48 protein-coding genes and 1 other RNA gene (1 of these 49 running past the window's edge) are annotated in these 57183 nt (G+C 69.6%); 24 read left to right on the top strand and 25 right to left on the bottom strand.

Annotation, left to right across the window (positions count from 1 at the left end):
• Positions 1–10: 10 nt before the first annotated feature.
• From xoxF5 to A37E_RS0108830, 7 genes are all read left to right on the top strand, one after another.
• On the top strand, positions 11–1816 hold the full coding sequence (gene xoxF5 / locus A37E_RS0108860; RefSeq protein ID WP_029556271.1) for a lanthanide-dependent methanol dehydrogenase XoxF5: 1806 nt from the start codon (positions 11–13) through the stop codon (positions 1814–1816).
• 368 nt (positions 1817–2184) lie between these two features.
• Positions 2185–2610, top strand: a complete 426-nt coding sequence (locus tag A37E_RS0108855) for a c-type cytochrome, methanol metabolism-related (RefSeq protein ID WP_051460704.1) — start codon at positions 2185–2187, stop codon at positions 2608–2610.
• Complete coding sequence (locus A37E_RS0108850) at positions 2582–3475, top strand: substrate-binding domain-containing protein (RefSeq protein WP_051678893.1); 894 nt, start codon at positions 2582–2584, stop codon at positions 3473–3475. The genes A37E_RS0108855 and A37E_RS0108850 overlap by 29 nt, the downstream gene beginning before the upstream one ends.
• A 74-nt stretch (positions 3476–3549) precedes the next feature.
• Entirely contained in the window at positions 3550–4086 is a 537-nt protein-coding gene (locus tag A37E_RS0108845) for a PQQ-dependent catabolism-associated CXXCW motif protein (RefSeq protein WP_029556268.1), read from the top strand.
• 86 nt (positions 4087–4172) lie between these two features.
• Positions 4173–5021, top strand: a complete 849-nt coding sequence (locus A37E_RS0108840; RefSeq protein WP_051678892.1) for a quinoprotein dehydrogenase-associated SoxYZ-like carrier — start codon at positions 4173–4175, stop codon at positions 5019–5021.
• Between the two features lie 100 nt (positions 5022–5121).
• Entirely contained in the window at positions 5122–5826 is a 705-nt protein-coding gene (locus tag A37E_RS0108835) for a molecular chaperone DjiA (RefSeq protein WP_029556266.1), read from the top strand.
• Complete coding sequence (locus A37E_RS0108830) at positions 5826–6614, top strand: N-acetylmuramoyl-L-alanine amidase (protein WP_029556265.1); 789 nt, start codon at positions 5826–5828, stop codon at positions 6612–6614. Before A37E_RS0108835 ends, A37E_RS0108830 begins: the two co-directional genes overlap by 1 nt.
• Before the next feature lie 63 nt (positions 6615–6677).
• Here the strand turns inward: A37E_RS0108830 and A37E_RS0108825 are convergent, their stop codons facing one another.
• The 11 genes from A37E_RS0108825 to A37E_RS0108775 all read right to left on the bottom strand — a co-directional run bounded on the left by A37E_RS0108825 (position 6678) and on the right by A37E_RS0108775 (position 16806).
• The gene (locus tag A37E_RS0108825) at positions 6678–7664 is read right to left on the bottom strand and encodes a KpsF/GutQ family sugar-phosphate isomerase (RefSeq protein WP_029556264.1); all 987 of its coding nucleotides are present in this window, start codon (positions 7662–7664) and stop codon (positions 6678–6680) included.
• A gap of 145 nt (positions 7665–7809) precedes the next feature.
• Positions 7810–8424: a chloramphenicol acetyltransferase gene (locus A37E_RS0108820; RefSeq protein ID WP_029556263.1), complete on the bottom strand. Its 615-nt coding sequence runs from the start codon at positions 8422–8424 to the stop codon at positions 7810–7812.
• Positions 8421–9128 (bottom strand): DUF1045 domain-containing protein, encoded by a 708-nt coding sequence (locus tag A37E_RS0108815; protein ID WP_029556262.1) that lies wholly within the window; start codon positions 9126–9128, stop codon positions 8421–8423. The genes A37E_RS0108820 and A37E_RS0108815 overlap by 4 nt, the downstream gene beginning before the upstream one ends.
• Before the next feature lie 33 nt (positions 9129–9161).
• Complete coding sequence (locus A37E_RS0108810; protein ID WP_029556261.1) at positions 9162–9800, bottom strand: MBL fold metallo-hydrolase; 639 nt, start codon at positions 9798–9800, stop codon at positions 9162–9164.
• Between the two features lie 31 nt (positions 9801–9831).
• Positions 9832–10662, bottom strand: coding sequence for an alpha/beta hydrolase (locus tag A37E_RS0108805; RefSeq protein WP_029556260.1), 831 nt, complete (start codon positions 10660–10662; stop codon positions 9832–9834).
• Positions 10663–10698: 36 nt separating this feature from the next.
• The gene (locus A37E_RS0108800) at positions 10699–12042 is read right to left on the bottom strand and encodes a DUF3422 domain-containing protein (RefSeq protein WP_029556259.1); all 1344 of its coding nucleotides are present in this window, start codon (positions 12040–12042) and stop codon (positions 10699–10701) included.
• A 130-nt stretch (positions 12043–12172) separates the two neighbouring features.
• Positions 12173–12430 (bottom strand): hypothetical protein, encoded by a 258-nt coding sequence (locus tag A37E_RS0108795; protein WP_029556258.1) that lies wholly within the window; start codon positions 12428–12430, stop codon positions 12173–12175.
• A 110-nt stretch (positions 12431–12540) separates the two neighbouring features.
• Entirely contained in the window at positions 12541–12852 is a 312-nt protein-coding gene (locus tag A37E_RS27170; protein ID WP_038192807.1) for a hypothetical protein, read from the bottom strand.
• The gene (locus A37E_RS0108785) at positions 12852–13352 is read right to left on the bottom strand and encodes a Spy/CpxP family protein refolding chaperone (RefSeq protein WP_051678891.1); all 501 of its coding nucleotides are present in this window, start codon (positions 13350–13352) and stop codon (positions 12852–12854) included. The genes A37E_RS27170 and A37E_RS0108785 overlap by 1 nt, the downstream gene beginning before the upstream one ends.
• 191 nt (positions 13353–13543) lie before the next feature.
• Positions 13544–16090, bottom strand: a complete 2547-nt coding sequence (locus A37E_RS0108780) for an FtsX-like permease family protein (protein WP_029556255.1) — start codon at positions 16088–16090, stop codon at positions 13544–13546.
• Positions 16087–16806, bottom strand: coding sequence for an ABC transporter ATP-binding protein (locus A37E_RS0108775; RefSeq protein WP_029556254.1), 720 nt, complete (start codon positions 16804–16806; stop codon positions 16087–16089). Before A37E_RS0108775 ends, A37E_RS0108780 begins: the two co-directional genes overlap by 4 nt.
• On the opposite strand from A37E_RS0108775, the gene A37E_RS0108770 reads away from it, so the two are divergent.
• Together A37E_RS0108770 and A37E_RS0108765 are read left to right on the top strand one after the other, a co-directional pair.
• Positions 16805–17530, top strand: a complete 726-nt coding sequence (locus tag A37E_RS0108770) for an arylesterase (RefSeq protein WP_081837521.1) — start codon at positions 16805–16807, stop codon at positions 17528–17530. The two genes, A37E_RS0108775 and A37E_RS0108770, sit on opposite strands and share 2 nt — an antisense overlap.
• Before the next feature lie 163 nt (positions 17531–17693).
• Positions 17694–17996, top strand: coding sequence for a hypothetical protein (locus A37E_RS0108765; RefSeq protein WP_029556252.1), 303 nt, complete (start codon positions 17694–17696; stop codon positions 17994–17996).
• Between the two features lie 124 nt (positions 17997–18120).
• On the opposite strand, the gene A37E_RS0108760 is transcribed toward A37E_RS0108765, so the two are convergent.
• The gene (locus A37E_RS0108760) at positions 18121–20112 is read right to left on the bottom strand and encodes a c-type cytochrome (RefSeq protein WP_029556251.1); all 1992 of its coding nucleotides are present in this window, start codon (positions 20110–20112) and stop codon (positions 18121–18123) included.
• 135 nt (positions 20113–20247) lie between these two features.
• On the opposite strand from A37E_RS0108760, the gene ligA reads away from it, so the two are divergent.
• Together ligA and rnpB are read left to right on the top strand one after the other, a co-directional pair.
• Complete coding sequence (gene ligA, locus A37E_RS0108755; RefSeq protein ID WP_029556250.1) at positions 20248–22386, top strand: NAD-dependent DNA ligase LigA; 2139 nt, start codon at positions 20248–20250, stop codon at positions 22384–22386.
• A 60-nt stretch (positions 22387–22446) separates the two neighbouring features.
• An RNA gene (gene rnpB / locus A37E_RS26230) (RNase P RNA component class A) lies at positions 22447–22815 on the top strand.
• A 45-nt stretch (positions 22816–22860) separates the two neighbouring features.
• On the opposite strand, the gene gyrB is transcribed toward rnpB, so the two are convergent.
• The 3 genes from gyrB to A37E_RS0108740 all read right to left on the bottom strand — a co-directional run bounded on the left by gyrB (position 22861) and on the right by A37E_RS0108740 (position 26467).
• Entirely contained in the window at positions 22861–25287 is a 2427-nt protein-coding gene (gene gyrB, locus A37E_RS0108750; protein ID WP_029556249.1) for a DNA topoisomerase (ATP-hydrolyzing) subunit B, read from the bottom strand.
• Between the two features lie 133 nt (positions 25288–25420).
• Positions 25421–26137: a 7-cyano-7-deazaguanine synthase QueC gene (gene queC, locus A37E_RS0108745; RefSeq protein WP_029556248.1), complete on the bottom strand. Its 717-nt coding sequence runs from the start codon at positions 26135–26137 to the stop codon at positions 25421–25423.
• Between the two features lie 30 nt (positions 26138–26167).
• Positions 26168–26467: a BolA family protein gene (locus A37E_RS0108740; protein WP_029556247.1), complete on the bottom strand. Its 300-nt coding sequence runs from the start codon at positions 26465–26467 to the stop codon at positions 26168–26170.
• 241 nt (positions 26468–26708) lie between these two features.
• Between A37E_RS0108740 and A37E_RS0108735 the strand changes: the two genes are divergently transcribed.
• From A37E_RS0108735 to A37E_RS0108720, 4 genes are all read left to right on the top strand, one after another.
• A complete protein-coding gene (locus tag A37E_RS0108735; RefSeq protein ID WP_024276620.1) occupies positions 26709–27320 on the top strand; it encodes a J domain-containing protein in 612 nt (203 codons plus the stop codon).
• A gap of 103 nt (positions 27321–27423) precedes the next feature.
• Entirely contained in the window at positions 27424–28407 is a 984-nt protein-coding gene (gene cobS, locus A37E_RS0108730; protein WP_029556246.1) for a cobaltochelatase subunit CobS, read from the top strand.
• 105 nt (positions 28408–28512) lie between these two features.
• Positions 28513–30411 (top strand): cobaltochelatase subunit CobT, encoded by a 1899-nt coding sequence (gene cobT / locus A37E_RS0108725; RefSeq protein WP_029556245.1) that lies wholly within the window; start codon positions 28513–28515, stop codon positions 30409–30411.
• The gene (locus A37E_RS0108720; protein WP_051678890.1) at positions 30408–31421 is read left to right on the top strand and encodes an esterase-like activity of phytase family protein; all 1014 of its coding nucleotides are present in this window, start codon (positions 30408–30410) and stop codon (positions 31419–31421) included. Before cobT ends, A37E_RS0108720 begins: the two co-directional genes overlap by 4 nt.
• 21 nt (positions 31422–31442) lie before the next feature.
• Here A37E_RS0108720 and lysA read toward each other — a convergent pair whose 3' ends face one another.
• From lysA to argH, 3 genes are all read right to left on the bottom strand, one after another.
• On the bottom strand, positions 31443–32711 hold the full coding sequence (gene lysA, locus A37E_RS0108715; protein ID WP_029556243.1) for a diaminopimelate decarboxylase: 1269 nt from the start codon (positions 32709–32711) through the stop codon (positions 31443–31445).
• Between the two features lie 125 nt (positions 32712–32836).
• Entirely contained in the window at positions 32837–33151 is a 315-nt protein-coding gene (locus A37E_RS0108710; protein ID WP_155982181.1) for a lipoprotein, read from the bottom strand.
• Positions 33152–33249: 98 nt separating this feature from the next.
• Positions 33250–34647 carry an argininosuccinate lyase gene (gene argH, locus A37E_RS0108705; RefSeq protein WP_029556241.1) on the bottom strand — a complete coding sequence of 466 codons (1398 nt, stop codon included), beginning with the start codon at positions 34645–34647 and terminating at the stop codon, positions 33250–33252.
• A gap of 16 nt (positions 34648–34663) precedes the next feature.
• Between argH and A37E_RS0108700 the strand changes: the two genes are divergently transcribed.
• From A37E_RS0108700 to A37E_RS0108675, 5 genes are all read left to right on the top strand, one after another.
• A complete protein-coding gene (locus tag A37E_RS0108700; protein WP_081837520.1) occupies positions 34664–35494 on the top strand; it encodes a TlpA disulfide reductase family protein in 831 nt (276 codons plus the stop codon).
• Positions 35495–35771: 277 nt separating this feature from the next.
• Positions 35772–36974, top strand: coding sequence for a UDP-N-acetylglucosamine 2-epimerase (non-hydrolyzing) (wecB, locus tag A37E_RS0108695; protein WP_029556239.1), 1203 nt, complete (start codon positions 35772–35774; stop codon positions 36972–36974).
• Position 36975: 1 nt separating this feature from the next.
• Positions 36976–39324 (top strand): cellulose biosynthesis cyclic di-GMP-binding regulatory protein BcsB, encoded by a 2349-nt coding sequence (locus A37E_RS27615; protein ID WP_051678888.1) that lies wholly within the window; start codon positions 36976–36978, stop codon positions 39322–39324.
• A gap of 19 nt (positions 39325–39343) precedes the next feature.
• The gene (locus A37E_RS0108685; RefSeq protein ID WP_029556237.1) at positions 39344–41464 is read left to right on the top strand and encodes a glycosyl transferase family protein; all 2121 of its coding nucleotides are present in this window, start codon (positions 39344–39346) and stop codon (positions 41462–41464) included.
• 91 nt (positions 41465–41555) lie between these two features.
• Positions 41556–42449 carry a hypothetical protein gene (locus A37E_RS0108675; protein WP_245279294.1) on the top strand — a complete coding sequence of 298 codons (894 nt, stop codon included), beginning with the start codon at positions 41556–41558 and terminating at the stop codon, positions 42447–42449.
• A gap of 131 nt (positions 42450–42580) precedes the next feature.
• On the opposite strand, the gene purH is transcribed toward A37E_RS0108675, so the two are convergent.
• Positions 42581–44170, bottom strand: coding sequence for a bifunctional phosphoribosylaminoimidazolecarboxamide formyltransferase/IMP cyclohydrolase (gene purH / locus A37E_RS0108670; protein ID WP_029556235.1), 1590 nt, complete (start codon positions 44168–44170; stop codon positions 42581–42583).
• Positions 44171–44490: 320 nt separating this feature from the next.
• Here purH and mutS point away from each other — a divergent pair, with 320 nt between their 5' ends.
• Positions 44491–47145 (top strand): DNA mismatch repair protein MutS, encoded by a 2655-nt coding sequence (gene mutS / locus A37E_RS0108665; protein WP_245279434.1) that lies wholly within the window; start codon positions 44491–44493, stop codon positions 47143–47145.
• Positions 47146–47187: 42 nt separating this feature from the next.
• Here mutS and A37E_RS0108660 read toward each other — a convergent pair whose 3' ends face one another.
• Entirely contained in the window at positions 47188–48558 is a 1371-nt protein-coding gene (locus tag A37E_RS0108660) for a hypothetical protein (protein WP_029556233.1), read from the bottom strand.
• A gap of 52 nt (positions 48559–48610) precedes the next feature.
• On the bottom strand, positions 48611–49906 hold the full coding sequence (locus A37E_RS0108655; RefSeq protein WP_029556232.1) for an adenylosuccinate synthase: 1296 nt from the start codon (positions 49904–49906) through the stop codon (positions 48611–48613).
• 244 nt (positions 49907–50150) lie between these two features.
• On the opposite strand from A37E_RS0108655, the gene rsmB reads away from it, so the two are divergent.
• Both rsmB and A37E_RS0108645 read left to right on the top strand, forming a co-directional pair.
• Positions 50151–51521 (top strand): 16S rRNA (cytosine(967)-C(5))-methyltransferase RsmB, encoded by a 1371-nt coding sequence (gene rsmB, locus A37E_RS0108650; RefSeq protein ID WP_029556231.1) that lies wholly within the window; start codon positions 50151–50153, stop codon positions 51519–51521.
• A 48-nt stretch (positions 51522–51569) separates the two neighbouring features.
• Positions 51570–53408, top strand: coding sequence for a heparinase II/III family protein (locus A37E_RS0108645; RefSeq protein ID WP_081837518.1), 1839 nt, complete (start codon positions 51570–51572; stop codon positions 53406–53408).
• A gap of 24 nt (positions 53409–53432) precedes the next feature.
• On the opposite strand, the gene htpX is transcribed toward A37E_RS0108645, so the two are convergent.
• Both htpX and A37E_RS0108635 read right to left on the bottom strand, forming a co-directional pair.
• Positions 53433–54344 carry a zinc metalloprotease HtpX gene (gene htpX, locus A37E_RS0108640; RefSeq protein ID WP_029556229.1) on the bottom strand — a complete coding sequence of 304 codons (912 nt, stop codon included), beginning with the start codon at positions 54342–54344 and terminating at the stop codon, positions 53433–53435.
• Between the two features lie 119 nt (positions 54345–54463).
• Positions 54464–54670, bottom strand: a complete 207-nt coding sequence (locus tag A37E_RS0108635; protein WP_024276641.1) for a hypothetical protein — start codon at positions 54668–54670, stop codon at positions 54464–54466.
• A gap of 545 nt (positions 54671–55215) precedes the next feature.
• Here A37E_RS0108635 and fae point away from each other — a divergent pair.
• Positions 55216–55722, top strand: a complete 507-nt coding sequence (gene fae, locus A37E_RS0108630) for a formaldehyde-activating enzyme (RefSeq protein WP_024276642.1) — start codon at positions 55216–55218, stop codon at positions 55720–55722.
• 164 nt (positions 55723–55886) lie between these two features.
• Here the strand turns inward: fae and A37E_RS0108625 are convergent, their stop codons facing one another.
• On the bottom strand, positions 55887–56867 hold the full coding sequence (locus tag A37E_RS0108625; protein ID WP_029556228.1) for a YncE family protein: 981 nt from the start codon (positions 56865–56867) through the stop codon (positions 55887–55889).
• Positions 56867–57183 carry the 3' portion of an SRPBCC family protein gene (locus A37E_RS0108620; protein WP_024276644.1) on the bottom strand. The gene runs 220 nt beyond the window's last position, so the window shows 317 of its 537 coding nt (coding positions 221–537); its start codon lies beyond the right edge, outside the window; its stop codon occupies positions 56867–56869. Before A37E_RS0108620 ends, A37E_RS0108625 begins: the two co-directional genes overlap by 1 nt.

Below are 57183 nucleotides of genomic sequence, written 5' to 3'. Positions count from 1 at the left end.
GGAAGCCCGGATGAGACGTCTTTTGGTTTTGACCGCCACGGCGGCGGCAACCGTATTTTTCGGCGCGCCCGCCAGCGCGAATGACAGTGTTCTCAAGCTTACCCAGGACCCCAACCAGTGGGTTCTCCAGACCGGCGACTACGCCAACACCCGCCATTCCAAGCTCAAGCAGATCACGACCGACAACGTGAACAAGCTCCAGGTCTCCTGGACCTTCTCCACGGGCGTGCTGCGCGGCCATGAGGGCTCTCCGCTGGTCGTGGGCGACATCATGTATGTCCACACGCCCTTCCCGAACATCGTCTATGCCCTCGACCTCAACAACGAAGGCAAGATCATCTGGAAGTACGAGCCGAAGCAGGACCCCACCGTCATTCCGGTGATGTGCTGCGATACGGTGAATCGCGGTCTCGCCTATGCCGACGGCAAGGTGTTCCTGCATCAGGCCGACACCAAGGTCGTGGCGCTCGACGCCAAGACCGGCAAGGTGGCCTGGTCGGTGGTGAACGGCGATCCCAAGAAGGGTGAGACCAACACCGCCACCGTGATGCCGGTTAAGGACAAGGTCCTCGTGGGCATCTCCGGCGGCGAGTTCGGCGTGCAGTGCCACGTCACCGCCTACGACATCAACACCGGAAAGCAGGCGTGGCGCGCCTATTCCGTCGGCCCGGACAGCCAGATCCTGTTCGACGAGAAGACCACTGCGCTCGGCAAGCCCGTGGGCAAGGATTCGTCCCTCGCCACCTGGCAGGGCGACCAGTGGAAGACCGGCGGCGGCTGCACCTGGGGCTGGTATTCGTACGACCCGCAGCTCAACCTGATCTATTACGGCTCGGGCAACCCCTCGACCTGGAACCCGAAGCAGCGCCCGGGCGACAACAAGTGGTCCATGACCATCTTCGCCCGTGACGCCGACACCGGTGTCGCCAAGTGGGTCTATCAGATGACGCCCCACGACCAGTGGGACTATGACGGCATCAACGAGATGATCCTCGCCGACCAGCAGATCGGCGGACAGACCCGCCCGACGCTGGTGCACTTCGACCGCAACGGCTTCGGCTACACGCTGGACCGCAAGACCGGCGAGCTGCTCGTGGCCGAGAAGTTCGACCCGGCGGTGAACTGGGCTTCGAAGGTGGACATGGACAAGAACAGCCCGACCTATGGTCGTCCGCTGGTCGTGGCCAAGTATTCCACCGAGCAGAACGGCGAAGATGTGAACTCCACCGGCATCTGCCCGGCGGCGCTCGGCACCAAGGACCAGCAGCCTGCGTCCTACTCGCCTGACACCGGCCTGTTCTACGTGCCCACCAACCATGTGTGCATGGACTACGAGCCGTTCCGCGTCAGCTACACCCCCGGCCAGCCCTATGTGGGTGCCACGCTCTCCATGTTCCCGGCTCCCGGCAGCCATGGCGGCATGGGCAACTTCATCGCGTGGGACGCCAAGCAGGGCAAGATCGTGTGGTCCAACCCGGAGCAGTTCTCCGTGTGGTCCGGCGCTCTCTCCACCGCCGGCGGCGTGGTGTTCTACGGCACCCTCGAAGGCTACCTGAAGGCGGTCGACGCCAAGACGGGCAAGGAACTTTACAAGTTCAAGACCCCGTCCGGCATCATCGGCAACGTCATGACCTACACCCACAAGGGCAAGCAGTACGTGGCTGTGCTCTCGGGTGTCGGTGGCTGGGCCGGCATCGGCCTCGCGGCCGGACTGACCGACCCGAACGCCGGCCTCGGCGCGGTGGGTGGCTATGCGGCCCTCAGCAACTACACCGCCCTCGGCGGTCAGCTGACGGTCTTCGCCATCCCGCAATGATCGGGCGGCGTTAAGGCCAGGCGCATCTCGCATGCGCAGTCGGGCCGGCTTGGGGAGACCCCCGCCGGCCCGATCCTTTTCACAGCAGGCAATGCCCCGCCGGCCAGAGCCGGAACGGGTACCTGCGCCCGGCGCTCGCGCCCGCCGATGCGGGATTTTCGCGGCCCGGCCCCTTGCGAAACCGGAGACGGATGCGCCCCAGCCCCCCAGGGCCCGTCTTCGCCCTTCGTCAGTCGTTTTGGAGAGATCGTGTGGTTTCCTCGCTCACCCTGACCCGCGCCGGCGCATTCTTCCTCGCCGCCTTCTCGCTCGCCCTCGGCAGCACCGCCTCGCGCGCCGAGACCACCAAGCCGGCGGACCCCAAGCCGGTGAAGGAGGAAGGCGGCCGCTATTACGATGTCGACGGCGCGCCCACCTACAACATCAAGCCCGATGGCCAGGTGGACTGGCTGACCTATTCCGGCTACCGCCGCTACCACGCCGAGTGCCACGTCTGCCACGGCCCGGACGGCATGGGCTCCACCTACGCCCCGGCCCTCGCCGACTCGCTGAAGACGATGAACTTCGACCAGTTCAGCGAAGTGGTCGTCGGCGGCCGCCAGAACCTGAGCAACGGCAACGACCGGGTGATGCCGTCGTTTGGCCTGAACAAGAACGTGATGTGCTACCTCGACGACCTCTACGTCTATCTGCGCGCACGCTCCACCGACGCTCTGGGCCGCGTCCGCCCCGCCAAGCGGGACGACAAGTCGAAGGAGATTGCCGATGCCGAGAAGGCCTGCCTCGGCGAGTAGGGAACGGTTCGCGCCCCTGCTGGCGTCGCTCGCGACGGCAGCCCTCGCCGCCATCCTGCTGCTCAGCCCTTCGGGGGCCGGTGGGCAGCAGATTCCCGACCAGGTCTCGGCGGATGCCCTCCGGGTGTGCGCCGATCCCGCCAACATGCCCTTCTCGAATTCCGCCGGTGAGGGATTCGAGAACAAGATCGCGGCCATCGTCGCCGACGAGCTCAAGCTGCCCCTGCGCTATTATCTGATGCCGCAGGGCCCCGGTTTCGTGCGCAACTCGCTGGGCCGTCGCCTGTGCGACGTCATCATCGGCTATGTGGCCGGTGCCGACCTCGTCCTGCACACCAACCCCTATTACGAATCGGTGTTCGTGCTGGTGGTGAAGGCCGGCGGTCCGCTCGACGGCGTGACCCAGTTGTCCGATCCGAAGCTCAAGACGGCGAAGCTCGGCGTCATCGCCGCGACCCCGCCGGCCGACCACCTTCTTGAACTGGGGCTCATAGGCAATGCCCGCACCTATTCGCTCCTCGTGGACCGGCGCTATGCCTCCCCGGCCGAGGAGATGCTTGCGAGCCTCAATGCCGGCGAGATCGACGGCGGCCTGCTCTGGGGGCCCTCGGCCGGCTATTTCGCGGCGCGGTCAGCGACGCCGCTCAAGGTGATCCCGCTGGTGAAGGAGGCGCCGCGCCCGGCGCTGGCCTACCGAATCACCATGGGTGTCCGCCCCACCGACCACATCTGGAAACAGACGCTCAACACCGTGCTGCGCAAGCGCGCCGACGACATCGAGAAGGTGCTCGTCGCCTATCACGTCCCGCTTCTGGACGAGGACGGCCAGCCCATCGCGCCGCACGCCGGGACGCCGGGCCAGTGAGCCGGACGATGCAGGGAGCGGGCCGGAGCAGCCACCTTGCGATCGCTGTGCTGGGCGGGCTCTGCCTGCTGGTGATGCCGGCCCTTGCTCAGCCCGTCGCCGCACCTTCGGCGCCTTCCGCCCCGACTGCGGCTCCACCGGCAGAGCCCGAGGGCTACCGGCTGGATGCCTATCGTGCGCCGGTGCCGGCGACACTCCATGGCGCCCGCGTGCTCGATGCTGCCGCTGCGGCCGAGCTGTGGCGCAAGGGCGGAGCCGCCTTCGTGGACGTGCTGCCGCGCCCGCCCAAGCCGGCGGGCCTGCCGGCGGGAACGCTGTGGCGGGACCAGCCCCACTCCACCATTCCGGGTGCCATGTGGCTGCCCAATGTGGGTTTCGGCGCGCTCAATGCGGAGACCGAAAGCTATTTCCGCGCCGGCCTTTCCGCCGTCACCCGCGGCGATGTGAATGCGCCGCTTGTGATTTTCTGCCAGCGTGATTGCTGGATGTCGTGGAACGCCGCCAAGCGCGCCCTCGCCTATGGCTACACGGACGTATCCTGGTTTCCCACCGGCGTGGACGGCTGGGGCGAAGCCGGGCTTCCGCTGGAAGCGGCGCAGCCGCGCCCCTAGGCGGAACCCGACCCGTGCGTCGCCGGCAGACGCGGCGCGGACAATAAGGCCGACACGGCCATGACCGACTCTTGGGAGGCAATGCCATGAAGCGCTTATCCCTGCGCTGTTCCGCCGGCACCACGGGAGCCGTGCTCGCAGCTCTGATCTCCGCAATGCCGTTGGCCGGGATGCTGGCCAGCCCCGCCGCCGCCGAGTCCGCGCAGGCCGACCCTGACAGGCCGGAAGCCACATGGTCGTCCATTCGCGGCGACATCTTCCCTTCGGCCAAGATCACCGACGCCGGCAATGCGGTGCGGATCGACGCACCTGGCCGGGCGGAGGATGCTGCCCTCGTGCCCCTCACCCTCGCGCTCGAACTGCCCAAGGACGATCCGCGCACGCTGAAGGCTGTGACGCTCATCATCGACGAGAACCCGTCGCCTGTGGCCGGCAGATTCGCCTTCGGCGACGGCATCCGCACTTTCTCGCTCTCCGTACGGGTGCGGGTGAATTCCTACAGCTGGGTGCGCGCCGTGGCCGAGACCAGCGACGGTGCCCTTATCATGACGAAGGCCTATGTGAAGGCAGCGGGCGGCTGCTCCGCGCCGGCCACCAAGGACACGGCGGAGAGCATCGCCAAGCTCGGGGAAATCCGATTCCGCTCCTTCGCCGATTCCGGCCGCCCGGAGGCGCAGGTGCAGATCCGCCATCCCAATTTCTCCGGCCTGCAGATGGACGAGGCGACGCGCGGCTACACGCCGGCCTGGTTCGTGCGCGAGGTTCAGGTGAAGCAGGGCGCCAAGCTCATCTTCGCCATGGAGGGCGGCATCTCCATCAGCGAGGACCCCACCTTCCGCTTCAGCTTCACCCCCTCCGCAGCCCCCGTCTCGGTCCGCGCCGAGGACACGGAGGGCAAGATCTTCGCCCGGACCTTCCCGGGCAACGGGAGCTGAGCCGCAACGTTTCAGGAATCCCGCAGCGCAGGCCCCCTCGCTCGCCTTGCCGGCGCCGCATCCCTGCTCTAGCTCCGCCGGAGCGGATGCGGAGGATCAGGTGGCTTACGGTCTCATCGGCGGGGCAGGTGTGGGATTTGCGCTGGGGGGGCCGCTCGGCGCCCTGCTCGGGGCATTGGCGGGCCATGTGATCGACCGCGTTCTGCTCGCTCCCGCGCCCAAGCCTGCTGCCTTCTCCATCGCCCTCATTGCGCTGTCCGCCAAGATGGCCAAGGCCGACGGCGTGGTGGTGCCGGCGGAGGTGGAGGCCTTCCGCGAGGTGTTCGACATCCCGCCCGAGGATCTCGACGCGGTGGCGCGCCTCTACAATCTCGCCAAACAGGATACCGCCGGCTTCGAGGCCTACGCCCATCAGGTCGCGGACCTGTTCGCCGACGCGCCGGACACGCGGGAAGACCTCATGGACGCGCTGTTCCACGTGGCGAAGGCGGACCATGCCTTGCACGAGAAGGAGCTCGTCTTCCTCGCCGAGGTCGCCCGCATCCTCGGCTTCGAGGGGCTGGCCTATGAGCGCATCGAGGCGCGCCATGTGCGGCGCCCGGGCGATCCCTATGCCGTGCTCGATCTCGACCCCGGCGCCAGCGATGACGAGGTGAAGGCGCACTGGCGCGCGCTGGTCTCGACCCACCATCCCGACCGGCTCGCCGGCCGTGGCCTGCCACCCGCCGCCATCAAGCTCGCCAACGATCGGGTGGCGGCGCTCAATGCCGCCTATTCCACCATCGCCCGACAGAGGGGCCTGTGATGGACGCGCCCGCTTCCCCCGAACTTGTCGCCTCCGATTCGGCGCTGGTGGATACGCTTGTTCCCTCCCCGAACTTCGGCGAGCGCCGCTCAAGCATCGACATGCTGGTCCTGCACTACACTGGCATGGGCAGCGCCGATGCGGCCATCGAGCTGCTGCGGACGCCGGCGGCCGAGGTCTCCTGCCATTATGTCATCCGGGAGGACGGCAGCATCGTGCAGATGGTGGCGGAGGGCGCGCGGGCCTGGCACGCGGGGCTGTCCTCGTGGGAAGGCATCACCGATACCAATTCCCGCTCTATCGGCATCGAGATCGTCAATGGCGGCCACGATTTCGGCCTGCCGCCCTTCCCGGACGTGCAGATCGCGCGGGTGATCGCCCTGTCCCAGGACATCATTGCCCGCCACGCCATCCGCGCAGACCGGGTGCTCGCCCATTCGGACATCGCCCCGGCGCGCAAGCGCGATCCCGGCGAGCGGTTTCCGTGGCAGGCACTGCACGTGGCGGGCGTCGGCCATCTGGTCCCGGAAGCGCACATCACCGGGGGGCGGTTCTTCATGCCGGGCGATGCGGGGGAGCCGGTGGCGGCGCTGAAGGCCATGCTGGCGTGGTATGGCTACGGCATTGCTCTCGATGACGCGTATGACGCCGCGACCGCCGAGGTTGTGGCCGCCTTCCAGCGCCATTTCCGCCCCTCGCAGGTGGATGGGGTGGCGGATGCCTCGACCCTGCTCACCCTGCGCAACCTCATCGCCACCCGGCCGGACAAGGCGATCCCGGTGGCCTGAGCGAGGCGGTATATTGCTTCGCTCAATCGCCGCGCGGGCTTGAACGGGCGCGTGCCCGTTCGGTCAGGCGATGCCGGTGAGCAGCAGATCGTGGATGTGCAGCACGCCCACCGGCGCCCTGTCCTCCACCACCAGCAGCGCGGTGATCTTGCGCGCGTTCAGGATGTTCAGCGCCTCGGAGGCGAGCTGGTCCGGCCGCACCGTGCGGGGCGCCGGGGTCATGATCTCGTCCACCGTGCGGGCGGCGAGGTCGTTGGCCATGTGGCGGCGCAGGTCACCGTCGGTGACGATGCCGGCGAGCGCCCCGTCCTGAGCCACCACGCCGACGCAGCCGAGACCCTTGGCGCTCATCTCCACCAGCGCCGCGCCCATCTTGGTGCCGCTCTGCACCAGCGGCAGGGCCTCTCCCGCGCGCATCACGTCGCGCACGAATTTCAGGCTGGCGCCCAGCTTGCCGCCGGGATGGAGCTGGCGGAAATCGAGCGCGGTGAAGCCGCGGCTCTGCAACAGCGCCACCGCCAGCGCATCGCCCAGCGCCAGCTGCATGAGGGTGGAGGTGGTGGGGGCGAGCCCGTGCGGGCAAGCCTCCTGCGCCACCGGCAGGTTCAGCACCACGCTGGCCGAGGAGGCGAGGGCGCTGGTGGGATTGGACGTGAAGGCGATCAGCGGCACGTCGAAGCGGCGCGAATATTCCACGAGGTCGCGCAGTTCCACCGTCTCGCCGGACCACGACAAAGCGACGATCACGTCGTCGGTGGTGATCATGCCGAGGTCGCCGTGGCTGGCCTCGGCGGGATGGACATAGTGGGCCGGCGTGCCGGTGGAGGCGAGCGTCGCGGCGATCTTGCGCGCCACGTGCCCGCTCTTGCCCATGCCGGTGATGATGACCCGGCCATGGGAATTCTGGATGGTCGCCACCGCCACGTCGAAGGCGGCGCCGAGCGGGCCGGCCATGGCCTTGGCCAGGGCCTCGAGCCCGGCCTTTTCGGCATCGAGGGTCGCCAGCGCCGAGACCACGGACGCGGGATGGATATGGGGGACGGGCGGCATGTCGGAACCGCCGGGACCCTCGGGATCGCCGTCGGCGGGAGTCTTGTTCACCGGAGAACGCATCATCGGCGATGATTAGCACCCTTCCGCGCCGAAGGGGAGCGGTGGGGCGGCGGCGGTATCGGGTTGGCCAAAGGCGCGGCCTTCAGCCCTCGTATTTCTCGAGGAAGGCCTCGATGGGGAGGCTGCGGAAATCCGGCAAGGCGGCGCGGAGCTGCGCGTGGGTCCAGTCCCACCAGCCGAGCGCCTGAAGGCGCGCGGCGATCTCCTCGGGAAACCGCCACTTCACAAGGCGCGCCGGCACGCCGGCGACGATGGCATAAGCGGGCACGTCTTTCGACACCACCGCGCCCGCCGCCACCACGGCCCCGGTGCCGATGCTGCGGCCGGCCAGCACCACCGCGCCGTGGCCGATCCACACGTCATGGCCCATGGTGAGCTGCTGGTCGCGCCGCCACTGGAAGAAATCCGTCTCGTCTTCCTCGCCGGGGAAATAGGCGGAGGCGCGATAGAGGAAATGGGATTGGGAGGCCCGCCACGTCGGGTGGTTACCGGGATTGAGGCGGGTCATGGCGGCGATGGAGCAGAACTTGCCGATGCGCGCATAAGCGATGTCGGAATCGTTCACCACGTAGGAGTAATCGCCCATCTCCACTTCGAGCAGCTTGGTGCGCGGACCGACCTCGGTGTAGCGGCCGAGGGTGGAGGCGCGGACCTGCGCCGTGGGATCGATGAGCGGTGTCTCACCGAGCTGCTTCATTGGGTGGCTCCCAGCGGATACCGCCGCAGGAGCCGGAACTGCGGCGCCCCGGGCTCCTGCACGTAGAGCGCCGTGTCCGTGATCGTCGCCGGCACGTCCGCGCCGCTGGCGGCGAAGGCGGCGGTGAGTGCGTTCAGCGCCTGAACCCGCTCCGGCTCCGGCAGCGGACCGGTCAGCGTCATGTGGAAGCGGAACTCGTCGAGCACGTAAGGGTAGCCATAGGTTTCCAGATAGCCGAGCTGGCGGGCCGAGAGCCGGTCGGGCCTGCGCCGCGCGATCTCCGAGGCCGAGAGCGGGGCGCGCAGGCCATCCAGCTCCAGCACCGCCGAGCGCGCGAGGTCTTCGAGCTTGGGCGATGGAACCGCCGGCACCAGCGCCACGAACGGCCCGATGGCGCGGACCTCCAGCGGCGGCATCTCGAAGGCATGATGGCCGGCGGCGCAGCGGGCCATCAGTTGGACCAGATCGTCCTCAGACGCGCCGTCCGCGAGCCGGAACGGCGCCTTCAGCGTGCCGTGGAAGCCATAGCGTCGGGGCTCGGCGGTCGCCTGATGCCAGGCCGCCGCGTCGAAGCCGGCGATGTCGGGAGCAGCCAGCGCGGCGCCCGTCTCCGCGTCATAGCCGAGCGCCGCCGAGCCGAAGCGCCAGAGGGCGCCATCGGAGGGCGGGGCGAGGTAGACGGCGTAGCGCCGGGCGGCAGTCACGGGCGGTCTCCTGAAGAGTGGGTGCTGGGATGGTCAGCGCAGGAAGGGATTATGCGCCTTCTCGTCGCCGATGCTCGTGACAGGACCATGACCGGGAAGGCAGACCATATTGTCGCCGAGCGGTAGCAGCTTTTCCTTGATGCCCTTGATGAGCAGATCGGGATCGCCATAGGGGAAGTCCGTGCGCCCCACCGAACCCCGGAACAAGGTATCGCCGACGATCGCGAGGCCCACCGGGCGGTGGACGAACACCATGTGTCCCGGCGTATGCCCCGGCACGTGCAGCACCTCCAGCGACACGTCGCCCACGCTCACCGTGTCGCCTTCTTTCAAATAGAGATCCGGCGTCACCGAACGGGCGCCCTCGATGCCGTATTTCTCGGCCATGCGCGGGATGTCATCGATGATGAACTGGTCCGCCGCGCCCGGGCCTTCCACCTTCACGCCGAGGCTTTCCGCCAGTTCCGCCGCTCCGGCGGCGTGATCCACATGCCCGTGGGTGAGCAGGATCTTCTCGATGGTCACGCCGGTCTCGGCGATGGCGGCGCGGATGCGGTCGAGATCGCCACCGGGGTCGATCACCGCGCCCTTCATGGTCTTGGTGCACCACAGGATGGAGCAGTTCTGCTCGAACGGCGTGACCGGCACGACGGCAATCTGGATGGGCTGCATGAAAGGTCCGTTCTGGCGTGTCGTGTTCCGGTCACTGGGAGATGGCGCGGGCCATCTCCACCAGCCGGCGCACCATGTGCGAGGAGGGATCAGCGAGCGTATCCACCACCGTGAAGTGGTTCGCGCCCGGCACGTCGAAGGCCTGCGCGGCCACGCCCTTGGCGCGCCAGCTCGCGGCGAGGTCATGGGCCTGCCGCAGGAATTCCGCGCTCTCGGCCCCGCCGACGAAGGCGTCGAAGCTGCGTCCCGCCGGCACCGGCCAGGAGGCGGGGGAGAGGCGCCGGGCCTCCTCCGCATCGAGGCGCAGCGCCTTGTTCATGGAGGTGGGGACGAGCGGCTCAAGCTCATAGACGCCGGAGATGCCGAGACCGGACGGGATCAGATTGTCCGGCGTATCCACATCGATCTCCCGCCAGGAGGTGGCGGCCAGCGCTGCGGCAAGGTGGCCGCCGGCGGAATGGCCGCACACCACCAGCGGCCGGCCGACGAGGCGGTAGAGGGTAATCGCCGCGGCCCGCGCCTGGGCGAGGATGGTGCCCACCGGCACCAGCGGCGCGAGGTCATAGCCGGCGAACGCCATGGCGACGCCATGGGCGAGGCACCCGGCCGCGGCAAAGGTGAAGTCCCGCGGGTGCAGGGACTGGAAGTAGCCGCCGTGGAGGAACAGCACCACCGGCGCCTGCCGGTCGGTACCCGGCCAGATGATGTCGAGGATCTGCCGCGGGCCGGAGCCGTAGGGTACGCCGAGGTCAGCCGCCACCGCTGCCCCGCGCATGGCGGCCGAGCTGTGCGCCCAGCGCTCGAAGATGGCGGGATGGTCCGGCACGCGGGCACGGTTGTTGTATTCGACCTCGTGGTCCATCAGCCCTCCCCCTAACCTCTTTTGGATCCCCGTCGTTCAATCCCCGTCGCCGTGGGCGCTGCGGATGCGTCGCACCACGGACCACACGCCCAGGAGCGCCAGCGGCACGGCGGCCGCCGTCACCAGCCCCACGTCGATGTGGATGCCGAGCATCCTGGCGTCGACGCCGCTCTCGTGGATGCCATCGGCGAGGTGGTGCACGAGGCTGACGACATAATAGGAAATCGCCGCGACGGACAGGCCCTCGACCGTCCGCTGCAGGCGTAGCTGCAGGCGGGTGCGGTCGTTCATGGAGGTGAGCAGGTCGCGGTTCTGCTGCTCCAGCTCCACGTCCACGCGGGTGCGCAGCAGGTCGGCGGCGTTGGCGAGCTTCTGGGCGATCTTGTCCTGCCGCTCCTCCAGCGTGAAGCAGGTGCGCATGGCCGGCGCCATGCGGCGGTCGAGGAACTGCTGCCAGGTGGGAAAGCCCGGCACCGACATCTCGCGGATGGTGGCGAGGCGCAGCCGCACGATCTCCATGTAGGCGCGGCTGGCGCCGAACCGGAACAGGGAGGCGGTGGCGCCCGCCTCAAGCTCGGCGGCGAGCGCCACCAGTTCGTCCAGCAGGCGGTTGTTGTCGGAAAGGCCCTTGGCCGACATCATCTCGGTCGCCGAGCCGGCGAGCCGCTGCTCGATGCGCGCCACCTCGGGCGCGAGGCGCTGCGCCTCCGGGAGGCCGAGAAGGGCGAGGGTGCGGTAGGTCTCGATCTCCAGCACCCGCTGCACCAGCGCGCCACACGCATCGGCGCCGAGGCCGCGGTCGCGCACCAGGATGCGCACGAAGCCGGAGGGATCGGCCATGAAGTCGGTGGCGATCTCGGCGAAGCCGTCGCTCACGTCCGCGCGGGCGAGGCTGGAGCGGTCGAACACCTTTTCGAGGAAGAAGTCCTCGGCGGTGTCCCGCAGGAGGTGCAGATCCACCGCCACCAGCAGCGGACCGGGCTGCGGCACTTCGCCGAAGGGGCTGGCGAGGGTGGTCGCCGGCGGCTGGAACGGCAGGCCCCCCGCCGCAAGGTCAAGGGAGGGCAGGTCCCAGGTGTAGGTGCAGAATTCCGCGTGGCTTTCCCAGCGCAGCTCGGCGCCGCCGAAGGAGACGTGATGATATTTCGCCCCCGGTGCCGGGGCCGGCAGCCCGCGGGCGTTGCACAGCGCCGCGAGCGCGGCGCGGTCGGACTGGGCACCCGCCGCATCCAGCAGGAAGGCGGCATGGAGCATGCGGCGCGGTGCCGAAACCGGCACGAAGGGGCGCGCATGCAGTTCCCTCAGGATGGCCGCACGCAAGGGGTGGGCGCCGAGCGCCCGCCCTTCGCCGATGACGAGATCCGCCTCGCCTTTGGTCATGATGGCGCTCCCCTGCCGTTTTTTCCGTGCTTGCACGGCGGCGCCGTCCGATCAAGCGTTCGACGGCCGCCCTGTGGTCGCACCGGGCCGGAAGAGGTGGACTTGCACCGAGGTTAGGAGGAGGTCTGCCTCAGCGGCAGACGCGCACGGGGCCCCACGGGCCGGGACGCCACCAGCAATAGCGCGCCGGCCCCCAATAGGGCCGCCAGTAGTTCGGACGACAGCCGCCCCAGGGGCCACGGTGCCAGCCGATGCCGCAGCCGCCGGCGACCGTCTGGACCGTCGCGAGCCGATCGAGCGGCTGGGGCGCCGGGAAGGCGGCGGCGACGCCGGTGCCGAGCCCGAGAAAGCCCGCCGCGGCGGCGGCGATCAGGATCTGTTTGCGCATGATGTCTCTCCTGTTGCCGAGAGCGAAGCGGCGTGCCCGCCGCCGTTTTACGACGCGATGGACAGGGCGGCGGTCCAGCCGCCGCCCTGGGGAAACGCTTCAGCCGCGCTTCAGTTGCAGACGCGGACCGAGCCGTAGGGTCCGGCCCGCCACCAGCAGTGACGCGCGGGCACGACCACTGCCGGACCGGGCGCGACGACGACCGGACGGGGCGCCACGACGACCGCGTGCGGGGCCACATACACCGCGCCATTGCCGCGACAGCCGCCCCACGGGCCGCGATGGAAGCCGACGCCGCAGCCGCCAGCCACGGTCTGGACGGTCGCGACCTCAGGCGCCTGCGGCAGCGGGAAGGCGGCCGCCGGCGCGGCGAGGGCGCCGAGCGCCGGGGCGGCGAGGGCGAGAAGGGTCAGCGCGCGCATCACTCCTCCTCCTCGAAGATCCACAGCTCGGAGGTGTTGGGCTGCTGGCCATTGTCATGCACCCCGAGGAAGGTGGGGATGCGGTTGCGCTGGGCCGGGGTCAGCGAGGCGACGAAGGGCTTGGCCGCCTCGACGAAGTTGGCGAGCGCCTTGCCGCGGGCCTGTTCGGCGGTGGCGACGTTGGCGAGCACGTCCAGCACGGTGGCCGGCGGCGGGGCGGAGAGGCGCTTCTCGCGGCGTTCGATGGCGCCCTTCACCGCGTCGCGGATGGAGGCTTCCACCGGCGGCCAGAGCTTCTCCTGGTCGGGGGTCAGGCGCAGCACGGTCTTGAGCGCGGCGAGGCGGGCGTCGAGCACGGCCGCGGCGTCTTCGGCCGTGTAGGGCGCGGCGTCGGTGGGAGCGGCGGGCGCCGGCTGGGCGGCCGCGATGCCACCCGCGAAGACCGTGCCGAGGGTCACGGCCGTCGCCGAGGCGAGGGCGAACTGACGGAAAGAGCGCATGTTCTTTTGCTCCCTGTGCGGTCCGGCGGAGTGCCGGCCGGTCTGTCCGGGATCGTGCCGGAAGCGGCGCGCATCCGGGGCCGCGCCGATTCGCGAGGCGTCGGCGCGGTGCAGTTTGGTACCATTCCTCCACGAATGCCGGTAAATATTTCGTGGAGCCGGCGAAGAATAACGTACCGTCAAATACTTGGCTAAAGGTGTCGAAGCACCCGCGCAGGGGGCGCCGAAAGTGCCCGAAGGGTACCCAGCAGCCCGACCACCAGCGTCACCGCCAGCGCCGCCACCACCGCGCCGAAGGCGGGAAGGGGGGCGAAGGTGAAGGGGATGTCCATCACCTGCGTCACCACACCCCAGGCCGCCGCCGTGCCCGCCGCAGCCGCGACGATGGCGGTGGCGAGGCCGAGGCCAGCGTATTCGAGGCCATAGGCGAGGGTCAGCCGGCCACGGGTGGCGCCCAGCGTCTTGAGGATCACCGCATCATAGATGCGCCGTTCACGCCCGGCGGCGAGCGCCCCGGCGAGCACCAGGACGGAGGTGATGAGGGTGACGAGGCTGGCTGCGCGGATGCCGAGGGAGAGGTTGTCCAGCATCCGCTGCGCCTCCTCCAGCGTCTCCTTCACCCGCACCGTGGTGATGGCGGGGAAGCGCGCGGCCATGGCTTTCAGCAGCGCGATCTCCCGCGCCGTGTCGCCGCCATCCGGGAAGGCGAGGGTGGCGAGCACCGTATAGGGCGCGCCGGCGAAGGTCGCGGGCGAGAACACCATGACGAAATTGATGCCGAGCCGCTCCCACTTCACCTGTCGCATGTTGGCGATGCGGGCGGTGACGCTGCGGCCCAGCACGCTCACCGTCACCGTGTCGCCGAGCTTGAGGCCGAGGCCGGTGGCCAGTTCGCTGTCGAAGGAAACGAGGGGCTCGGTCTCGTCTCCCGTCCACCATTTTCCGGCCACCACGGTGGAGCCCTCGGGCACGGTGGCGGAGGAGGAGATGCCGCGGTCGCTCTGCAGCACCCAGGCGGCATCGGGGCGGGGCTTCACTTCTTCCGCGGGGATGTCCTTCACATGGGTGATGCGCCCGCGCAGCATGGGCACGGACTTCACCACCGCCCCCGGCGCCTGCTCGGCGAGGAAGGCGCGGAATTCGGCTTCCTCGCTGTTCGGCACGTCGACGAAGAAGAAGCTCGGCGCGTTTTCGCGCACCGGGCCGTTCAGCTCGCGGTTGAGGCTCGCGTCCACCAGCGAGATGCCCACCAGCAGCGACAGGCCCAGCCCCAGCGAGAGCACGACCGAAGGCGTGAGCGCGCCGGGCCGGTGGATGTTGCCGAGGGCGAGGCGCGCCGCCGCGCCGCGCGGCCGGGGCGCCCGCCGGGCAAGGGCCATGAGGCCGGAGGCGACCAGACGCAGCAGCACGAACACGGCGGCAGCCGCGGCGAGGAAGATCGCGGCGGCCCTTTTGTCGTCGGAGGTGAGAAGGGCGAGCACCACCAGCGCCGCCCCGAGGCCCCCGACCATCAGCAGATAGGGCAGGGAAATGCGCCGCCGCATCTCGCCGATGCCGTCCCGGAACAGGGCCGAAACCCGGGCTTCCTGCGCCCGCGCCAGCGGGATCACCGAAAACACGGCGGCAACCACCAGCCCGTAGAGCGCCGCTCGCGCCAGCGCCGCCCAATCGAGCTGCGGATCGAGCGGAAACGGCACGAGCGCGCCGATGGCAGCGGTGGCGGCGAAGGGTAGCGCCGCACCCAGAATCAGGCCGAGCACGATGCCGAAGGCGGAGATGAGGCCGATCTCGGCGCCGTAGGTGAGGAAGACGTCGCGGCGGGTGGCGCCCACCGCCTTCAGGGTGGCGATGACCTCCAGCTTGCCGGCGAGATGGCTCGACACCGCATTGGCGACGCCCACCCCGCCCACCAGCAGCGCAGTGAGGGCCACGAGGGTGAGGAACTGGCTGATGCGCCCCACATTGCGCGCCAGCTGGGGCGTCGCGCCGTCGCGGGTGCGCACCTCGAATCCGGCGCGGCCCATGGGCTCGCGCACCTCCCCCATCACCGCCTTCAGGTTTTCCGGGGCGGGATTGTCCAGCAGCAGGCGATAGCTCCAGCGCACCAGACTGCCGGGCTGGATGAGGCCGGTGGCCGGGAGCGCGGCCTGGGAGACGAGGAGGCGGGCGCCGAGGCCGACGCCTGAGGAGAGCTTGTCCGGCTCGCTGGTGAGCGTGGCGCGAACCTCGAAGGTGGCATCGCCCAGCCGGATGCGGTCCCCGGTCTTCACGCCGAGCCGGCCGAGCAGCACCGGATCGGCGGCGGCGCCGAACACGCCGTTCTTTTCCTTCAATGCGTCCGCAACGGGCATGGGCGGGTCGAGCCCGACCGTGCCGACGAGGGGATAGGTGCCGTCCACCGCCTTCACTTCGGCGAGGGAGGCATCGCCCGCCTCGGTCCGGGCCATGGCGCGCAGCAAGGCGACGGAGCCGAGGGTGCCGTGGCGGTCGAGGCTGGCGCGCTCGTCCGCCGTCATCTCCCGCTGCACGACGCTGAAGCCGGCGTCGCCGCCGAGGATGGCGCGGCCCTCCCGCTCCAGCCCCTGGGTGAGGGCGCCAGCAAAGGAGCCGATGCCGGCGATGGCGGTCACGCCCAGCACGAGGCAGCCGAGGAAGATGCCGAAGCCCCGCCGCGCGCCGCGCAGTTCACGCAGGGCGAGACGCAGCGGCACGGGGAGCCGCGAAGAAGCAAGGCTCATCGGGCGGCCACCTCAAGGCCGGACTTGCTGTCCTCCTCGATCACCCCCGAGCGCAGGCGCAGCACGCGGCTGCACCGGCGGGCGAGCGCCGCATCGTGGGTGACGAGCACCAGCGTCGTGCCGCGGGCGCGGTGGACGGAGAAGATGAGGTCCATCACCTGCCGGCCGGTGGCCTCGTCCAGATTGCCGGTGGGCTCGTCGGCGACGAGGATGGGCGGCTCGGGGGCGAGGGCGCGGGCCAGGGCCACACGCTGCTGCTCGCCGCCGGACAGCTGGCCCGGATAATGCTGCGCCCGTTCGGCGAGGCCCACATTGGCGAGTTCCTGCCGCGCGCGGTCGAAGGCGTCAGCGCGGCCCGCGAGTTCCAGCGGCACCGCCACGTTTTCCAGCGCGGTCATGGTCGGGATGAGGTGGAAGGACTGGAAGACGATGCCCACATGCCGGCCACGGAAGCGCGCCAGAGGATCCTCGCCGAGGCGCGTGATGTCGGTGCCGGCGACGCTCACCTGCCCCGAATCCACCCGCTCCAGCCCGGCCATCACCATGAGCAAGGTCGATTTGCCGGACCCCGACGGCCCGACGAGGCCCACCGCCTCGCCTGCCCCGATCTCGACAGAGATGTCCTTCAGGACATGAACCCGGGCCGCCCCCGTACCGAGGGAAAGGTCCACATGCTTCAGCGCGATGGTGCGAAGCGGAGAGGAAATATCGTCCATGCCAGGGTTTGCCGTGCGTCCGGTGCTGCGTGGGGTCGGGCAGGGAGGAAAGAGAGACCTGCCGGTTGCCCCATGGGACCTGTCATTTAAGGCGGTGACGGGGCTGATCGCCGCTTTCCTCGTCTTCACGTTCGCGTCAGGGGCGGCGGCGGCGCCGCTGCGCATCGTCGCCTTCGGCGACAGCCTGACCGCCGGCTACGGCATTCCGCGCACCGCCGCCTTTCCCGCCCGGCTGGAAGCCGCGCTGAGGGCGAAAGGGCTGGATGTGAAGGTGGAGAATGCCGGCGTCTCCGGCGAGACCGCGAGCCAGGGCCTCGCCCGCCTCGACTGGTCGGTGCCCCAGGGCACGGACGCGGTGATCGTGGAGCTGGGCGCCAACGACATGCTGCGCGGGCTCGACCCGGCGGTGACGCGCAAGGCGCTTACCGAGATCGTCCAGCGGCTGCGCAAGCGCGGCATCACCGTGCTCCTCGCCGGCATGAAGGCGGCGCCCAACATGGGCCGGCCCTACCGCGAGGCGTTCGACAGGATCTTCCCGGACATCGCCGAGGCCGAGGGCGTGCTGCTCTATCCCTTCTTCCTCGAAGGCATCGCCGGCGACCGGGCGCTGAACCTTCCGGACGGGCTCCATCCCACGCCCGAAGGCGTGGACCGCATCGTCGCCGGCATCCTGCCCACGGCGGAGCAACTGGTGGTGCGTGCCCGGGAAACGGCGGCGCGATAACGGGCACCGATCTTTTGCTTATTATTTCATCAATTTGACCCGGGCCGATCAGGCCTTGACCAATCCATAGTCACGATTCTAGATTTCGCCGTTTTTTGGGGGTTGCCCCGCCAGTACCGTTGCGTCCCAGCGTATTTTTCAATGACAGCAGTGAGAATGAACAATGGTCCGGGAATTTGAGTATCAGGGAGAAACGTTCCGCGTCACCGCCCACGGCATCCACGGCCACGAAGAGATTTTCATCGTCCACATCGAGGACGACGGCGTGGAAGGCGGCGAGATCTCCATCGATCGCATGACCGAGGAGAACGACACCACCGCCCCCCTCGAGGACATTCTGGTGATGCTTTGCGACAAGCTCATTCCCCAGAGCGAGATCAAGGTGCAGACCCCCGGCGCTCCGTTCGCCTGGCGGCAGGGCAACGTGGTGTTCGACGTCCACGACGGCCTTCAGAGTCACGACTGACGCCCGCCGGCGCCGCCCCGCTCCGATTTTCCGGCACAAAAGCAAACGGCCGCCCCGGTTTCCGGAGCGGCCGTTTCACATGAAACAGGGTTAACGGCCGCCCTTCGGGAGGGCGGCCGGCACCTCACTTCTTCTTGGCGGGAGCCGCCGCCGCCGGGGCAGCCTCCACCACCGTCTTGCGCGGCGGCAGCAGCTGGAGCGTCTGCACCGCCTGGCCGGCGAACTGGTTGAGCAGTGCGTTCTGCTCCGCCACCGAGGTCTTCACCCCCGTCACGATCCGGCAATAGGAGGCGATGAGGGCGTTGGCGACGTCGGACGGCCGGGCCTTCGGGTTCTGCTGGTAGAGCGTGGTCGCTGCGGAGGCGATGGCCGCGCCCTGCATGGGGGGCTTCACGCCGGTGAGCAGCTTGGCCGCCCCCGCCGAGAGGTCGGTCGGCACCGCCTTGCCGTCATCGGCCGGACAGGCCAGCTTGTCGGCGAGGCTGGCTGGCTCCTTCAGCACGAGGCCGGGACCCACCGGCAGCGCCCAGGCGATGGGCTGGCTGTCCACCGGACCGGAGATGGTGCGGCGCGACACTTCCATGGCGGCCTGAAGGGTGAAGCGGCGCAGCTCGGCGGTCTTCTGCCAGTCGGGCGCGTTGCTCTTGGCCACAACGGGGCAATAGGCGGCGGTGAGCGCATCCACGATCGTGCCCGAGCCGGACGAGCCGGAGGCGGCCTTGTAGGTGTCCACCATCATGGGAATGGAGCGCTGGCCGCCGGCCATCATGGCCGAGAGCGCGGCAACCGCCTTCGCATCCGGCCCATCCGAGCCGGGAGCACCGCCCACGTCGGGGCAGGTGAAGGCGGAGGCCGCCTGCGTGCCGTAGTCCGGCGCCGCGGCGGCGCGCCATGCCGCGACCATGGAGGGGGTCACGTTCGGCGCGGCCGCATTGCCCCACGAGGTGCGCACGTAATTGGCGAGGTCCGCCACCTGCTGGTCGTTGAGCCGGCCGGCGAAGGAGGGCATGGCGCCGTAGGTACCGCCCGCCGGCAGGCCGCCCAGCACCGCCATGATGATGTTGTAGGGCTCGGCCGCGATCACGGCCGGGTTGCCGGCGAGCGCGGGGATGGTGTCGGTGCGGCCGGCGCCCTTGTCCATGTGGCAGACGGCGCAATTGTCGATGTAGAGCTTGGACGCCCGCGCATAGACGTCGGCCGAAAGGGGCGAAGCTTTCTGCACCGCCGGCTTGTCGGCCGGGGGCGGCGCATCGAACAGGTAGGTGACGAGCGCGGCACGGTCCTGCGCGGTCATCTTGCTCACGGAATCATGGATCACCTCGGCCATGGGGCCGAACACCGAGGTCTTGCCCGGCACGGAGCCGGTGGCGAAGAAAGTGGTCAGCGTCTCCGGCGTCCAGGTCTTCTTGAGCGAGGCGGTGTCGATGTCGGGCGCCCAGAAGCCGTCGATGTCGGCGCCGAGGAAGGCGGCCTTGGCCTTGGTCGCGCCCATCAGGTTGCGCGGGGTGTGGCAATCGCCGCAATGGCCCAGCGCGTTGACGAGGTAGGCGCCGCGGTTCCACTCGGCGCTCTTGCCCGCGGTCGGGTGGAAGCGGCCCTGGTCAAAGAACAGCTCGCGCCACGCCAGCATCCCGAGGCGGATGTTGAACGGGAATTCCAGCTGGTTGTCCGGCGGGGTGTTCGGGATCGGCGGGATGGCGCGCGCATAGGCCCACAGAGCCTTCATGTCGTCGTCGGTGATCTCGGTATACGCGTCGAACGGCATGGCCGGGTAGAGATAGGCCCCGTCCTTGCGGATGCCGTTGCGCACCGCGTTCACGAACTGGTCGTAGGTCCACAGGCCGATGCCGGTGGTGCGGTCGGACGTGATGTTGGGCGAGTAGATGGCGCCGAAGGGCGTGTTCAGCGCGAGGCCGCCGGCGAAGGGCTTGGACTTGTCCCCGGTGTGGCAGGGCATGCAGTCCGCCGCCTTGGCGATGTACTCGCCGCGCGCCACGAGGGCCGGATCGGCTGACGGGTCGGGGGCGAACTGCGCCAGAGCCGGCGTCGCGGCGCCGAGAAAAGTGGCGGCGGCAAGCGCCGCAAGCCGGCGCGTGTATCGGGACACCCTGACCATTTCATCCCCCATGAGATTCGCGTCGGCGTACCTTAGACATTTTTCAAGAACGCGACATTGATCGAAAACCAGACGGAGGGGATATAGCTGCTGCCCCCGCCGGCGACGGCGGACGCCTGCCGGGAACCGCCGACAATGACCAAGCCCGCTTTGCCCCTGCGCTCCCTGACCGTGGAGGACCTCTCGCCCTCCGACGCCGCCGCCGAGCACGCGGCCCTCGCCGAGGAGATCAAGGGCCACGACGCGGCCTATTATCGCGAGGACGCGCCGGTCGTCTCCGATGCCGAATACGACGCCCTGCGCCGCCGCTACGAGGCCATCGAGGCGCGCTTTCCCGGCCTCGTGGGCGAGGACAGCCTGTCCGCCAAGGTGGGCGCCGCGCCGTCGGAGAGGTTCGGCAAGGTGGTGCATGGCGTGCCCATGCTCTCGCTGCAGAACGCCTTCTCCGACGATGAGGTCGAGGAGTTCGTGGCGCGGGTGAAGCGCTTCCTCGGGCTCGGGGCGGAGGAGGAGGTGGCCTTCACCTCCGAGCCGAAGATCGACGGCCTCTCCTGCTCGCTGCGCTACGTGGCGGGTCGCCTCGAGGTGGCCGCCACCCGAGGAGACGGCACCGAGGGCGAGGACGTCACCGCCAATGTGCGCACCATCGCCGATATCCCCGACCGGCTCCATGGCCGTGGCGTGCCCGACGTCATCGACGTGCGCGGCGAGATCTACATGGCGAAGGCCGATTTCGAGGCGCTGAACGCGCGGCAGGCGGCGGCGGAAGAGAAGGTGTTCGCGAACCCGCGCAACGCCGCCGCCGGCTCCCTGCGCCAGCTCGACCCCGCCATCACCGCCTCGCGGCCGCTGAAATTCTTCGCCTATGCCTGGGGCGAGGCGACACCGCTTCCGGCCGAGACCCAGCACGGCATGGTGGAGGCCTTCGCCCGCTGGGGCTTCTCCACCAACCCGCTCATGGTGCGCGTGACCAGCGCGGCGGAGCTGATCGCCCACTACCGCTCCATCGAGGCGCAGCGGGCGAGCCTGCCCTATGACATCGACGGCGTGGTCTACAAGGTGGACCGGCTCGACCTACAACTGCGCCTCGGCTTCGTCTCCCGCTCGCCGCGCTGGGCCATCGCCCACAAGTTCCCGGCCGAGCAGGCGACCACGGTGCTGGAGGCCATCGACATCCAGGTGGGTCGCACCGGCGCCCTCACCCCGGTGGCGAAGCTGCTGCCCGTGACGGTGGGCGGCGTGGTGGTGGCCAACGCCACCCTGCACAACGAGGACGAGATCGCCCGAAAGGACATCCGTGTCGGCGACACGGTGGTGGTGCAGCGCGCCGGCGACGTGATCCCGCAGGTGGTGCGGGTGATCGAGGAGAAGCGGCCGGCGGAGTCGAAGCCGTATGAGTTCCCCACCCTGTGCCCCGCCTGCGGCTCCCACGCCGTGCGCGAGGTGGACACGAAGACCGGCAAGATGGACGTGGTGCGCCGCTGCACCGGCGGCCTCATCTGCCCGGCGCAGATGGTGGAGCGGCTGCGCCATTTCGTGTCGCGCAACGCCTTCGACATCGAGGGGCTCGGCGAGAAGCAGGTGCGCGCCTTCTACGACTGGGGGCTGATCGCCTCCCCCGCCGACATCTTCACCTTGGAGGCGCGCAACGCACGTTCCCTCCAGCGGCTGGAAAACCGTGAGGGCTGGGGCAAGACCTCGGCGGCGAACCTGTTCGCGGCCATCCAGTCGCGTCGGAACGTGGCGGTGGACCGCTTCGTCTTTGCCCTCGGCATCCGCCATGTGGGCGAGACCAACGCCAAGCGCCTCATGCGCCATTACGGCACGGTGGAAGCGCTGGAAGCCGGCGCGCTGGCCGCCGTCATTCCGGACGAGGAGCACCCCAAGGGCAATGACGCCTGGCAGGAGATGCTGGCCATCGACGGCGTGGGCGACGTGGTGGCGGAAGCCGTCATCGAGTTCTTCCACGAGCCGCGTAACCGCGAGGTGGTCGCCGCCCTGCTGGCCGAGGTGACGCCCGCCCCCATGGAGCGCGTCGCCGCCGAAAGCCCGGTGGCCGGCAAGACCGTGGTCTTCACCGGCTCGCTGGAGAAGATGACCCGAGACGAGGCGAAGGCCATGGCCGAGCGGCTGGGCGCCAAGGTCGCCGGCTCCGTCTCGGCCAAGACCGACCTCGTGGTGGCCGGCCCCGGCGCGGGCTCGAAGTTGGAGAAGGCGCAGGCGCTGGGAGTGAAGGTGATTACCGAGGACGAGTGGTTCGAACTGGTGGGGTGAAGGCGTTTCGCCGGCTTACGCCCCTTGACGCCCCGGCCCTAACACCCCATTCCTCCCCCACCAGCCGGCCGGGCGGCCGCGGCATTTCGGTGTCGAGGAAAGTCCGGGCTCCACGCAGACACGGTGCCGGATAACGTCCGGCGGGGGCGACCCCAGGGAAAGTGCCACAGAAATCAAACCACCCGTGCGTGCACGGGCCAGGGTGAAACGGTGGGGTAAGAGCCCACCGCGCGACCGGCAACGGAAGCGGCACGGCAAACCCCACCGGGAGCAAAGTCGAATAGGGACGGCACGGGAAACCACCCCTGTCTACGGGGCGCCGTCCGGGTTGACTGCTAGAGGCGCCGGGCAACCGGCGTCCCAGAGGAATGGTCGCCACGCGGGCGCAAGCCCGCCGTACAGAACCCGGCTTACAGGCCGGCTGGTGTTTCCCTCGGAAGCCGGGAGAGTGACGCGGCGCCCGGCCGCGTCCCCTCACACGTCCACGCTGGCGCGCAGCGCGTTCTCCTGGATGAACTCGCGGCGGGGCTCCACCGTGTCACCCATCAGGCGGCTGAAGAGGTCGTCGGCGGCGTCCACTTCCTTCACGCGCACCTGGAGGAGGGAGCGGGCGTTGATGTCCAGCGTCGTCTCCCACAGCTGCTCGGGGTTCATCTCGCCGAGGCCTTTGTAGCGCTGGAGCGAGAGGCCCTTGCGGCCGGAATCGGTGACAGCGTCGAACAGGTCCACGGCGCCGAACAGCACCTGCTCGTCGCTGCGGCGCTTGAGGGTCGCGGCGGCGGCGAACACGCCGTCGAGGTCGCGGGCGAGGGTGTCGAGCCGGCGTGCCTCGGGGGAGGCGATGAAGGCATGGTCGAGCCGCGCCACCTCGGCGACGCCGCGCACGGTGCGGGAGAAGGCATAGCCGGTCTCGTCGCAGATGCCGGCCCAGCCGCGCTCGGTCTCGTCCGCCAGCGCATCGAGGCGGCGGGCCACCTCGGCGGCCGCGGCGGAACCGGTGGCCTCGTCTTCCAGCGCCGCCGGAGCGAAGGCGCCCGCGATAGCCGCCTGCTCCGCCACCGCGCGGTTGTAGCGGGGATGAAGGCCGCCGAGCGCGCTGCGCAGCTGGCGCGACACGTCCACCACATGGGCGAGGTCGGCGCCGGTGCGCACCTCGCCCGTGGCGAGATGGAGGGAGGCTTCCTCCAGCCCGGTGGTGATGAGGTAGTCCTCCAGCGCCTTCTCGTCCTTGAGGTAGGTCTCGGACTTGCCGCGCGCGACCTTGTAGAGCGGCGGCTGGGCGATGAAGAGGTGGCCTGCATCCACGATCTCCGGCATCTGTCGGAAGAAGAAGGTGAGCAGCAGGGTGCGGATATGGGCGCCGTCCACGTCGGCGTCCGTCATGATGATGATCTTGTGGTAGCGCAGCTTGGCGATGTCGAAATCGTCCCGGCCGATGCCGGTGCCGAGCGCGGTGATGAGCGTGCCGATCTGCTCGGACGACAGCATCTTGTCGAAGCGGGCGCGCTCCACGTTGAGGATCTTGCCGCGGAGCGGCAGCACGGCCTGGAAGGCGCGGTCGCGGCCCTGCTTGGCGGAGCCGCCGGCCGAGTCACCCTCGACGATGAAGATCTCGGACTTGGCCGGGTCCTTCTCCTGGCAGTCGGCGAGCTTGCCGGGCAGGGAGGCGACATCCAGCGGGCTCTTGCGCCGGGTGAGGTCGCGGGCCTTGCGGGCGGCCTCGCGGGCGGCGGCGGCTTCCACCACCTTGCCGATCACGTTCTTCGCCTCGACCGGGTTCTCCTCGAACCAGTTGCCGAGCGCCTCGCCGACCAGGTTCTCCACCACCGGGCGAACCTCCGAGGAGACGAGCTTGTCCTTGGTCTGGGAGGAGAATTTCGGGTCGGGCACCTTCACCGAGAGCACGGCGGTGAGGCCCTCGCGGCAATCCTCGCCCGTGGGGTCCACCTTCTCCTTCTTGGAGATGCCGGACGAGTTGGCATAGCCCAGCACCTGCCGGGTCAGCGCGGCGGCAAAGCCCGTGAAGTGGGTGCCGCGGTCGCGCTGGGGGATGTTGTTGGTGAAGCAGAGCACGTTCTCGTGGTAGCCGTCGTTCCACGAAAGCGCGGCCTCCACCGTGATGCCGTCCTTCTCGGCGCGGATCACCACGGGCTTGGCGATGAGCGCGGCCTTGTTGCGGTCGAGGTACTTCACGAAGGCCTCGACGCCGCCCTCGTAATGCAGCTCCTCGCGCTTCGGCTCGGCGCCGCGCGCGTCGGTGAGCACGATGAGCACGCCGGAATTGAGGAAGGCCAGCTCGCGCAGGCGATGCTCCAGCGTCGCGTAGTCGAACTCGATGCGGGTGAAGGTCTGGGGCGAAGGCGTGAACGTCACCTTCGTGCCGCGCTTGCCGGCCGGCGCCGCGCCCACCACCTTCAGCGGCGCCTCTGCGTCGCCGTGGCGGAAGCGCATGAAGTGCTCCTTGCCGTCGCGCCAGATGGTGAGGTCGAGCGTCGTGGACAAGGCGTTCACCACCGAGACGCCCACGCCGTGCAGGCCGCCGGAGACCTTGTAGGAATTCTGGTTGAACTTACCGCCCGCGTGCAGCTGGGTCATGATGACCTCGGCGGCGGAAACCCCTTCCTCGGGGTGCAGGTCGGTGGGGATGCCGCGGCCGTCGTCGGTCACGGTCACCGAGCCGTCGGCCTCCAGCGTCACGGTGACTTCCTTGGCCCAGCCGGCCAGGGCCTCGTCGATGGCGTTGTCCACCACCTCGTAGACCATGTGGTGCAGGCCCGAGCCGTCGTCCGTGTCACCGATGTACATGCCGGGACGCTTGCGGACCGCATCGAGGCCCTTGAGCACCTGGATGGACTGGGCGCCGTAGTCGTCGGGGGACTCGGCGGGCACGGGTTCGGCCATGGGGACTTCCGATTCGATTCTGCGACTTAGCGATCTGAGGTGTAGCAAATCTAACGCAACGCGGCGGCTATTTGGTGGCGGCTCGGCTTGTTTTCCTGCGTTTTCCAAGGCTCGGCGGCCATTTAGGGGCCATTCAGCCGGCGCTGTAGCGTGCAAATCCATCCGCCCGCAACCTGCAGGCGGGGCATTCGCCGCAGCCATAGCCCCAGGCGTGGCGGTGGCCGCGGTCGCCGAGATAGCAGGTGTGGGTCTCCTCGACGATGAGATCCACCAGCGGACGGCCCCCCAGATGCTCGGCGAGGCGCCAGGTCTCGGCCTTGTCGATCCACATGAGCGGCGTGTGGAGGACGAAGCGCTTCTCCATGCCGAGGTTCAGGGCCACCTGCATGGCCTTGATGGTGTCGTCCCGGCAGTCGGGATAGCCGGAGAAGTCCGTCTCGCACATGCCGCCGACGATGTGGCGGAGCCCCCGGCGATAGGCGAGGGCGGCGGCGAAGGTGAGGAAGACGAGGTTGCGGCCGGGCACGAAGGTGTTCGGCAGGCCGTTCGCCTCCATGTGGACGGCGACGTCGCGGGTCAGGGCCGTGTCGGAGATCTGGCCGAGCACGGGCAGGTCCAGCACGTGGTCGGCATCGAGCCGGGCGGCCCACAGCGGGTTGAGGGCGCGGAAGGCGGCGCGCAGCACCGGGCGGCGCTCCAGTTCCACCGCGTGGCGCTGGCCGTAGTCGAAGCCCAGGGTCTCCACCCGACCGAAGCGCTCCAGCGCATAGGCGAGGCAGGTGGCGGAATCCTGCCCGCCGGAGAAGAGGACCAGCGCGCCCTCTTCCCGATGCAACGCGGCCTCAGCCATGCGCAGGCGACCCCTTTACCGAAGTCAGGCTCATTCGCCGGGAGCCTTGGCCTCGATGGCGAGGGCGTGCAGACCGCGCGCGATCTCGCCTTCCAGCAGGCCGTTGACGATGCGGTGCCGCTCCACCCGGCTCTTGCCGGTGAAGCTCGGGGAGACCACCCGCACCCTGAGGTGGGTGATGCCGCCATCGCCGCGATTGGCGCCCTTGTGATCATGCATCACGCCGGCGTGGCCGGCATGCTTGTGGCTCTCGTCCTCAAGCTCGAGGGCGAGGGGGCTGAGGCCGGCTTCGAGCGTCTGGCGGATGTCGGAAAGGGAAGAGTGGGACATGATGAAAAGGCTTCTGTGAAAAGGAATGGACCGAAGAAAGCGGCCGGTTATGGCGCTCCCGCGTGGGCGGCATTATATGGGGCTTGTCGCGGCCTGCCACCCTCGGTCACGATGAGGCCGGCTCAGCCGCTTCCGCTCCCGACGTCACATCCCCCGCTACCCCTGTGGCATGGCGCTTTCTCCACGCGCTGCACCGCAATTCCTTGCCGCGCCGCGGAACGACGCACATAATCGATCGGCCATGAAATTCGACTCCCCCCTTTTCGACCGCATCCGGGTCAAGCCCGCCGACGACCGGCATCGCCCCCGGCTGTCGCTGACGGGCTGCCAGTGGCCGGGCTGCACGGCGGAGGGCACGCACAAGGCGCCCAAGGGGCGGCATCAGGAAGGCCAGTACTGGTCCTACTGCCTCGACCATGTGAAGGCGTACAACCAGTCCTACAACTATTTCTCGGGCATGACCGACGACGCGGTGTATGCCTACCAGAAGGACGCGCTGACCGGCCATCGCCCCACCTGGAAGATGGGCATGAAGGGCGCCAGCGGCCGCCGGCCGGGCGCGGATACCGGCGACGGCATGCGCGATCCCTTCGGCTTTACCGCGGAGATGGGCGGCACCTTCCGGGCCGACCGGCCGGAGCCGGACGGCAAGATCGTGCGCACCGCGGAGCGGCGGGCGCTGGAGGTGATGGGCCTCGAAATGTCGGCCAGCGCGGTCGAGATCAAGGCCCGCTACAAGGAACTGGTGAAGCTGCACCACCCCGACGCGAACGGCGGCGACCGTTCCTCGGAGGACCGCCTGCGCAGCGTCATCCAGGCCTACAACAGCCTCAAGCAGGCAGGTTTCTGCTGAGCGGTCCTCAGGATCGCCGGCGACGCGGAGGCGGCTCCTCGGACCGCGCCGTGATGGATACGGACACGAAATGGGGCGCGCGGGGCGCGCCGACGGAGGAGTTATGAGCGGTTTGGAGACCACTGCCCCGATGCCGGACATGAAGGTGTCGGTTCGCCAGACGTTCGGCATCGATATCGACATGGAGGTTCCGGCCTACTCCGAAGCCGACTCCCACGTCCCCGAGCTGGACCCGGATTACCTGTTCGACCGGCCGACCACCCTGGCCATCCTGGCCGGCTTTGCGCGCAACCGTCGCGTGATGGTCACCGGATACCATGGCACCGGCAAGTCCACCCATATCGAGCAGGTGGCGGCGCGGCTGAACTGGCCGTGCGTGCGCATCAACCTCGACAGCCACATCTCGCGCATCGACCTCATCGGCAAGGATGCGATCGTGGTGAAGGACGGCCTGCAGGTCACCGAATTCCGCGACGGCATCCTGCCCTGGGCCTACCAGAACAACGTCGCCCTCGTGTTCGACGAATATGACGCCGGCCGCCCGGACGTGATGTTCGTGATCCAGCGTGTGCTGGAATCCTCCGGCCGCCTGACCCTGCTCGACCAGAGCCGGGTGATCCGCCCCCACCCCGCGTTCCGCCTGTTCGCCACCGCCAACACCATCGGCCTCGGCGACACCACCGGCCTCTATCACGGCACCCAGCAGATCAACCAGGCGCAGATGGACCGCTGGTCCATCGTCACCTCGCTGAACTATCTCGCCCACGACAAGGAAGTGGACATCGTCCTCGCCAAGGCGAAGCATTTCCAGAACGTGGAAGGCCGCGACACGGTGAACCGCATGGTCCGCCTCGCCGACCTCACCCGGCAGGCGTTCATGAACGGCGATCTCTCCACCGTCATGAGCCCGCGCACGGTCATCACCTGGGCCGAGAATGCGGACATCTTCCGCGATATCGCCTTCGCCCTGCGCGTGACCTTCCTCAACAAGTGCGACGAGCTGGAGCGCCCGCTGGTGGCGGAGTTCTACCAGCGCTGCTTCGGCCAGGAGCTGGCCGAGAGCACGGTGAACGTCGCTCTGTCCTGAACCGGTGCGGCTTAGCCGCGCCCATTGAACAGGCTGCGCCATGGCGCAGCCTGTCGCCCCGCAAGAAGCGCCTCAAACGGCGCAAGAGCCGAAGAAGCACGCGCCATGGCCACCAACCGCACCACCGGCAAGGCCCCCAAGGAAGCGCCGTCCGAGCCGTTCAAGCGCGCCGTCACCGGCTGCTTCAAGGCCATCGCCGGCGTCTCCGAGTTCGAGGTGTCCTTCGCCTCCGAGCGTCCGGCGCTCGGCCCGGACCGGGTGCGCCTGCCCGAGCCGCCGCGCCGCTTCACCCTCCAGGACGCCGCCATCGTGCGCGGCCATGCGGATTCCCTCGCCTTGCGCCGCGCCTGTCACGACCCCGGCGTCCATCGCAAGATGCTGCCCCAGGGCGAAGTCGCCCGCGGCGTGTTCGAGGCGGTCGAGCAGGCGCGGGTGGAGGCCATCGGCGGCAACCGCATGCCGGGCGTGAAGCGCAATCTCGCGGCCATGCTGCAGGACCGCTACCACCGCGCCAATTTCGCCGACATCACCGAGCGCTCCGAGGCCCCCATCGCCGACGCGGTGGCGCTGATGGTGCGCGAGCGCCTGACCGGGGAGCCCCCGCCCCCCGATGCCCGGCGCGTGGTGGACCTCTGGCGCCCCTTCATCGAGGAGCGGGCCGAGGGCGACCTCGCGCGGCTCATCGACAGCATCGAGAACCAGAAGAAGTTCGGCGAGATCGCCCGCGATCTCCTCGCCTCCCTCGACATGGGCGAGGAAAGCGGCCTCGACACCGAGCAGGAGCCCGAGGAGAACGAGAACGAGGGCGGCGCCGACGAGCAGGGCGGCGAGAACGGCGAAAGCCGCGAGGACGACAGCCAGCAGGGCGCCACCGAGATGGAGGCCGAGCTCTCCGAGGAGGAGATGCCCGACTCCGCCGCCCAGAGCGAGGCCGCGCCCCCCGCCGACGTGCCCGACGGCACCGAGATGGGCGACAGCGAGGAGCCGGCCGAGCCGTGGTCGCCGCGTCCGCCGATGACGCACGACAATCGCGGGCCGGAATACCACGCCTTCACCACCAAGTTCGACGAAGAGACCTCGGCCGAGGATCTCTGCGATCCCGAGGAGCTGACGCGCCTCAGGTCCTATCTCGACAAGCAGCTGGCCCATCTCCAGGGCGTAGTGGCGCGCCTCGCCAACCGCCTCCAGCGCAAGCTGCTGGCGCAGCAGAACCGCGCCTGGGAATTCGACCTCGAAGAGGGCGTGCTCGATCCCGCGCGCCTGCCGCGGGTCATCATGGACCCCATGGCGGCGCTGTCCTTCAAGCGGGAGCGGGACACCGACTTCCGCGACACGGTGGTGACGCTGCTCATCGACAATTCCGGCTCCATGCGCGGCCGGCCCATCACGGTGGCCGCCACCTGCGCCGATATCCTCGCCCGCACGCTGGAGCGCTGCGGCGTGAAGGTGGAGGTGCTGGGCTTCACCACCCGCGCCTGGAAGGGCGGCCAGTCCCGCGAGGCCTGGCTCGCCGCCGGCAAGCCCGCCACCCCCGGCCGCCTCAACGATCTCAGGCACATCATCTACAAGTCGGCCGACGCTCCCTGGCGCCGGGCGCGCCGCAACCTCGGCCTGATGATGCGCGAGGGCCTCCTCAAGGAAAACATCGACGGCGAGGCGCTGGACTGGGCGCACAAGCGCCTGCTGGCCCGCACCGAGGCGCGGCGCATCCTGATGATGATTTCCGACGGCGCGCCGGTGGACGATTCCACGCTGTCGGTGAACGCCGGCAATTATCTGGAGCGGCACCTCCGCCACATCATCACCGAGATCGAGACTCGCTCCCCGGTGGAGCTGATCGCCATCGGCATCGGCCACGACGTGACGCGCTACTACCGTCGCGCCGTCACCATCGTGGACGCCGAGGAGCTGGGCGGGGTGATGACCGAGAAGCTCGCCGAGCTGTTCGAGGAAACCCCCGGTGGTGGCGGCAAGGGGGCGTCGCGGGGCGGCCGCCTGCATTGAAGCGGGGCCTGCGCGCATTAGGCATTGTCGCCGCCGGGGTTCTCGGCGGCGCACTGCTGTTCAATCTCGCCTTCTCCAAGCCGGGCGCGCTGCCGCCCGAGCCGGTGGCCATCACGGTCACGGCGCAGCCCGTCGCCACCTTCAAGCGGGGGGACGAGCTGACCCAGTTCGGCCCGTTGCGGTTCCTTGGCGGGCTGGTGCTGACCTCGCCCTTTCCCGGCTTCGGCGGCATCTCCGGCTTCGCGCTGGAGCAGGACGGGCACTTCCTCGCCATCACCGATGCCGGCCTGTTCCTCTCCGGTCGCCTCGTGACGGAGAATGACCGCCCCACCGGCCTCGCCGACGTCAAGGCCGCGGCCTTGCTCGATGCCGATGGCAAGGTGCAGGCCGAAAACGCCCGCGAGGATGTGGAATCCGTCACCCTCGCGCCCGATGCCGCCTATGTGGCGATGGAGACCATCAACGAAATCTGGCGCTATCCGCGCGATGCCCTCGGCAAGCGCGGCACGCTGGTGCCGGCGCCAGCCATCAAGGGGCTGAGGCGCAATACCGGCCTCGAAAGCCTCGCCTTCATGCCCTCCGGCCCGCTCAAGGGCGCGCTCATCGCCATCGGGGAAGAGGGGGCGAAGAAGGCGGACGACCTGCCCGGCTTCATCATCGGTGGCCCCGCGCCCGGCACCTTCACCGTGACCAAGAGCGGTCCGTTCGATGCCACCGACCTCGCGCTGGGGCCGGACGGCAATTTCTACCTTCTGGAGCGCCACTATACGCCGCTCGAAGGCGTCAACATGCAGCTCCGCCGCTTCCCGGCCAGCGAGGTGAAGCCGGGGGCGCGCATCACCGGCGAGGTGCTGGGCCGCTTCGATATGGGCTACGAGATCGACAACATGGAAGGCCTCGGCGTCACCCGCAGCGCCGCCGGCGAGATCCTGCTGACCATGATTTCCGACGACAATTTCAGCCCGCTCCAGCGCACCATCCTGCTGCGCTTCGCGGTGTCGGGGGACTGAGGCGCGGCTGATCGCGCCGGCTCAATCCAGCCAGGGGGCCGGGCGGTCGAGGGCGATCAGCGCCGCGGGATCGACCCGCGGGCGGACCACCGCCGCTTGGGGTCCACGCACCAGCACCTCAGGGACGAGGGCGCGGGTGTTGTAGGTGCCGGACTGCACGGCGCCATAGGCGCCCGCCGTCATCACTGCCAGCAGGTCGCCGGGCTTCACCTCCGGCAGCGGCCGGTCGAGGGCGAGGAAATCGCCCGTCTCGCACACCGGGCCGACCACGTCGGCGATCACCAGGGCGGCGCCGGCCGCCGGCTCGGCCACCGGCACGATGTCGTGGTGGGCCTCGTAGAGGGTGGGGCGGATGAGGTCGTTCATGGCGGCGTCCACCACCACGAAGGTCTTGCCCTCGCCCTTCTTCACATAGATCACGCGGGTGACGAGGATGCCGGCGTTGGCCACCAGCATCCGTCCCATCTCGAACACCAGCGGCAGCTTCAGGTCGCCGAGCGCCCGCCCGATCACTTCGGCATAAGCGGCGGGGGAGGGCGGTACCGGGTCGGAGGCGGCATAGGGCACGCCGAGTCCGCCGCCGAGGTCCATGTGGTGCAGCCGGTGGCCAGCGGCCATGAGGTCGCGCGCCAGCTCGGCCAGCAGCGTCACCGCGTTCTCGAACGGCGCCATGTCGGTGATCTGGCTGCCGATGTGCATGTCCACGCCGGATATGGCGAGGCCGGGCAGGCGCGCGGCGTAGTCGTACACGTCCCGCGCGCGGGAGATCGGGATGCCGAACTTGGTGGCCGACTTGCCGGTGGAGATCTTCTTGTGGGTCTTCGCGTCCACGTCCGGATTGACGCGGATGGAGACCGGCGCCGTCACGCCCTTGGATAGGGCGACCTGCGACAGGGCATCCAGCTCCGGCTCGCTCTCCACATTGAAGCAGAGGATGCCGGCGTCCAGCGCCTCACCCATTTCCTCCCGCGTCTTGCCGACGCCGGAGAAGACGATGCGCTCGCCCGGCACGCCGGCGGCGCGGGCGCGCATCAGCTCGCCGGAAGAAACGATGTCGGCCCCCGCGCCGAGGCGGGCGAGGGTGGAGATGACCGACTGGTTGGAATTGGCCTTCAGCGCGTAGCACAGCAGCACGTCGCGGTCGGCGAACGCCTCCATGAACACGCGATAGTGCCGCTCCAGCGTGGCGGTGGCGTAGCAATAGAAGGGCGTGCCCACCTCGGCGGCGAGGGACGTGAGGTCCACGTCCTCGGCATGGAGGCGGCCGTTGCGATAGTCGAAATGATGCATCGGGGCGGCTTGTCGGAGGCTCGTTCTGCGCGCCCGGCCGGGGTGGCGCCGTCAGGCGGGCGCCGGGGAGCGAGGAAGGGGTTCTTGTACGGAAGGCCGTTCAGCGCGGCCTTCGGGCCTGCGGATCAGAGCAGGCCGTCGATGAGGAGCGGCTGGTCAGGGCGGTCGATGCCCTTCAGCAGCTTGTCCGAGCTGCTGGAGGAGCCGGAGGTCTTTTTCTTCTCCCAGGAGGCGTGCGGAACCGCGCTCTCGTTGAACTCCGCCGCCGTCTTGGGTGGTGTGTAGGAACTGCTGGAATCCGCCGCAGCCGTGGCCGTGGCGGGCTTCGGCGGGGGGGCCGCCGCATGGGCGCCGGGCGGGGGCTCCAACGGACCCTTCACGCCGCACGCCGCGAGGGCGAGGGTGCCGCAGAGGGCCATCAGGGTCGCAAGGGTTCGCATCTTCGTCCGTGCCATTGGCATCAAGGTCGGCGCCACTATAGCCCGCGCTGCGGCAAAGGCGAGCCCCCGGGCTGGCCGGGGGCTCCATCCGGCCGGCATCAGGTCGCGTCCGGGGCCGCCCCGAGGCGCTTCAGCCAGCGCCGCGCCTGGGCGCGCACGCGCTGCGGCGCGGTGCCGCCATAGCTGGTGCGGCTGCGCACCGAGCGCACCACGGACAGCACGGAGAAGACGTCGCCGGTGATGCGCTTGTCCACCGCCTGCATGTCCTCGAGCGGCACCTTGTGCAGCGCAATGCCGCGGTCGGAGGCCAGCGCCACGATGCGCCCGGTAATGTGGTGCGCCTCGCGGAACGGAATGTTCAGCGCCCGGACCAGCCAGTCGGCGAGGTCGGTGGCGGTGGAATAGCCCTGGCCGGCGGCCGTGGCCATGCGCTTCTCGTCCGGCGACAGGTCGCGGACCATGCCGGCGGTGGCGGCGATCACCAGGGAGAGGGCCGAGAAGGCATCGAACGCGCCTTCCTTGTCCTCCTGCATGTCCTTGGCATAGGCCAAAGGCAGGCCCTTCATCACCACGAGGATGCCGGTGAGCGCGCCGATGATGCGCCCGGCCTTGGCGCGCACCAGCTCGGCGGCGTCGGGATTGCGCTTCTGCGGCATGATGGACGAACCGGTGGTGAAGGCATCCGACAGCTTCACCAGCGCGAAGGACGGCGAGGTCCAGATCACCACCTCTTCGGCGAAGCGCGAGAGGTGGATGGCGCAGATGGACGCGGCCGAGAGGGTCTCCATCACGAAATCGCGGTCGGAGACGGCATCGAGCGAGTTGGCGGTGGGCCGGTCGAAGCCGAGCGCCGCCGCCGTCGCCTCGCGGTCGATGGGGAAGGAGGTGCCGGCCAGCGCCGCCGAGCCCAGCGGACATTCGTTGAGGCGCGCCCGCGCGTCGGCGAAGCGGCTGCGGTCGCGCGCCATCATCTCCACATAGGCCATCAGGTGGTGGCCGAAGGTCACCGGCTGGGCGGTCTGGAGATGGGTGAAGCCGGGCATGACCGTGGCCGCATGCGCGAGCGCCTTCTCGGCCAGCGCCCGCTGGAGATCGGCGAGCTGGGCGTCGAGGGCGTCCACCGTGTCGCGCACGTAGAGGCGGAAGTCGGTGGCCACCTGATCGTTGCGCGAGCGGGCGGTGTGCAGGCGCCCGGCCGGGGCGCCGATCAGCTCGGCGAGGCGCGATTCCACGTTCATGTGAATGTCCTCCAGCTCGCGCCGGAAGGAGAACTTGCCCGCCTCGATCTCTGACAGGATCGTGTCTAGACCCTTGGTGATCTTCTGGGCATCTTTCGCCGCCACGATGCCCTGGGCGGCCAGCATGGCCGCATGCGCCTTTGAACCGGCGATATCCTGCGCATAAAGACGCTGGTCGAAGCCGATGGAGGCGTTGATCTCCTCCATGATGGCGTCGGGGGCAGTGCTGAAGCGCCCGCCCCACATCTTGTTGCTCATGACGGACCCTCCGGTGATGACCACTGCCGACGACAACCGCGCGACTGACCCTCAGGACACGGCGACCGGCCCCGCGCCGGGCGCGCCGGTGGCGAGGCGCTCTTCCGCGGTGAGGACGATCGGCGTGGTCGCGCTGGCGACGCTGGCGGGCGCCGTGGCCGGCGCGCTCGCCCTATACGGGATGAACCGCCTCCCCGGCAATGCACCGCAGGGCCAGAGCGTGGCGAGCGTGCCAGCCGCAGCCCCCTCCGGGGCGGCCGCTGACCCCGCCTGCGCCGGTACGGTGGAGCGGGTGCGGGCCTTCGCGCCCCTCGCCAAGGGCGAGCTGGCCGCGATCGCGCTGGCGAGCGAGCCGCGCCGCCTGCCGCCGCTCACCTTCACCGATGCCTCCGGCAAGCCGGTGACGCTGGCGGATTTCAAGGGCCGGGTGGTGCTGCTTAATCTCTGGGCCACCTGGTGCGTGCCCTGCCGCAAGGAGATGCCGGCCCTCGACCATCTGGAAAAGCGGCTGGGCGGCCCGGATTTCGCGGTGGTGGCGGTCAATCTCGATACGCGCGACCCGGACAAGCCGCGCGCCTTCCTCTCCGAGATCGGCGTGAACAGCCTCGCCTTCTATAGCGATCCGGCAACCAAGACCTTCCAGGCCCTGCGCGGGGTGGGTCGCGGCTTCGGCCTGCCAACCACCCTCCTCGTCGATCGGGACGGCTGCGAGATGGCCTATCTGGCGGGTCCTGCCGAATGGGGCGGTGCCGATGCGGAAGCGCTGGTGAAGGCCGCCATCGGCGCCGGCCGGGCGGATGCGGCAGGTTCCAGCTCGGCAAGTTCCAACTCGGCAGCTTCCCGCTGAGCTGACGCTTGGCGGAATAAGATACCTGCCACGACGGGGTCGCTGCGTTCCAATCTGCGAAAATATCGTCTCGCTTAAAGCTCTTGCAACCTTCAGGTGGCAGAGTTCTCTGCAACCAGGGGGATGGGGAAGCTGGGCGCTGCCGGGGCGACGGTGCGGCGCTGCCGTTTACCTTTCTTTCACTCCTTTTTCATTTGCGCGAAAAGAGCTGGTATATCTTGCTCTTGACAGCACGCCTGTGCGCGTTCATTCGAAGTCGAATCACCGGTGGCGACCATTGAAAATATTGTCGATTTTCGGAACGCGCCCTGAGGCGATCAAGATGGCGCCGGTGGTCCAGGCGCTGGCGCGGGAGCCGGCCATCCAGTCGCTCGTCTGTGTCACCGGCCAGCACCGGGAGATGCTGGATCAGGTTCTCCGCCTCTTCGACCTGACGCCCGACTTCGATCTTGGTCTGATGTCCCACAATCAGGGGTTGAATCGTCTTGCCGGCGGAGCGCTTTGTGCGCTCGACAGCGTGCTTGAGGATGTGAAGCCGGATCGCGTGCTGGTCCATGGCGACACCACCACCGCCATGGCTGCGGCCCTTGCCGCCTTCCATCGCCGCATTCCGGTGGGGCATGTGGAGGCGGGCCTGCGCACCTACCACCTCGGCCAGCCCTTTCCCGAGGAGATGAACCGCCGCGTCGCCGATCTGTGCAGCGACCTCCTGTTCGCGCCCACCCCCGGCTCGCGCGACAATCTTCTGTCGGAGCAGCTCGAGGGGCAGGTCTTCGTGACCGGCAACACGGTGATCGACGCGCTCCAGTCGGTCCAGCGTCGCCTCGACGCCGATCCGGACCTGCGTGCCGCCCTCGACGCTGAACTTCCGCAGCTCGATCCGCGCCGGCCCATCCTTCTGGTGACGGGGCACCGGCGCGAGAATTTCGGCGAGGGGTTCCGCAACATCTGCGAGGCGCTGGACCAGATCGCCGACCGCGGCGATGTGGAGATCGTCTATCCGGTTCACCTCAATCCCAACGTCAAGGGGCCGGTGACGGCGGCGCTCGCCGGCCGGCCCAACGTGCATCTCGTGCCGCCGCTCGATTATCTGCCGTTCCAGCGGCTGATGCAGCGCTCGCACATCGTGCTCACCGATTCCGGCGGCGTGCAGGAAGAGGCGCCCGCGCTGGGCAAGCCCGTCCTCGTCATGCGCGAGATGACGGAGCGGCCGGAGGCGGTGCATGCCGGCACGGTCCAGCTCGTCGGCACAAGCCGCGCCGCCATCGTCAACGCGGTGTCCCGCCTTCTCGACGATCCGGTGGCCTATGCGGCCTACGCCGGACGCATCAACCCCTACGGCGACGGGCAGGCCTGCCGCCGGATCGTGGACTGCATCTGCGGGCGGCCGATGCAGGAATTTTCCCCCCTCCAATCCCCGCCTGCCGCGTCCGCTCCTCGGCGTCCCGCCGGCCTCGACGCCCTGCTCGTGAGAGACTGACATGCGACACCTTGCCTCTTCCATCGCCCCCGGCCGGGCCGCCCGGGGCTTCACTCCCCGGCGCTTTTCCACACTGGCCGCCGCCCTCGTGCTGCCGGTGAGCCTGCTCTCGGCCTGGCCGGCCGCAGCGCAGTCGCGCAACCCGGCGCCGCCGGTGGTCGCCCAGGCCCCTGTCGCCCAGGCCCCCGTTGCCCAGCAGCCGGCTTATGTGGCGCCGGCCTATGTGCCGCCGGTGGACCCGATCCTCTCGGCCATCCAGGAGCGGGCGGCGGACACCCGCGTCACGCGGTCCTTCACCCTCGGCGATCTCGGCATCGAGGGGCCGGTGGTGCTGCAGGGCATGGATGCGCGCCGCGACATCTATCTGCCGGTGCCGGCCGGCGTGCCGCTGGAGAATGCCAGCATCGCCGTCGACGGCGAGTATCTGCGGGGCGACGGCGGGCGCACCACCATGGTGCTCTCGGTGGACAGCACGCCGGTGTTCTCGCGGCGCCTCGAAGGCGATAACGGCAGCGCCAGTGCCACCATCTCGGTGGATAATCGGCCGCGGGAGACCGGCTTCGTGCGCTTCGGCACCGCCTGGTCGTCGGTGATCGGCGAGGCGCTGTGCGCCGACGAACGCGGCATCGGCAACGTGCTGAAGCTGCGCCCGTCCACCCGCTTCACCTACAGCTATGACGCCGGGCAGGTGCGCAGCCTCGCCACCGCCTGGAGCGGCATGCCCGGTTCCGGCGCGCTGCTGGTGGCCGGCGGCACCCTCTCCAAGGACACCTACGACACCGCCTGGCGGCTCGGCCTTGCGCTCGAGACCGCCGGCAAGCGCCTTGTCGTGAAGACGCTGCCCTCCATCGGCGACGAGGTGGACCTGACCAACGTCGACGTGCCGGCCTCGCTGCGCGCGGTCGCCCCCTTCTCCAGCTTCGTCGGCGTGAAGAGCTACCGCATCCGCGACGCGTCCGAGATCGGCGCGCTTCTGGTGATGCCCGGCTCCCCGCTCGGCGCCGACGTGGCGGTGGCGGATGTCTCCCTTCTGTCCGGCATCCGCGGCGCGCTCGACGCCCTCGGCGCCCGCCTGGGCACCGCCTCCGGTGCCTTCATGGAATGGCGGGCCAAGGCGGCGAGCCTCGGTTCATCCAGCATCGCCCCGGACGAGGTGAGCCTGCAGTTCCTCGCCGGACGTCCGATCATCGCGGTCGGCGGCGCCGCCGGCGGCAAGGCCACCCAGCTGTTCGACAGCTTCTGGCGGACCTCGCTGGCCACCGGGACCGTGACCATCCGCGCGGTGGATGTGGGGCCGGAGAAGCCTTCCTCCGTGCCGCTGTCCAGCCTTGGCCCGACCGACGGCAACCTCGACGTGCTCGCCCGCGGCGACTGGGTGGTGACGTTCGATCTCGCCGCCGCCACCGGTGGCCGCAGCCTGCCGAGCCGGCTGAACCTCGATGTCGCGGCCGCGCCCGGCGCCTCCTCCTCCGAACCGGTGGTGGCGGTGTTCCTCAACGACGTGCTGCTGGCCGCCAAGCGCCTCGACGCCACCGGCCACCCCGAGCACGTCACGGCCGCCGTGCCGCCCTATGCGCTCGCGGCCCGCAACGTGCTGCGCGTGACCTTCCAGCGCCAGCCGGTGAGCGACCGCTGCCGCGAGACGCCCCAGGCCTTCCCGGTCTCGGTCCTGCCCACCAGCCATTTCGAGCTGGGCGGCGCCGCGCCGGGCGGCGACTTCCTGGGCGTGATCTCGGCCATGGCCTCGGGCGGCAAGCTGCTGGTTCCCGACAGCTATCTCGCCACCGCCAAGGCCAGCCTGCCGCGCGTGGTGCGCGCTGCCGCCGCCGCCGGCATGCCGGCCGGCACCAGCACCTTCGACGTGTCCTCCGTGGGCACGCCGTTCCGCGCCACCGGCGGCTTCCTCGCCCTCGACGTGCCGGTGCAGGGCGTCGCGGTGAAGGCCAAGGTGGACGGCGACCGTCTGATCGTCGGCGCCGACGAGAAGGCCCGCATGCTGGACATCACCGGCCTGAAGAACGTGGCCCTGGTGCAGGCGGTGCGCGGCGACGACGCCCGCGGCATCCTGTGGCAAAGCATCGGGCCCGTGGCCATGACCCCGGCGAAGGCCGTGCGCTTGTCGAAGGGCGACGTGGCCCTGGTGGGCGTCGACGGCACCCTGACCGAGCTCGCCGCCTCCGGCGCCGCCCCGGGCACGGTGCGCGTCGCCGACACCGACGGCCCGGCCGGCACCCTGCAGCGGCTGTGGCAGAATTCGTCGGACTGGGGCCTGCCGCTCGGCATCGGCGCCGCCGCCCTGTTCTTCCTGCTGCTGATCCGCGCCTCGCAAGTGCGCCGCCGCGGCAACTGATCGGATCGGGACCGCCCCCATGGAACTCTATTGGCCCTATCTCCTGGCCGATTACATCCGCTTCGTCGAATACGTGGCGGCCGTGGTGGCGGTCATCATCCTGATCTCGTCGCTCGACGATCTGTTCGTCGATGCCTGGTACTGGGGGCGGCGGATCTACCGCCGCTTCGTCATCGAGCCGTTCATCCGCCCGCTCACCCCGGCCGCGCTCTACCAGAAGGATGAGCAGCCGCTGGCCATCATGATTCCCGCCTGGCTCGAATCCCCCGTGATCGCGGCCATGATCGAGAACATGGTGAGCGTGCTGGACTACCGGCGCTACGTGATCTTCGTCGGCACCTATCCCAACGACCCCGACACCATCGCCGAGGTCGAGCGCATGCGCCGGCGCTACAAGCAGCTGGTGCGGGTGGAGACGCGCAATCCCGGCCCCACCAACAAGGCCGACTGCCTCAACACGGTGGTGCGTGCCATCTTCCAGCACGAGCAGATAACCGGCGTGGAATTCGCGGGTCTGGTGCTGCACGACGCCGAGGACGTGCTGCATCCGCTCGAGCTGCGCTATTTCAGCTATCTCCTGCCGCGCAAGGACCTGATCCAGGTGCCGGTGCTCTCGCTGGAGCGCCACTGGTCGGAGCTGGTGGCCGGCATCTACATGGACGAGTTCGCCGAATGGCACGCCAAGGACCTCGTGGTCCGCGAGAGCGTCGCCGGCTCGGTGCCGTCCGCGGGCGTGGGCACCTGCTTCTCGCGCAAGGCCATGCTGCACCTTCTGTCGGACGGCACGGGGGAGGTGTTCAACACCTCGAGCCTGACCGAGGACTACGACATCAGCGCCCGGCTCTCCGCGGCGCACATGCAGTCCATCATCGCCCGCCTGCCGGTGGAATACGTCGTCAAGCGCGAGAGCCTGTTCGGCTTCGGCGAGCAGAAGGAAATCCTTCTCTCCATGCCGCTGTGCGTGCGCGAGTTCTTCCCCGACACGTTCCGCACCTCCTACCGGCAGAAGGCGCGCTGGTCGCTGGGCATCGCCTTCCAGGGCTGGCGCTCCATGGGCTGGCGCGGCAACTGGGCGACCAAGTACTTCCTGTTCCGTGACCGCAAGGGCATCGTGACCTCGCTGGTGGCGGTGCTGGCCTATGTGGTCGCGGCGCACTTCCTCATTTTCATGGGTGCGGAGAAGCTCGGCCTGCTGCCGGCCCGCTACCCCTCCATCTTCGCCACCGAGACCTGGCTGCTGGCGGTGCTGACCGGCAACGCCGTCGCGTTCGCGCTGCGGTTGTTGCAGCGCTATTATTTCGTCGCCAAGGTCTATGGCTGGGAACAGGGGCTGATGTCCGTTCCCCGGGTGGTGATGGCGAATTTCGTCAACTTCGCTGCCACCGTGCGTGCGTGGAAGCTGTTCATGGGCCACATCTTCCTCGGCCGGAAGATCGTGTGGGACAAGACCACCCACGACTTCCCCGATCAGGCGGAGTTGGGCCAGCAGCGCCAGCGCCTGGGCGAGCTTCTGCTCACCTGGCAGGCGGTGCTGCCGGAGCACGTGGAGGAGGCGCTGTCGCTGCAGGCGGAGCGGCAGCAGCCGCTCGGGCGCATCCTCGTCTCCCGCGGCTGGCTCGACGAGGAGACGCTCGCCGAAGCCATGGCCTTCCAGTCCAACCTGCCGCGCACCGTCGTCACCGAGCAGATGGTGCGGCAGTTCAACGATCTCCTGCCCATCGACCTGATGGTGCGGCGGCGCGTGCTGCCCATCGGGCGCGATCCGGGCGGCCGCCTTATCGTCGCGGTGCCTTCGCCGCTGGGCGACAAGGCGCTTGAGGAACTGCGCCGCGCGGTGGGCGACGAGCCGCTGCAGCGCATCGCCCGCGAGAGCGAGATCAATGACGGCCTGCGCCTGCTGCGTGGCGTCACCGGCAATGCGGACGGCCAGAAGTCGCCGCCGCTGCTCGGCGACCTGCTGCTGGAGAAGGGGCTCATGCGCCGCGAGGCCTTCGAGGCCGCCATGGAGAACTACCGTCCCGACGAGGACGGTCGCATCGGCGAATATCTCGTGCGCTGCGGCGTGGTGACGGAAGAAGCCCTGCGCGCCACCATCCGCGAGCAGGAGCGCCGCGTCGCCGCGTCGCTCGCGCCGGTATGAGCCTCGGCAAGTCCGGCGTGGTCACGTCCGGCGTGGTCAGGTCCGGTCCGGCCAGTCCTGGCCGGGCAACCCTAGCAACAGCGAGATCTTCGTGCCGGCCTTCCCCTCCAGGCACGCCATGGCGCGGCTGAGCCGGCGCGCCGCGCTCGGCCTTGGTGCCGCCGCGGCCGGAACGGGCCTCATTGGCCTCGATCTCGCCCTCGGCGCCCGGTCCCGCCCGCCGGGCGCCCTCATCGACGGCATCGTCTGGCAGGTCCATGGCGGCGCGCTCGATCCCCGCGGCGACTGGGACTTCATCGGCGCGCGCAGCCTGCTGGTGCAATGGCTGGTGGCCGACGGCACCGCCTTCGTGCCGCTGCCGAAGCTCGGCCTCAAGCTCATTCCCGATGCGCCTAACTGGAAGCGCATCGCCCGCGAGCCCTGGGCCAGCCAGATCATCGCCGGGCTCGCCGGCGACTTCTCCGAGCCTCGGGCCCGCGCCAACGTGGTGGAGCTGGGCGCCCTGTCGGCCAAGGTGGCGCGGCAGAAGCTGCCGTTCCGTCCGGCCGGATTCTATTTTCCCGTGGAAGCCGACCCGACCTGGAAGGACGTGGGGCGCATGCGCGAGGCGCTCGCGCCGATCCCGCGCCCGCTCTGGGTGAGCTGCTACGACAATTCAAACGTCGGCCCGGAGGCGCTCGCCGACTGGATCGATCTCTGGCTGCCGCGCGACGTGGGGCTTTTCTTTCAGGACGGCTGCGGCATCTACACCCGCGCGCCGGGAGCGGCCCGCCGCTATGCGGAGGTGATCTCCCAGCGCCTCGGCGCCCGCCGCTTCAAGATCATCGCCGAGGCATTCCGGCCGTCCGGTGACGGCTCGTTCCGCGCGGCCACCGCGGCGGAGCTGCTGCCGCAGCTCAAGGCCTATGAGGGGTTCGAGGTGTTCGTGTTCGACGGCCCGCATTATGTGGACCGCCTCATCGTGCAGCAGCTGATGGCGGGCTGACCGCGCCGCAGGCGAGGGGGCCACCCACAGAGCCCGCGCGGCGATTGAGCGTCAGCCCCCAAAAGAGCTCGCGCGGCGATTGAGCGTAAAAACCCCAAAACTCCCGCGCGGCGCCTGAGCGAAGCCCCGTATCAGTGCCGGAAGTGGCGCACGCCGGTGAAGACCATGGCGAGGCCGGCTTCGTCGGCGGCGGCGATCACCTCGGCGTCGCGCATGGAGCCGCCCGGCTGGATCACCGCCGTGGCGCCCGCCTCCACCGCCGCCAGCAGGCCGTCGGCGAAGGGGAAGAAGGCGTCGGAGGCGACCACCGAGCCCTTGGTGAGCGGCACCGAAAGGCCCGCCGCCTCGGCCGCGTCCAGCGCCTTGCGGGCGGCGATGCGGGCACTGTCCACCCGGCTCATCTGGCCGGCGCCGATGCCCACGGTGGCGAGGTCCTTGGCATAGATGATGGTGTTGGACTTCACGTGCTTCGCCACGCGGAAGGCGAAGCGCATGTCGGTGAGTTCCTGCTCGGTGGGCGCGCGCTTGGTGACGACCTTCAGGTCGAGGTCGTCGGCGCTGGCATTGTCGCGGCCCTGCACGAGCAGGCCGCCGGCGACGGTCTTAACGGTCAGGCCGGGCGCGCGCGGGTCGGGCAGACCGCCGGTGAGGAGCAGGCGCAAATTCTTCTTGGCAGCCACCACGGCGATGGCTTCCTCGGTGGCGTCGGGGGCGACGATCACCTCTGTGAAGATTTCCACCATGGCGCGGGCGGCCTCGGCATCCAGCGTCCGGTTCACGGCGATGATGCCGCCGAAGGCCGACACGGGATCGCAGGCCAGCGCCTTCTTGTAGGCGGCGGCGAGGTCTGCGCCCTCGGCCGCGCCGCAGGGGTTGGCGTGCTTGACGATCACCACCGCCGCCGTGCGGGCGGGATGGAACTCGGCCACCGCCTCGAAGGCGGCGTCGGTGTCGTTGATGTTGTTGTAGGAGAGCTGCTTGCCCTGCACCTGCCGCGCGGTGGCGACGCCGGGACGGATCTCGTCGGAGGCGTAGAAGGCGGCGGACTGGTGCGGGTTCTCGCCGTAGCGCAGCGCCTCGATGAGCTTGCCGCCGAAGGCGCGGAAGGCCGGGGCGTCCTCCTTCAGCTCGCGGGCGAACCAGTTGGAAATGGCCGCGTCATAGGCGGCGGTGCGGGCATAGGCCTTCTGCGCCAGCTTGCGGCGCAAGGCGAGGGTGGTGCCGCCATGCTCGGCGATCTCTTTCAGGACCGCCTCATAGTCCACGGCCTCGACCACGACGGCCACGTCGTTGTGGTTCTTGGCCGCGCCACGGATCATGGAGGGGCCGCCGATGTCGATGTTCTCGATGGTCTCCTCGAAATCCGCCTTGCGGGCGACGGTCGCCTCGAACGGATAGAGGTTCACCACCACGAGATCGATGGGGGCGATGGCGTGCTCGGCGAGGGACGCCTGATGGCCGGCATCGGCACGGATGGCGAGGATGCCGCCGTGGACCTTGGGGTGGAGCGTCTTCACCCGCCCGTCCATCATCTCGGGGAAGCCGGTCAGCTCGCTCACGTCCTTCACCGGCAGGCCGGCATCGGCGATGGCCTTGGCAGTGCCGCCGGTGGAGACCAGCTCCACGCCATGGGCGACGAGCTTGGTCGCGAACGGCACCAGCCCCGTCTTGTCGGACACCGAGAGGAGGGCGCGGGTCACGGGACGGATGTCGGCGGTCATCGATTGGCTCCGGGAAAAGATTGCCGCTCGCCTAGCACCAATGACTGCACATCGCCAGCCGCGCGGGCCGTCTTGCATGCATGGCCGGTATCGGCGGGAGGCATGAGCGGGGGGAAGGCGTCGCCGGCCCCGCTTTTCCTGTCGATGCGCGGCTCCGGCGCGCTGACAGGCACGGCCCCGCCCGATACCGTGCGGCCATGCGCCCGACCGCCACCCAGACCGCTTCCAGCACCGCCGCCGAAGAGACGCCTCCCGAGGAGGCGTCCGCGCCCGCCAAGGCTCCGGCCGCGAAGGCCGACGACACGCGCGTGACGCCCATGATGGCGCAGTACATGGAGATCAAGGCGGCGAACCCGGATAGTCTCCTGTTCTACCGCATGGGCGACTTCTACGAGCTGTTCTTCGCCGACGCGGAGCAGGCCTCGCAGGCGCTGGGCATCGTCCTTACCAAGCGCGGCAAGCATCTCGGTGAGGACATCCCCATGTGCGGGGTGCCCATCGACCGGGCTGAGGAATATCTGCACAAGCTCATCGCCCTCGGCTTCCGCGTCGCCGTCTGCGAGCAGCTGGAAGACCCGGCCGAGGCGAAGAAGCGCGGTGGCAAGTCGGTGGTGCGACGCGACGTCACCCGCCTCGTCACCCCCGGCACCATCACCGAGGACTCCCTGCTCGACGCCCGGCGCGAGAACGTGCTGGCCGCGCTGGCCCGGGTGCGGGCCGGCTCGGGGGCGGAGGATTTCGCCTATGCGATCGCCTTCACCGACATGTCCACCGGCGCCTTCCGGGTGGCCGGCACCACGCGCGCCGCGCTTTCGGGCGATCTGGCGCGGGTGGACCCGGCGGAGCTGCTGGTCTCCGATGCGCTCCTGGACGATGCCGAGCTGCGCGCCATGCTGCGCGATCTGCCGGCGGTGACGCCGCTGCCCCGCCAGTCCTTCGACGGGGCGGGGGCGGAGAAGAGGCTGGCGGACTTCTACGGCGTCGCCGCCCTCGATGCCTTCGGTGCCTTCGCCCGCGCCGAGCTGATCGCGGCTGCGGCGGTGGTCGCCTATGTGGACCGCACCCAGCTCGGGGCGAAGCCCCTCCTCGCCCGCCCGGTGCGGGAGGCGGAGGGCGGCATCATGGCCATCGATGCCGGCACGCGCGCCAATCTGGAGCTGGTGCGCACCACCTCCGGTGACCGGCGGGGTTCCTTGCTCGCCGCCGTGGACCGCACGGTGACGGCGGCCGGCGCGCGGCTCCTCGCCCGCCGCATCGCCGAGCCCCTGACCGACCTTGCCGCCATCCGCGCCCGGCACGATGCGGTGGGGCATCTCGTCGAGGACGGCGCCTTGCGCCGCGCGCTGCGGGAGGCGCTCGCCCGCGCCCCCGACATGGCCCGCGCCGTCACCCGCCTTGCCTTGCAGCGGGGCGGCCCGCGCGATCTCGCGGCGGTGCGCGACGGCCTCGAGGGCGCGCTGGCCATCGCCGGCCTGATCGGCCCGGATGCGCCGGACGACCTGTCCCGCGCCGCCCGCGCCCTCTCCCGCGCGCCCCATGCGGTGGCGCTCGATCTCGCTTCGGCCCTGGCGGAGAACCTGCCCGTCCACCGCCGCGACGGCGGCTTCGTGCGCGAGGGCTGCGATGGCGAACTCGACGCCACCCGCGCCCTGCGCGACGAAAGCCGCCGCGTGGTGGCCGCGCTGGAGCGGCGCTATGTGGAGGAGACGGGCGTCCGCTCCCTCAAGATCCGGCACAATGCGGTGCTCGGCTATTATGTGGAGGTGACGCAGCAGAATGCGGACCGCCTGCGCGAGCCGCCGCACGATGCTGTCTTCGTCCACCGCCAGACCATGGCGGGGGCCATGCGCTTCTCCTCCGTGGAGCTGGGCGATCTCGAAAGCCGCATCTCCAGTGCCGGCGAGCGGGCTTTGGCGCTGGAGCAGGCCATCTTCGAGCGCCTGTCCGCCGCCGTGGTCGCCGAGACCGAGGCCATCCGCGCCGCCGCCGATGCGCTGGCCGAGCTGGATGTGGCCTCGGGCCTCGCGGAGCTTGCGGCCACCGAGGCCCATGTGCGCCCGCACATGGAAGAGGGCGTCGCCTTCGCCATCGCGGGCGGGCGCCACCCGGTGGTGGAGCAGGCGCTTGCCCGGGATGGCGGCCCCTTCGTGCCCAACGATTGCGACCTCTCTCCGCCGGAGGGTGACAGGGACGGCCGCATCGTCCTCGTCACCGGCCCGAACATGGCGGGTAAGTCCACTTTCCTCAGGCAGAACGCGCTCATCGCCGTGCTGGCGCAGGCGGGGGCCTTCGTGCCGGCCCGGTCCGCGCGCATCGGCGTGGTGGACCGGCTGTTCTCCCGCGTCGGCGCGGCGGACGATCTGGCGCGCGGGCGCTCCACCTTCATGGTGGAGATGGTTGAGACGGCGGCGATCCTCAATCAGGCGACGCCGCGCTCCCTCGTCATCCTCGACGAGATCGGCCGTGGCACGGCAACTTTCGACGGCATGTCCATCGCCTGGGCGAGCCTGGAGCACCTGCATGAGGTGAACCGCTGCCGGGCGCTGTTCGCCACCCATTTCCACGAATTGACCGCACTTTCCCAGCGCTGCCGGCGCCTCTCCAACGCCACTGTGAAGGTGACGGAATGGCATGGCGACGTGATCTTCCTGCACGAGGTGGTGCCCGGCGCGGCGGATCGCTCCTACGGCATCCAGGTGGCGAAGCTCGCCGGCCTGCCGGAGGCGGTGATCGCCCGGGCCAAGGCCGTGCTGGCGGAGCTGGAGGCGGCCGAGCGCGCGTCACCCGCGCAGAAGCTGATCGACGATCTGCCGCTGTTTGCCGTGCGGCCCAAGCCGGCGGAGAAGGCGGCGCAGGCCGATCCCGCCGCCGAGGCGGTGCTCGGCGCGCTCGATGATCTCGATCCGGATGCGCTGAGCCCGCGCGAGGCGCTGGACGCGCTCTATCGGCTCAAGGGGTTGCGGCGCGACGGCTGACGATGGCCGGGGCCGAAACGGGAGGGCGTTCCCGCCCTGCCGTCAGTTGCTGCCGCCGTCGGACGACGCGGGCGCCGCCTGCGGGCGCTGGAGCAGCTCGCCCCAGGCGGAGAAGGCGTCGTTGAATGCCTGCTCGCCGGCCACACCCTTCTCGAAGGCGAGCACGGCCTTCTTGTTGTTGGTGTAGGTCAGGAGCACGTCGAGCCACGGATAGGCCTGCAGCAGGGCAACGTTGCGCTGGCGGTCGGCGGTCTTTTCCGAGAGGCCCACCAGGAACAGGGTCGGGTTGACGCGCACGGCGAGGCCGGCAAGCGGCGTGCCCAGCGCCTGCTGGTTCGGCTTCGCCCGCACCGCGTCCACGTTGGCGACGCCGCCGAAGGGGAAGTCTTCCGGCAGCTTGAAGCCGATCTCGATGGTGTGGGATGCCGGCAGCGTCTGGTCGGTGTTGCGCCGGAGCACGAAACTCATCGCGATCTTGCGCTCGGGAATCACCAGGTCGCCGCGCAGGCCGATATCGGGCGGCAGGCCCGGCCCGGCGTTCACGGTTTCCGTGCGCCAGGTGATGGTGCCCTCGAACGTCTGCGGCTGGGCGCTGCCGGTGGATTCCTCGATCAGCACGGCACGGGCGCTGCCCGAGGCGTTGCCGGGGCGCTGGGCCGGGGCGCGGCGCGCGGCATCACCGGACGTTTTGGTCATCCGGTCGGCCGACTTCGCCTGATCGGACGCGCTGGTGCCGGAGGCGGCCGGTGCCGCCGCCTGCTGTTCGCCCTCGCTGCCGCCGAAGAGGCGGTCGCGGTTGACCACGGCGAAGGCGATGCCGCCCAGCACCACGAGCGCGAGAATCGCGATCAGGATGAATTTCTTCCAGGAGGCGCCGCCTTCCGACGCACCGCGCCGGCCACCATTGGCGGCCGCGCCGCGGCTCCGCACTTCACCCCGCCGGTGCGGCGGGCGGCGGTCGCCCTCGGTCTCGTCCTCGCTGCGCTGGCGCGGCGGCAGGCGGCGGTCGGGCCGGGCGGGGGGCTCGGCGGACGTGCGACTTTCGGCTTCGTCCGCGGGGGGCTCGGGCTCCTCGTCCGGGGTAGCCGGGGCGGCCGAGCTTTTCGGCGGTTCGAACCGGGCGGGGGGCGGCGGGGGCGCGGCCTCTTCCGCCTCGTCCTCGAACACCTCGTCTTCGGGCTGGGGCTCGGGCGTGTTGTCCTGCTGGGCGAACTCCGCCTCCACGCGGCGGATCGCCTCTTCGAGGCCCATCCGCTCGCGGGTGATCTCGCCTTCCGGCAGCGGCGGGTCCACCCCGCGCAGCTGACGCATCAGGGCGGTGCGGGCACGATCGTAGACGGCGCGCCGGCTCTCCCCGGTCTTCTGGGGCAGACTGGAGATCGCGCGGACCAGGAGGGGATAGTAGTCAGCCATCGGAGCGGTGAGGTTCCCCTTGTGCCGTCAGATCGGAGCCGTCAGATCGGCATTATGCCTGAAACGGGTTGTGAACAAGGATCGTGTCGTCGCGTTCCGGGCTTGTCGACAGCACCGCCACCGGGCAGCCGATCAGCTCTTCCACGCGCCGCACGTATTTCACGGCCTCCGCCGGCAGATCGGCCCACGAGCGGGCGCCGGCGGTGGAATCCTGCCAGCCTTCCATGGTCTCGTAGATGGGCTCGGCCCGGGCCTGCGCGCCGCTTTCCGCCGGCAGATAGTCGATTTCCTTACCGTCAACCTTGTAGCCGACGCAGACTTTCAACTCGTTAAAGCCGTCCAGCACGTCGAGCTTGGTGAGGGCGATGCCGTGGATGCCGCAGGTGCGCACCGTCTGGCGCACCAGCACCGCATCGAACCAGCCGCAGCGGCGGGCGCGGCCGGTGACGACACCGAACTCGTGGCCCTTGGTGCCCAGCGTCTTGCCCACTTCGTCGAGAAGCTCGGTGGGGAAGGGGCCTTCGCCCACGCGGGTGGTGTAGGCCTTGGTGATGCCCAGCACGTAATCCAGCGCGCCCGGCCCGATGCCGGTGCCGCTCGCCGCCGATCCCGCCACCGTGTTGGACGAGGTGACGTAGGGATACGTGCCGTGGTCGATGTCGAGCAGCGCGCCCTGCGCGCCCTCGAACAGGATCTTGCGGCCCTCGCGGCGTGCTTTGTCCAGCAACTCCCACACCCGGTCCATGAAGGGCAGGACCTTGGGGGCAAGCGCCATCAGCTCGGCGACCAGCGCCGCGCCGTCCACTTCCGCCATGCCGAGGCCGCGGCGGATGAGATTGTGATGGGTGAGGAGGCGATCGACCTTGGCCGGCAGGGTCGCCGGGTCGGTCAGGTCAACGAGGCGGATGGCGCGACGGCCCACCTTGTCCTCATAGGCCGGCCCGATGCCGCGCTTGGTGGTGCCGATGCGGGCGCCTTCCGCCGTGGCGCTTTCACGCAGGGCGTCCAGCTCGCGGTGCAGCGGCAGGATCAGCGACACGGTCTCGGCGATGCGGAGCCGGTCGGGACCGATTTCGATGCCCTGCGCGGCAAGGCGCGCCAGCTCGTCCACCAGCGCCTGCGGGTCGAGCACGACGCCGTTGCCGATCACCGACAGCTTGCCGGGACGCACCACGCCGGACGGCAGGAGGGACAGTTTATAGGTGACGCCGCCGACGACCAGCGTATGGCCGGCATTGTGGCCTCCCTGGAAGCGGACGACGACGTCCGCCTGCTCGGAGAGCCAATCGACGATCTTGCCCTTGCCTTCGTCGCCCCACTGAGAGCCGACCACGACCACATTGGCCACGCGGTGGTGCCTCCTGAACCCAGCGCGGGTGGTTCGGACCTCGACCGCGCGCACAAAGGAAAGCCCCGGCTCTGGTCCGGGGCGTTACCAAAGCGTCTTACGGGATCGGGGCTGGCGAGGCAAGGTTTGCGCGGCGGGCCGGCCGGTGGGCGACGTTCCGTCAACGGTAGCGGCGGAAGGTGCCGGAGGGGCCGCCCTTTGGGGGCGTTGGCGACCGGCCCCGGTTCGTGCTCTACCTTCCCCGATGAAGACTCCCCGCAGCGCTCCCGCCTCCTCCCGCCGCCCCGGCGGCAGCCCAAAGCCCGTTGCCGCCACCCCCGGATTGTCCGCCCGCGCCGTCGCCGTCGACGCGCTGGAAGCCGTGCTGCGGCAGGGCGCCGCGCTGGAAGAGGCGCTCGACGGCCCGGCGCTGGAGCCGCGCGACCGGGCGCTCGCCTATCGCATCGTCGCCACCGCTTTGCGGCGGCTCGGGACGCTCCGTGCCGTGCTCGGCAAGCTGATGGAGCGCGGCTTTCCCAAGTCGGCGCCGCGGCTGGAATCGGTGCTGCTCGCCGGGGCGACGCAGATCCTGTTCATGGATGTGCCGAGCCATGCGGCGGTGGGTCTCAGCGTGGACCTCGCCCGCGCCGACCGCTCCACCGTGGGTTTCGCCGGCCTCGTCAACGCCGTGCTGCGCCGTCTGGCGCGGGAGGGCGAGGCGCTGATGGCCGGGGTCGATCCCGATTTCGCCGATACGCCCGACTGGCTGCGCCAGCGCTGGACCAAGGCCTATGGCGCCGAAACCGCGCGCGCCATGGCCGCCATGCATCGGGTGGAGCCGCCCCTCGACATCACCGTGAAGACCAACCCCGCCGACTGGGCGGAGAAACTTTCGGGCGAGGTGCTGCCCACCGGCACGGTGCGCATCCTCCAGGCCGGTCCGGTGCGGGCGCTGCCCGGTTTCGCGGAAGGCGAATGGTGGGTGCAGGACGCCGCCGCCGCCCTTCCTGCCCGGCTGCTCGGGAAAGTGGACGGGCTGAAGGTGGCGGACCTGTGCGCCGCGCCCGGCGGCAAGACGGCGCAGCTGGTCGCCGCGGGGGCGCAGGTGACGGCGGTGGACCGTTCCGGCGCCCGCCTCACCCGCCTCAGGGACAATCTGGCACGGCTCGGCCTCGCCGCGACCGTGGTGGAGGGCGACGCCGCGACCTTCGCCGGCGGTCCGTTCGACGCGGTTCTGCTCGATGCGCCCTGCTCCGCCACCGGCACCCTGCGCCGGCATCCGGACATCGCGGTGTCCAAGCGGCCGGCGGACATCCCGACCCTCGCCACCTTGCAGGCGCGGCTGCTCGACCACGCCATCGACCTCGTGAAGCCCGGCGGCCTCGTCGTCTATTCCACCTGCTCGCTGGAGCCGGAGGAGGGCGAGGCGCAGGTGGAGCGGCTTCTGGCCGCCCGCGCCGACGTGGAACGGGCGCCGCTTGGTGCCGGAGAGGTGGAAGGCCTTGATTTGTTCATAACTCCTCAAGGGGATGTGCGCACTCTTCCAAGTCACTGGATGCGGGGGGAGGCGGAGCGGTCGGGTCTCGACGGCTTCTTCGCCGCCCGGCTGCGGCGCAAGGGAAGCCCGGCAGGCTGACCCGCGCCTAGCCTCCCGCAAGGGCTAGAGGCTGGTGAAGACAGGCGCATGGGTATCTGGAATGGATCGGCGGGCCCGCTGCAGGCCGTGGCCAGAAATCTGGTCGGCACGCTGGCCGGGAAGGGCCACGCCCACACGCCGGGAGGCGCCGTGAGCCGAGGCGGGCTGCGAGAGCGCACGCAACTGGCGACCCTCCTGCTGGAGCTTTGGTCGCAGACGGTGCTCGCACGCATCGGCGGCCGCGCCGTGCCGCTCGGCTATGTGCCGGTGCCGGTGCCGGAGCGCCTTCTCATCGCCCCGCAGGACCTGAGGACCGGCGACGCCACCGTCGCCAGCGAAATCTATTCCGGCCGATTCGCCTTCGCCGGCAAGGTGATGGCGCTCGACGGCCGCACCGCGTTCGAGCTGGTGCCGCCCTCGGTGGAATGGGCCGAGGCGCTGCACGGCTTCGGCTGGCTGCGGCACCTGAAGGCCGCCAACACCACCATCGCCCGGGCCAATGCCCGCGCCCTCGTCGGCGACTTCATCCGCGATCCCGGCAAGGCCAAGGCGGTGGCGGCGCGCCCGGACGTGGCGGCCCGGCGCATCATCTCCTGGCTCACCCAGGCGACCTTCCTGCTGCAGGACGCCGACCACGATTTCTACCGCCGCTTCATGCGCTCGCTGGCCAAGCAGGTGCGCCAGCTGCGCCGCATGGCGAGCGACGCGCCGGACGGCTATCCCCGCCTCATCGCCATCGTCGCGCTGGTGTTCGCCGGGCTGTGCATGTCCGATCAGCCGCGCCTGCTGAAGGCCGCGCAGAAGCGCCTCGCCGAGGAGCTGGACCGGCAGATCCTGCCGGACGGCGGCCCGCTGACCCGCAATCCCGGCATGCTCATCGAGCTGCTGCTGGACCTTCTGCCGCTGCGCCAGGCCTTCACCGCCCGCAACCAGCAGGCTCCCGCCGCGCTGATGAATGCGGTGGACCGGATGATGCCCATGCTGCGCTTCTTCCGGCATGGGGACGGCGCCTTCGCGCATTTCCACGGCATGGGGCATACGGCGGCGGACCAGCTCGCCACCATCCTCGCTTTCGACGACGCGCGCGGTGCGCCGGTGGCGAATGCGCCCTATTCCGGCTACCAGCGGCTCGATGCCCGCTCGCTGATGCTGATCGCCGACACCGGCCCGCCGCCGCCCACCGTGGCGAGCTGGGAGGCGCACGCGAGCTGCCTCGCCTTCGAATTCTCCTCCGCCCGCCAGCGCATCGTCATCAATTGCGGCGTGCCGGAGGTGCACCGGGAGATGTGGCGGCAGGTGGCCCGCTCCACGGCGGCCCATTCCACCGCCGTGATCGCCGACACCTCCTCCTGTCGCTTCCTGCAGGGCGGCTCCATGACGCGCATCTTCGGCGCGCCCATCGTCGCCGGGCCGAAGCATGTGGAGGTGCAGCGCGGCACGCGGAACAACGCACTGCTGCTGCGCGCCAGCCATGACGGCTATGCCGAGGCGTTCAACCTGCTGCACCAACGCTCGTGGCGGCTGGCGCTGGAGGGCAACCGGCTCGACGGCGAGGACATCTTCCGGCCGGTGGAGGAGGGCGGGGCGCTGCCGGCGGAGACCTTCGCCATCCGCTTCCACCTGCACCCCTCGGTGACGGTGGAACGGCTGGACGATCCCCATACGGCCTTGCTCAGCCTGCCCAACGGCGAGGCCTGGGCCTTCGCCGCGCCTCATCTGCCGCTGGTGGTGGAGGAGAGCGTGGACCTCGCCGCGACCGGCGGGCCGCGCCGCACCTCGCAACTGGTCCTCACGGGCGAGGTGGCGCGCACGCCGCGCGTCATCTGGACCTTCGTGCGCACCCGGGAAGCGCAGAGCGTGCCGCCGGTGCGGCCGGGCCGGGGCTGAGGCCCCGACCGATCACCTTCGGCATCACCCCCACGGCCCGCGGCGCGGCTGCGCCGGGGCCGAAGCGGGTGCTGTGAAACCTCCGCCGCCCATGCGCTGCGACAGATCGCGCAGGGCCGCGATGCGGTTCTCCACTGCCGGATGGGTGGAGAAGAGATTGTCCATCCGCGCCCCGGAGAGGGGATTGATGATGAACATGTGGGCAGTCGCGGGGTTCGCTTCTGCCTCATAGTTCGGCACCTGATGCGCCTCGCCGGAGATCTTCGCCAGCGCCGAGGCGAGCGCCATGGGCCGCCCCAGTATCTCCGCACCGCCCCTGTCGGCCTCGTATTCGCGCGAGCGGGAGATGGCCATCTGCACCAGCATGGCGGCCATCGGCGCGAGGACCACCATCAATATGGTGCCGATGAAGCCGAAGGGATTGTTGTTCTCCCGATTGCCCCCACCAAACAGCAGGCCGAAGTTCGCCAGCATGGAGATGGCGCCGGCGATGGTCGCGGTGATGGTCATGGTGAGGGTATCGTAGTGCTTGATGTGCGCCAGCTCGTGCGCCATCACGCCCGCCACCTCTTCCGGCGTCAGGGTCTGCAACAGGCCGGTGGTGGCGGCGACCGCGGCGTTCTGCGGATTGCGACCGGTGGCGAAGGCGTTGGGCTGGGGGTTGTCCATGATGAACACCCGCGGCATGGGCAGGTCCGCCCGCCGCGCCAGCTCCCGCACCATGCCCACGAACTCGGGCGCGGTACGATCATCCACCTCCCGCGCGCCGTACATGCGCAGGACCATCTTGTCCGCATTCCAGTAGCTGAACAGGTTCATGCCTGCCGCCACCACAAATGCGATCATCATCCCGCCGCGTCCGCCGAGGGCGAAGCCCACGGCCATGAACAAGGCGGTCATGCCGGCGAGCAGGATCGCCGTCTTCAGGTGATTCATCCATCCCTCCCGGTGCCGCGCACAGGACGCGGACCTTGGACTACAGGATGGGAAGGCACCGCGCCCCGTTCAAGGGCGAGATTGCCGTTGCGGCAGTGTGGTGCTGTCCGCCGCGCGGTTCAGATGTCGCGCATGAGGCGGTCGGCGGCCACGCACTTCCAGCGGCCGATCTGCCACTGGGGATGACTCTCGCTCCACTGCGCGATGGCCTGCTGGGAGGACATCATGCAGGTCATGGGTGCGCTCGCTTCCATGGAGAAGCTGAGCTTCTCCTCCCGGCAGGTGGCCGGAGCGCTGATGAGGCAGGCGTATAGAACAATGAACATGACCAGGGTTCCCGAGACCGGCGCTGCGTGTGCCACTCCCCTGCTTCCGTCCCTCTGCGACAAACCTTCGCTAGCCATTCAAGCTGTACTGACCGGCAGGCTGCCTTCTCACGGGCAATCTGTGCAAAAATTAAGAAGCAAGCTGAGTGCCAACAGGAATGTTGGGCAAGGCTTCTCGGGAAGATTGGTATTGAACAACCGCAATACTTCCCGTCACGTTCTGCCCATCAATCCAGGCATCCGGCCGCCGCTGCCGCCGCAGGGGCAGGTCGCGGCCCGGTCCTGCGAGCCTCTCGCAAGGCCGTCCGCAAGGTCGCTACCAGGCGTTTTGCCGGCCAATTTTTCACGCTGCGCCGCGGCATGGATTCGCTGTCGCGGCGGCTTGCAGGCGAGCCTCGGCGCGGCTAGGCTCCGCGCGCTATCTGGTGAACCGGTTCGGCATTCCGCGCCGAGCGCTGACAACAAGGGTAGGCGGCATAGGACCGCCGTCCGGAACTGTCTTCGGGGGCGGTCATCCCTAGTCGATCTACGAGGGAGGACAGAAGGTGGCTAAGATCAGCAAGGTTCTGGTTGGTGAGGCGCTCGTCGGTGACGGCAACGAGGTCGCCCACATCGACCTCATCATCGGCCCGCGCGGCAGCGCGGCCGAGACGGCGTTCGTCACCAGCCTGACGAACAACAAGGATGGCTTCACGTCCCTCCTCGCGGTGCTCGCGCCGAACCTGCCCTGCAAGCCCAACACCGTGATGTTCAACAAGGTGACCATCAAGGACGCCCGGCAGGCCGTGCAGATGTTCGGCCCCGCGCAGTACGGCGTCGCCAAGGCGGTGCAGGACTCCGTGGCCGAAGGCGTGATCCCGGTCGAGGAAGCCGACGACCTCTTCATCTGCGTGGGTGTGTTCATCCACTGGGAAGCGGCCGACGACGCCAAGATCCAGCAGTTCAACTACGAGGCGACCAAGCTCTCGATCGCTCGCGCCGTGGCCGGTACCCCCACCGCCAAGGAAGCGACCGACAAGCGCAACGAAGCCAAGCACCCCTTCGCGGCCTAGAGCGGAAACCACCCTGGACAGAGCGGAAACCCTCCGCCAATGCCGAAGGGTCTGCTCCAGCGGTTGGCCGCCATCTTTCTGCGATAGAGGCCAAAAGAACGACGACCGGCGGTGCTCCCGCCGGTCGTTTTCGTTTTCAGGGGGAGCTTGCTGTCGAACGCGCGTCAGGGCGTCCGGCGCAGGAAGATGCCGAAGGCGCGGGGGCCGTCGCCCACCTCGAGGGTTGAGACCACCTTCAGCGTCTGCGTGTCGATCACGCTCATGGAATTGTCGAACCAGTTCACCACATAGACCGCGCGCCCGTCGTCCGAGGCAGCGATGCCTTCGGGATACTCGCCCACGGAAATGGTGGCGCGGGGCGCGAGGGTCGTGGTGTCGAACACGCTCACCGTCCCCGCATACTGGTTGGTGACGAAGGCGAGCGTGCCGGCGAGCGCCACCGCATAGGGCCTGTTGCCCACCTTCACCGTGCCGACCACCTTGCGCGCGGCAACATCGATGACGCTCACGTCGTTCGAGCCCACATTGGCGGTGTAGGCGGTGCGCCCATCCTCGGAGAGGGTGATGCCGAAGGGGCGCGTGCCCACCTTGACCACGGCGAGACGCTCCAGCGTCGCGGCATCGATGATGGAGACCTGATCGTCGTCGCGATCGGCGCTGAGCACGAGGGCGCCGTCGGGCGTCACCGCCACGCCCGAGGGGGAGGCGCCGGTGTGGGCGACGCGCTGCGCGTCGGGGTTGTCGGGATCGACCACCAGGAGCCGCGCCGCATACCAGTCCGCCACATAGACCGGCTTGCCGGAGGGCGCGACCGCGACGCCCAGCGGACCGCCGTCCACATGGATGCGCTTCTCGACCGTGCGGGTCGCCGTGTCGATCACCGACAGGGCCTTGCCCTCGGGGCTGGTGACGAAGGCGCGGTGTCCGTCCCGCGACACCGCGATGCCGGCCGGCTCGCCGGGCACGGGGATGCGCCCGACGAGTTTCGGCGGGGTGGCGGCGCCATCGAGCGCCACCACCGCCACCTCATTGCCGGGCTGGTTGGTGATGAAGGCCTCCGCCGCGACCGAAGGCCGGGGCGCGACGAGGAGCGCGGCTGCCGCGGCGAAGATCGCCGGAGCCGCCGCGCGCCGCACAAGGGCCATCAGGAGCCCTTTTCGACCTTGGCCTTCAGGGCGTCGAGCCCGCCGCGGTAGACCGCGGTCACGGCGGCGACGGCGGCCTCGTCGCTCAGTTCCGGCGGCGGGTCGTTGTTGGGGTAGCCGCGATAGAAGGCGCCGCGCCACTCCACCTTGGTGTGGGTGGCATCGACGGGAATGACCGCGATGGTGGAGGAATAGTTCGTCACCGGCAGCACTTTCACGTCCACCGCATTGATGCGGTAGGAATAGGTCTTCTGCTCCGGCTCGTACTTCACCAGCACCTCGTCGAGGGTGCCGCCGCCCTTGAGGGTGAGCAGGC

Source organism: Xanthobacter sp. 91 (assembly GCF_000702385.1).
Taxonomy (GTDB): Bacteria; Pseudomonadota; Alphaproteobacteria; order Rhizobiales; family Xanthobacteraceae; genus Xanthobacter; species Xanthobacter aminoxidans.
This window is presented reverse-complemented; position numbering and strand designations above follow the sequence as displayed.

Bases quoted from the DNA above. Each gene is read 5' to 3' on its own strand.
- xoxF5 (WP_029556271.1), top strand. From the start codon at position 11: ATGAGACGTCTTTTGGTTTTGACCGCCACGGCGGCGGCAACCGTATTT.
- A37E_RS0108850 (WP_051678893.1), top strand. From the start codon at position 2,582: ATGCCGAGAAGGCCTGCCTCGGCGAGTAGGGAACGGTTCGCGCCCCTG.
- A37E_RS0108845 (WP_029556268.1), top strand. From the start codon at position 3,550: ATGCCGGCCCTTGCTCAGCCCGTCGCCGCACCTTCGGCGCCTTCCGCC.
- A37E_RS0108840 (WP_051678892.1), top strand. From the start codon at position 4,173: ATGAAGCGCTTATCCCTGCGCTGTTCCGCCGGCACCACGGGAGCCGTG.
- A37E_RS0108830 (WP_029556265.1), top strand. From the start codon at position 5,826: ATGGACGCGCCCGCTTCCCCCGAACTTGTCGCCTCCGATTCGGCGCTG.
- A37E_RS0108825 (WP_029556264.1), bottom strand. From the start codon at position 7,664: ATGCCGCCCGTCCCCCATATCCATCCCGCGTCCGTGGTCTCGGCGCTG.
- A37E_RS0108820 (WP_029556263.1), bottom strand. From the start codon at position 8,424: ATGAAGCAGCTCGGTGAGACACCGCTCATCGATCCCACGGCGCAGGTC.
- A37E_RS0108810 (WP_029556261.1), bottom strand. From the start codon at position 9,800: ATGCAGCCCATCCAGATTGCCGTCGTGCCGGTCACGCCGTTCGAGCAG.
- A37E_RS0108805 (WP_029556260.1), bottom strand. From the start codon at position 10,662: ATGGACCACGAGGTCGAATACAACAACCGTGCCCGCGTGCCGGACCAT.
- A37E_RS0108800 (WP_029556259.1), bottom strand. From the start codon at position 12,042: ATGACCAAAGGCGAGGCGGATCTCGTCATCGGCGAAGGGCGGGCGCTC.
- A37E_RS0108795 (WP_029556258.1), bottom strand. From the start codon at position 12,430: ATGCGCAAACAGATCCTGATCGCCGCCGCCGCGGCGGGCTTTCTCGGG.
- A37E_RS27170 (WP_038192807.1), bottom strand. From the start codon at position 12,852: ATGCGCGCGCTGACCCTTCTCGCCCTCGCCGCCCCGGCGCTCGGCGCC.
- A37E_RS0108785 (WP_051678891.1), bottom strand. From the start codon at position 13,352: ATGCGCTCTTTCCGTCAGTTCGCCCTCGCCTCGGCGACGGCCGTGACC.
- A37E_RS0108780 (WP_029556255.1), bottom strand. From the start codon at position 16,090: ATGAGCCTTGCTTCTTCGCGGCTCCCCGTGCCGCTGCGTCTCGCCCTG.
- A37E_RS0108770 (WP_081837521.1), top strand. From the start codon at position 16,805: ATGCCAGGGTTTGCCGTGCGTCCGGTGCTGCGTGGGGTCGGGCAGGGA.
- A37E_RS0108775 (WP_029556254.1), bottom strand. From the start codon at position 16,806: ATGGACGATATTTCCTCTCCGCTTCGCACCATCGCGCTGAAGCATGTG.
- A37E_RS0108765 (WP_029556252.1), top strand. From the start codon at position 17,694: ATGGTCCGGGAATTTGAGTATCAGGGAGAAACGTTCCGCGTCACCGCC.
- A37E_RS0108760 (WP_029556251.1), bottom strand. From the start codon at position 20,112: ATGGTCAGGGTGTCCCGATACACGCGCCGGCTTGCGGCGCTTGCCGCC.
- ligA (WP_029556250.1), top strand. From the start codon at position 20,248: ATGACCAAGCCCGCTTTGCCCCTGCGCTCCCTGACCGTGGAGGACCTC.
- gyrB (WP_029556249.1), bottom strand. From the start codon at position 25,287: ATGGCCGAACCCGTGCCCGCCGAGTCCCCCGACGACTACGGCGCCCAG.
- queC (WP_029556248.1), bottom strand. From the start codon at position 26,137: ATGGCTGAGGCCGCGTTGCATCGGGAAGAGGGCGCGCTGGTCCTCTTC.
- A37E_RS0108740 (WP_029556247.1), bottom strand. From the start codon at position 26,467: ATGTCCCACTCTTCCCTTTCCGACATCCGCCAGACGCTCGAAGCCGGC.
- A37E_RS0108735 (WP_024276620.1), top strand. From the start codon at position 26,709: ATGAAATTCGACTCCCCCCTTTTCGACCGCATCCGGGTCAAGCCCGCC.
- cobS (WP_029556246.1), top strand. From the start codon at position 27,424: ATGAGCGGTTTGGAGACCACTGCCCCGATGCCGGACATGAAGGTGTCG.
- cobT (WP_029556245.1), top strand. From the start codon at position 28,513: ATGGCCACCAACCGCACCACCGGCAAGGCCCCCAAGGAAGCGCCGTCC.
- lysA (WP_029556243.1), bottom strand. From the start codon at position 32,711: ATGCATCATTTCGACTATCGCAACGGCCGCCTCCATGCCGAGGACGTG.
- A37E_RS0108710 (WP_155982181.1), bottom strand. From the start codon at position 33,151: ATGCGAACCCTTGCGACCCTGATGGCCCTCTGCGGCACCCTCGCCCTC.
- argH (WP_029556241.1), bottom strand. From the start codon at position 34,647: ATGAGCAACAAGATGTGGGGCGGGCGCTTCAGCACTGCCCCCGACGCC.
- A37E_RS0108700 (WP_081837520.1), top strand. From the start codon at position 34,664: ATGACCACTGCCGACGACAACCGCGCGACTGACCCTCAGGACACGGCG.
- A37E_RS27615 (WP_051678888.1), top strand. From the start codon at position 36,976: ATGCGACACCTTGCCTCTTCCATCGCCCCCGGCCGGGCCGCCCGGGGC.
- A37E_RS0108685 (WP_029556237.1), top strand. From the start codon at position 39,344: ATGGAACTCTATTGGCCCTATCTCCTGGCCGATTACATCCGCTTCGTC.
- purH (WP_029556235.1), bottom strand. From the start codon at position 44,170: ATGACCGCCGACATCCGTCCCGTGACCCGCGCCCTCCTCTCGGTGTCC.
- mutS (WP_245279434.1), top strand. From the start codon at position 44,491: ATGGCGCAGTACATGGAGATCAAGGCGGCGAACCCGGATAGTCTCCTG.
- A37E_RS0108660 (WP_029556233.1), bottom strand. From the start codon at position 48,558: ATGGCTGACTACTATCCCCTCCTGGTCCGCGCGATCTCCAGTCTGCCC.
- rsmB (WP_029556231.1), top strand. From the start codon at position 50,151: ATGAAGACTCCCCGCAGCGCTCCCGCCTCCTCCCGCCGCCCCGGCGGC.
- A37E_RS0108645 (WP_081837518.1), top strand. From the start codon at position 51,570: ATGGGTATCTGGAATGGATCGGCGGGCCCGCTGCAGGCCGTGGCCAGA.
- htpX (WP_029556229.1), bottom strand. From the start codon at position 54,344: ATGAATCACCTGAAGACGGCGATCCTGCTCGCCGGCATGACCGCCTTG.
- A37E_RS0108635 (WP_024276641.1), bottom strand. From the start codon at position 54,670: ATGTTCATTGTTCTATACGCCTGCCTCATCAGCGCTCCGGCCACCTGC.
- A37E_RS0108625 (WP_029556228.1), bottom strand. From the start codon at position 56,867: ATGGCCCTTGTGCGGCGCGCGGCGGCTCCGGCGATCTTCGCCGCGGCA.